The 55341-nt window shown below is 61.2% G+C and carries 57 protein-coding genes (2 of these 57 running past the window's edge); 30 read left to right on the top strand and 27 right to left on the bottom strand.

Annotated features, from left to right (window positions below):
• The 3 genes in view from ABDW49_RS11045 to ABDW49_RS11035 are tightly spaced (each overlapping or abutting the next) and all read left to right on the top strand, a layout consistent with a single transcriptional unit that may run on beyond the window.
• A protein-coding gene (locus ABDW49_RS11045; protein ID WP_343611916.1) for a DUF1295 domain-containing protein crosses the window boundary here: on the top strand, positions 1-760 show its 3' portion. It extends 56 nt beyond the left edge of the window; the window shows 760 of its 816 coding nt (coding positions 57-816); the start codon falls outside the window, past its left edge; its stop codon occupies positions 758-760.
• Positions 757-1782, top strand: a complete 1026-nt coding sequence (locus ABDW49_RS11040) for a cyclopropane-fatty-acyl-phospholipid synthase family protein (RefSeq protein ID WP_343611914.1) — start codon at positions 757-759, stop codon at positions 1780-1782. Before ABDW49_RS11045 ends, ABDW49_RS11040 begins: the two co-directional genes overlap by 4 nt.
• Positions 1779-2315, top strand: a complete 537-nt coding sequence (locus ABDW49_RS11035; RefSeq protein ID WP_343611912.1) for a hypothetical protein — start codon at positions 1779-1781, stop codon at positions 2313-2315. Before ABDW49_RS11040 ends, ABDW49_RS11035 begins: the two co-directional genes overlap by 4 nt.
• Here the strand turns inward: ABDW49_RS11035 and ABDW49_RS11030 are convergent.
• A complete protein-coding gene (locus ABDW49_RS11030; RefSeq protein ID WP_343611910.1) occupies positions 2272-2691 on the bottom strand; it encodes a DUF2177 family protein in 420 nt (139 codons plus the stop codon). The two genes, ABDW49_RS11035 and ABDW49_RS11030, sit on opposite strands and share 44 nt — an antisense overlap.
• A gap of 183 nt (positions 2692-2874) precedes the next feature.
• Here ABDW49_RS11030 and ABDW49_RS11025 point away from each other — a divergent pair, with 183 nt between their 5' ends.
• Together ABDW49_RS11025 and ABDW49_RS11020 are read left to right on the top strand one after the other, a co-directional pair.
• Positions 2875-3447, top strand: coding sequence for a peroxiredoxin (locus ABDW49_RS11025; protein WP_343611909.1), 573 nt, complete (start codon positions 2875-2877; stop codon positions 3445-3447).
• A gap of 44 nt (positions 3448-3491) precedes the next feature.
• Positions 3492-4121, top strand: a complete 630-nt coding sequence (locus tag ABDW49_RS11020) for a glutathione S-transferase (protein WP_343611907.1) — start codon at positions 3492-3494, stop codon at positions 4119-4121.
• A 242-nt stretch (positions 4122-4363) separates the two neighbouring features.
• Here the strand turns inward: ABDW49_RS11020 and ABDW49_RS11015 are convergent, their stop codons facing one another.
• From ABDW49_RS11015 to ABDW49_RS11000, 4 genes are all read right to left on the bottom strand, one after another.
• Complete coding sequence (locus tag ABDW49_RS11015; protein WP_343611905.1) at positions 4364-5284, bottom strand: DUF4435 domain-containing protein; 921 nt, start codon at positions 5282-5284, stop codon at positions 4364-4366.
• A 1-nt stretch (position 5285) separates the two neighbouring features.
• Complete coding sequence (locus ABDW49_RS11010; protein ID WP_343611903.1) at positions 5286-6746, bottom strand: AAA family ATPase; 1461 nt, start codon at positions 6744-6746, stop codon at positions 5286-5288.
• Positions 6747-7304: 558 nt separating this feature from the next.
• Positions 7305-7979, bottom strand: coding sequence for a hypothetical protein (locus ABDW49_RS11005; RefSeq protein WP_343611902.1), 675 nt, complete (start codon positions 7977-7979; stop codon positions 7305-7307).
• Positions 7976-8467: a hypothetical protein gene (locus ABDW49_RS11000; protein WP_343611901.1), complete on the bottom strand. Its 492-nt coding sequence runs from the start codon at positions 8465-8467 to the stop codon at positions 7976-7978. The genes ABDW49_RS11005 and ABDW49_RS11000 overlap by 4 nt, the downstream gene beginning before the upstream one ends.
• A gap of 593 nt (positions 8468-9060) precedes the next feature.
• Here ABDW49_RS11000 and ABDW49_RS10995 point away from each other — a divergent pair.
• Genes ABDW49_RS10995 through ABDW49_RS10985 form a run of 3 tightly spaced genes read left to right on the top strand, consistent with a single transcriptional unit; the run spans position 9061 to position 12373 of the window.
• Positions 9061-10260 carry a CBASS cGAMP synthase gene (locus tag ABDW49_RS10995; protein ID WP_343611900.1) on the top strand — a complete coding sequence of 400 codons (1200 nt, stop codon included), beginning with the start codon at positions 9061-9063 and terminating at the stop codon, positions 10258-10260.
• Positions 10257-11918 carry a ThiF family adenylyltransferase gene (locus ABDW49_RS10990; protein WP_343611899.1) on the top strand — a complete coding sequence of 554 codons (1662 nt, stop codon included), beginning with the start codon at positions 10257-10259 and terminating at the stop codon, positions 11916-11918. The genes ABDW49_RS10995 and ABDW49_RS10990 overlap by 4 nt, the downstream gene beginning before the upstream one ends.
• Positions 11915-12373, top strand: a complete 459-nt coding sequence (locus tag ABDW49_RS10985; protein WP_343611898.1) for a Mov34/MPN/PAD-1 family protein — start codon at positions 11915-11917, stop codon at positions 12371-12373. The genes ABDW49_RS10990 and ABDW49_RS10985 overlap by 4 nt, the downstream gene beginning before the upstream one ends.
• 510 nt (positions 12374-12883) lie before the next feature.
• Here the strand turns inward: ABDW49_RS10985 and ABDW49_RS10980 are convergent.
• Positions 12884-13876, bottom strand: coding sequence for a TIGR01777 family oxidoreductase (locus ABDW49_RS10980; protein ID WP_343611897.1), 993 nt, complete (start codon positions 13874-13876; stop codon positions 12884-12886).
• Positions 13877-14060: 184 nt separating this feature from the next.
• Between ABDW49_RS10980 and ABDW49_RS10975 the strand changes: the two genes are divergently transcribed.
• The 4 genes from ABDW49_RS10975 to ABDW49_RS10960 all read left to right on the top strand — a co-directional run bounded on the left by ABDW49_RS10975 (position 14061) and on the right by ABDW49_RS10960 (position 19210).
• Positions 14061-14927: a Ku protein gene (locus ABDW49_RS10975; RefSeq protein ID WP_343611896.1), complete on the top strand. Its 867-nt coding sequence runs from the start codon at positions 14061-14063 to the stop codon at positions 14925-14927.
• A 3-nt stretch (positions 14928-14930) separates the two neighbouring features.
• Positions 14931-17435: a DNA ligase D gene (ligD, locus tag ABDW49_RS10970; protein ID WP_343611895.1), complete on the top strand. Its 2505-nt coding sequence runs from the start codon at positions 14931-14933 to the stop codon at positions 17433-17435.
• A gap of 89 nt (positions 17436-17524) precedes the next feature.
• Complete coding sequence (locus tag ABDW49_RS10965) at positions 17525-18418, top strand: SDR family oxidoreductase (RefSeq protein WP_343611894.1); 894 nt, start codon at positions 17525-17527, stop codon at positions 18416-18418.
• Positions 18419-18430: 12 nt separating this feature from the next.
• Positions 18431-19210, top strand: a complete 780-nt coding sequence (locus ABDW49_RS10960) for an SDR family NAD(P)-dependent oxidoreductase (protein ID WP_343611893.1) — start codon at positions 18431-18433, stop codon at positions 19208-19210.
• Positions 19211-19217: 7 nt separating this feature from the next.
• On the opposite strand, the gene ABDW49_RS10955 is transcribed toward ABDW49_RS10960, so the two are convergent.
• The 7 genes from ABDW49_RS10955 to ABDW49_RS10925 all read right to left on the bottom strand — a co-directional run bounded on the left by ABDW49_RS10955 (position 19218) and on the right by ABDW49_RS10925 (position 24414).
• Positions 19218-19769, bottom strand: a complete 552-nt coding sequence (locus ABDW49_RS10955) for a hypothetical protein (RefSeq protein WP_343611892.1) — start codon at positions 19767-19769, stop codon at positions 19218-19220.
• A gap of 42 nt (positions 19770-19811) precedes the next feature.
• On the bottom strand, positions 19812-20366 hold the full coding sequence (locus tag ABDW49_RS10950; RefSeq protein ID WP_343611891.1) for a lipocalin family protein: 555 nt from the start codon (positions 20364-20366) through the stop codon (positions 19812-19814).
• Between the two features lie 101 nt (positions 20367-20467).
• On the bottom strand, positions 20468-21052 hold the full coding sequence (locus ABDW49_RS10945; protein ID WP_343611890.1) for an alpha-ketoglutarate-dependent dioxygenase AlkB: 585 nt from the start codon (positions 21050-21052) through the stop codon (positions 20468-20470).
• Positions 21053-21338: 286 nt separating this feature from the next.
• Positions 21339-21779, bottom strand: coding sequence for a hypothetical protein (locus tag ABDW49_RS10940; protein ID WP_343611887.1), 441 nt, complete (start codon positions 21777-21779; stop codon positions 21339-21341).
• A 122-nt stretch (positions 21780-21901) separates the two neighbouring features.
• Positions 21902-23539: an IS66 family transposase gene (locus ABDW49_RS10935; protein ID WP_343611886.1), complete on the bottom strand. Its 1638-nt coding sequence runs from the start codon at positions 23537-23539 to the stop codon at positions 21902-21904.
• A 66-nt stretch (positions 23540-23605) separates the two neighbouring features.
• Positions 23606-23959 (bottom strand): IS66 family insertion sequence element accessory protein TnpB, encoded by a 354-nt coding sequence (tnpB, locus tag ABDW49_RS10930; RefSeq protein ID WP_343611884.1) that lies wholly within the window; start codon positions 23957-23959, stop codon positions 23606-23608.
• Positions 23956-24414: a transposase gene (locus ABDW49_RS10925; RefSeq protein WP_343611882.1), complete on the bottom strand. Its 459-nt coding sequence runs from the start codon at positions 24412-24414 to the stop codon at positions 23956-23958. The genes tnpB and ABDW49_RS10925 overlap by 4 nt, the downstream gene beginning before the upstream one ends.
• Positions 24415-24562: 148 nt before the next feature.
• Between ABDW49_RS10925 and ABDW49_RS10920 the strand changes: the two genes are divergently transcribed.
• The 6 genes from ABDW49_RS10920 (at position 24563) to ABDW49_RS10895 (ending at position 32905) form a co-directional block, all read left to right on the top strand.
• Positions 24563-25222, top strand: a complete 660-nt coding sequence (locus tag ABDW49_RS10920) for an SOS response-associated peptidase family protein (protein ID WP_343611880.1) — start codon at positions 24563-24565, stop codon at positions 25220-25222.
• A 40-nt stretch (positions 25223-25262) separates the two neighbouring features.
• On the top strand, positions 25263-26093 hold the full coding sequence (locus tag ABDW49_RS10915) for an aldo/keto reductase (RefSeq protein WP_343611878.1): 831 nt from the start codon (positions 25263-25265) through the stop codon (positions 26091-26093).
• A gap of 62 nt (positions 26094-26155) precedes the next feature.
• Positions 26156-26626 carry a DUF3429 family protein gene (locus tag ABDW49_RS10910; RefSeq protein ID WP_343611876.1) on the top strand — a complete coding sequence of 157 codons (471 nt, stop codon included), beginning with the start codon at positions 26156-26158 and terminating at the stop codon, positions 26624-26626.
• A 480-nt stretch (positions 26627-27106) separates the two neighbouring features.
• Positions 27107-27877: a protein ImuA gene (locus ABDW49_RS10905; RefSeq protein ID WP_068094781.1), complete on the top strand. Its 771-nt coding sequence runs from the start codon at positions 27107-27109 to the stop codon at positions 27875-27877.
• A complete protein-coding gene (locus ABDW49_RS10900) occupies positions 27795-29645 on the top strand; it encodes a DUF6504 family protein (protein WP_343611872.1) in 1851 nt (616 codons plus the stop codon). Before ABDW49_RS10905 ends, ABDW49_RS10900 begins: the two co-directional genes overlap by 83 nt.
• Positions 29645-32905 (top strand): error-prone DNA polymerase, encoded by a 3261-nt coding sequence (locus tag ABDW49_RS10895; RefSeq protein WP_343611870.1) that lies wholly within the window; start codon positions 29645-29647, stop codon positions 32903-32905. The genes ABDW49_RS10900 and ABDW49_RS10895 overlap by 1 nt, the downstream gene beginning before the upstream one ends.
• Positions 32906-32960: 55 nt before the next feature.
• On the opposite strand, the gene ABDW49_RS10890 is transcribed toward ABDW49_RS10895, so the two are convergent.
• Positions 32961-33515, bottom strand: coding sequence for a glutathione peroxidase (locus ABDW49_RS10890; RefSeq protein ID WP_343611867.1), 555 nt, complete (start codon positions 33513-33515; stop codon positions 32961-32963).
• A 262-nt stretch (positions 33516-33777) separates the two neighbouring features.
• On the opposite strand from ABDW49_RS10890, the gene ABDW49_RS10885 reads away from it, so the two are divergent.
• Complete coding sequence (locus ABDW49_RS10885; RefSeq protein ID WP_343611865.1) at positions 33778-34608, top strand: aldo/keto reductase; 831 nt, start codon at positions 33778-33780, stop codon at positions 34606-34608.
• Between the two features lie 10 nt (positions 34609-34618).
• On the opposite strand, the gene ABDW49_RS10880 is transcribed toward ABDW49_RS10885, so the two are convergent.
• From ABDW49_RS10880 to ABDW49_RS10855, 6 genes are all read right to left on the bottom strand, one after another.
• On the bottom strand, positions 34619-36679 hold the full coding sequence (locus ABDW49_RS10880) for a DUF3363 domain-containing protein (protein WP_343611864.1): 2061 nt from the start codon (positions 36677-36679) through the stop codon (positions 34619-34621).
• A gap of 342 nt (positions 36680-37021) precedes the next feature.
• The gene (locus tag ABDW49_RS10875) at positions 37022-37639 is read right to left on the bottom strand and encodes a lytic transglycosylase domain-containing protein (protein ID WP_343614245.1); all 618 of its coding nucleotides are present in this window, start codon (positions 37637-37639) and stop codon (positions 37022-37024) included.
• 101 nt (positions 37640-37740) lie between these two features.
• Complete coding sequence (locus tag ABDW49_RS10870) at positions 37741-38325, bottom strand: S26 family signal peptidase (RefSeq protein ID WP_343611863.1); 585 nt, start codon at positions 38323-38325, stop codon at positions 37741-37743.
• On the bottom strand, positions 38318-38578 hold the full coding sequence (locus ABDW49_RS10865; protein ID WP_343611861.1) for a helix-turn-helix domain-containing protein: 261 nt from the start codon (positions 38576-38578) through the stop codon (positions 38318-38320). The genes ABDW49_RS10870 and ABDW49_RS10865 overlap by 8 nt, the downstream gene beginning before the upstream one ends.
• A 146-nt stretch (positions 38579-38724) precedes the next feature.
• Positions 38725-38859 (bottom strand): hypothetical protein, encoded by a 135-nt coding sequence (locus ABDW49_RS10860; protein WP_343611859.1) that lies wholly within the window; start codon positions 38857-38859, stop codon positions 38725-38727.
• A 350-nt stretch (positions 38860-39209) separates the two neighbouring features.
• Complete coding sequence (locus tag ABDW49_RS10855; RefSeq protein ID WP_343611857.1) at positions 39210-39551, bottom strand: hypothetical protein; 342 nt, start codon at positions 39549-39551, stop codon at positions 39210-39212.
• A gap of 273 nt (positions 39552-39824) precedes the next feature.
• On the opposite strand from ABDW49_RS10855, the gene ABDW49_RS10850 reads away from it, so the two are divergent.
• Positions 39825-40046 carry a hypothetical protein gene (locus ABDW49_RS10850; protein WP_343611855.1) on the top strand — a complete coding sequence of 74 codons (222 nt, stop codon included), beginning with the start codon at positions 39825-39827 and terminating at the stop codon, positions 40044-40046.
• A 118-nt stretch (positions 40047-40164) separates the two neighbouring features.
• On the opposite strand, the gene ABDW49_RS10845 is transcribed toward ABDW49_RS10850, so the two are convergent.
• Positions 40165-40923 (bottom strand): MucR family transcriptional regulator, encoded by a 759-nt coding sequence (locus ABDW49_RS10845; RefSeq protein WP_343614243.1) that lies wholly within the window; start codon positions 40921-40923, stop codon positions 40165-40167.
• Between ABDW49_RS10845 and ABDW49_RS10840 the strand changes: the two genes are divergently transcribed.
• Both ABDW49_RS10840 and ABDW49_RS10835 read left to right on the top strand, forming a co-directional pair.
• Positions 40876-41178 (top strand): hypothetical protein, encoded by a 303-nt coding sequence (locus tag ABDW49_RS10840; protein WP_343614398.1) that lies wholly within the window; start codon positions 40876-40878, stop codon positions 41176-41178. The two genes, ABDW49_RS10845 and ABDW49_RS10840, sit on opposite strands and share 48 nt — an antisense overlap.
• Positions 41175-41582, top strand: a complete 408-nt coding sequence (locus tag ABDW49_RS10835; RefSeq protein WP_343611853.1) for a hypothetical protein — start codon at positions 41175-41177, stop codon at positions 41580-41582. Before ABDW49_RS10840 ends, ABDW49_RS10835 begins: the two co-directional genes overlap by 4 nt.
• Here the strand turns inward: ABDW49_RS10835 and ABDW49_RS10830 are convergent.
• The 5 genes from ABDW49_RS10830 to ABDW49_RS10810 all read right to left on the bottom strand — a co-directional run bounded on the left by ABDW49_RS10830 (position 41527) and on the right by ABDW49_RS10810 (position 46192).
• Complete coding sequence (locus tag ABDW49_RS10830) at positions 41527-41991, bottom strand: hypothetical protein (protein WP_343611851.1); 465 nt, start codon at positions 41989-41991, stop codon at positions 41527-41529. The two genes, ABDW49_RS10835 and ABDW49_RS10830, sit on opposite strands and share 56 nt — an antisense overlap.
• A 118-nt stretch (positions 41992-42109) precedes the next feature.
• The gene (locus ABDW49_RS10825; RefSeq protein WP_343611847.1) at positions 42110-43987 is read right to left on the bottom strand and encodes a ParB N-terminal domain-containing protein; all 1878 of its coding nucleotides are present in this window, start codon (positions 43985-43987) and stop codon (positions 42110-42112) included.
• A gap of 172 nt (positions 43988-44159) precedes the next feature.
• Entirely contained in the window at positions 44160-44546 is a 387-nt protein-coding gene (locus ABDW49_RS10820) for a DUF2958 domain-containing protein (protein WP_343614241.1), read from the bottom strand.
• Positions 44543-45562 carry a zincin-like metallopeptidase domain-containing protein gene (locus ABDW49_RS10815; protein ID WP_343611845.1) on the bottom strand — a complete coding sequence of 340 codons (1020 nt, stop codon included), beginning with the start codon at positions 45560-45562 and terminating at the stop codon, positions 44543-44545. The genes ABDW49_RS10820 and ABDW49_RS10815 overlap by 4 nt, the downstream gene beginning before the upstream one ends.
• Before the next feature lie 147 nt (positions 45563-45709).
• Positions 45710-46192, bottom strand: coding sequence for a DUF736 family protein (locus ABDW49_RS10810; protein ID WP_343611844.1), 483 nt, complete (start codon positions 46190-46192; stop codon positions 45710-45712).
• 891 nt (positions 46193-47083) lie between these two features.
• Here ABDW49_RS10810 and ABDW49_RS10805 point away from each other — a divergent pair.
• Positions 47084-48940 (top strand): AAA family ATPase, encoded by a 1857-nt coding sequence (locus tag ABDW49_RS10805; protein WP_343611842.1) that lies wholly within the window; start codon positions 47084-47086, stop codon positions 48938-48940.
• Positions 48941-49288: 348 nt separating this feature from the next.
• Here the strand turns inward: ABDW49_RS10805 and ABDW49_RS10800 are convergent, their stop codons facing one another.
• Positions 49289-49846 (bottom strand): DUF2285 domain-containing protein, encoded by a 558-nt coding sequence (locus ABDW49_RS10800; protein ID WP_343611840.1) that lies wholly within the window; start codon positions 49844-49846, stop codon positions 49289-49291.
• Positions 49847-50337: 491 nt separating this feature from the next.
• On the opposite strand from ABDW49_RS10800, the gene ABDW49_RS10795 reads away from it, so the two are divergent.
• The 7 genes from ABDW49_RS10795 to ABDW49_RS10765 all read left to right on the top strand — a co-directional run.
• Positions 50338-51063, top strand: a complete 726-nt coding sequence (locus ABDW49_RS10795; protein ID WP_343611838.1) for an autoinducer binding domain-containing protein — start codon at positions 50338-50340, stop codon at positions 51061-51063.
• Positions 51064-51161: 98 nt separating this feature from the next.
• On the top strand, positions 51162-51776 hold the full coding sequence (locus ABDW49_RS10790) for an acyl-homoserine-lactone synthase (RefSeq protein ID WP_343611836.1): 615 nt from the start codon (positions 51162-51164) through the stop codon (positions 51774-51776).
• A 13-nt stretch (positions 51777-51789) separates the two neighbouring features.
• Positions 51790-52701 (top strand): phytanoyl-CoA dioxygenase family protein, encoded by a 912-nt coding sequence (locus ABDW49_RS10785; RefSeq protein WP_343611834.1) that lies wholly within the window; start codon positions 51790-51792, stop codon positions 52699-52701.
• The gene (locus ABDW49_RS10780; protein ID WP_343611832.1) at positions 52698-53318 is read left to right on the top strand and encodes a GntR family transcriptional regulator; all 621 of its coding nucleotides are present in this window, start codon (positions 52698-52700) and stop codon (positions 53316-53318) included. The genes ABDW49_RS10785 and ABDW49_RS10780 overlap by 4 nt, the downstream gene beginning before the upstream one ends.
• A gap of 127 nt (positions 53319-53445) precedes the next feature.
• Positions 53446-53565, top strand: a complete 120-nt coding sequence (locus ABDW49_RS10775) for a benenodin family lasso peptide (RefSeq protein WP_343611830.1) — start codon at positions 53446-53448, stop codon at positions 53563-53565.
• A gap of 56 nt (positions 53566-53621) precedes the next feature.
• Positions 53622-54290, top strand: a complete 669-nt coding sequence (locus ABDW49_RS10770) for a lasso peptide biosynthesis B2 protein (RefSeq protein WP_343611829.1) — start codon at positions 53622-53624, stop codon at positions 54288-54290.
• Positions 54290-55341, top strand: partial view of an asparagine synthase C-terminal domain-containing protein gene (locus tag ABDW49_RS10765; protein ID WP_343611828.1) — the 5' portion only. Its footprint extends 712 nt past the window's final position; the window shows 1052 of its 1764 coding nt (coding positions 1-1052); its start codon is at positions 54290-54292; its stop codon lies beyond the right edge, outside the window. Before ABDW49_RS10770 ends, ABDW49_RS10765 begins: the two co-directional genes overlap by 1 nt.

Raw genomic sequence — 55341 nt, 5'->3', positions numbered from 1 at the left:
GGGCGGCTGGGCGATTGCGCGGGTTCCGGGGAAGTCCGGCTGGATCGATGCGATCTGGTCGCTGGCGGTGGCGCTGGTGGGCGCGGGCGCGGCGCTGGCCCCGCTGAACGGCGGTGTCACGCCGCGGCAGGGGCTGGTGGCGGGTATGGTCGCGCTGTGGGGGCTGCGACTGGCCGGGCATATCGCGTGGCGCTCGGCGGGGCATGGCGATGATCCGCGCTATGCCGAATTGCGCCGGGAATGGGGCGACCGTTTCAGGCTGCGGCTGTTCCTGTTCCTGCAAATTCAGGCTGTGGCGGGATGGGTGCTGGTGCTCTGCGTGATGCTGGCAGCCCATCGCCCGACGCCCTTTCAGACGTGGAGCGATGGCGCGGGCGCCTTGCTGCTGGTGCTGGCCGTGGCGGGTGAAGGGCTGGCCGATGCGCAATTGCGCGCCTTTCGCAAGGCGCCGGCCAACCGGGGGCGCGTTTGCGACACCGGCCTGTGGGGCCTGTCGCGTCATCCCAACTACTTTTTCGAATGGCTGGGCTGGTGCGCCTATGCGCTGATCGCCATCGGGCCCGATGGTGCATGGTGGCCGGGCTGGCTGGCGCTGGGCGGGCCGGTGTTCATGTATTGGCTGCTCGTCCATGTCTCGGGCATTCCGCCGCTCGAAGCGCATATGCTGCGCTCGCGCGGGGAGGCTTATCGCGCCCTTCAGAAGCGCGTCAGCGCCTTCTGGCCCATCCCTCGCAGACCTTCCTCAGGAGACCGCCGATGAACCTTGTCGCCAGCCTGATCCGCGCCGTGGAGACCACCCCCCTGCCCGATCCCCTGACGCGTTTTGGGGTCGATATGCTGGTCGGCATGCGGCGGCGCAGCCTGATTGATGCGCCCGACACCAATGCCGATTTCGCCCGCATGATGGCTCAGCACCCCATTGCCGAGCATACCGACACCGCCAATGAGCAGCATTACGAACTGCCCTCGCGCTTCTTCGAACTGACCTTGGGCCCCAAGCGCAAATACAGTTGCGGCCTGTTCCCTCAGGGTGACGAAACGCTGGCACAGGCCGAAGAGGCCGCGCTCGATGCCACCATCGACCATGCCGCGCTGGCCGATGGCCAGAGCATTCTGGAACTGGGCTGCGGCTGGGGTTCGCTCAGCCTGACGATGGCGGCGCGTTTCCCGCAATCGCGCATCACCGCCGTCTCCAATTCCATGCCGCAGCGACTGTTTATGGAGGGCAAGGCGCGGGAAGCGGGCCTCACCAATCTGCGCGTCATCACCTGCGACATGAACGATTTTCAGCCCGACACGCGCTTCGACCGCATCGTCTCGGTCGAGATGTTCGAGCATATGGCCAACTGGCAGGATCTGCTGGAGCGTGCGCGCGGCTGGCTGCTGCCCGAGGGCTGCCTGTTCCTGCATGTCTTCAGCCATCGCAGCCAGCCCTATCGCTTCGATACGTCCGACAAGACCGACTGGATCGCCCAGCATTTCTTCACCGGCGGCATCATGCCCAGCCATGGGCTGATCGACCATTTTCCCCAGAGCTTCACCGTCGAGCAAAGCTGGCGCTGGGACGGGCGGCATTACCAACGCACCGCCGATCTGTGGCTGAAGAATTTCGACGCCAACCGGGCACTGATCGATGAGCAATTGCGCGAAGTCTATGGCGACAAGGCTGCCCTGTGGGGGCGCCGCTGGCGGTTGTTTTATCTCGCGACTGCGGGGCTGTTCGGCCATGCGCAGGGCCGCGAATGGGGTGTAAGCCATTACCGGTTGCGCCCCGCCCCATGAGGCTGGCGCGGCGCCTCAAAGCCTATGCCGCCCATCCCGATCCGGCCACTTCTGCCTGCAATCGGATCGCGCTGCTGGTGGCCTCCAGCCAGCCGACCTATCCGCTCTATATCGCCTGGCTGGCGGGCGGGACATGGTGGGTGGCCTGCGTCACCTTTCTGTTCACGCCCTTTTTCCTTGCCGTGCCAGCGCTGGCCCGGCGCGATGCCTTGGCTGGACGGGCCCTGTTGGTGATGGCCGGTCTGGGCAATGCCATGCTGGCGACCAAGGCTTTGGGAACGGCCTCGGGCGTGGAGGCATTTCTGATCCCGACCGCCATCATCGCGCTCATCGCTTTCTGGGGCCGCGTCCGGTTCTGGCTTATCGCTGCCAATATGGGCGTCGCGCTGTTGCACAGCATGTATGGCAGGCCCTGGGGCACCTTTTCCCCACAAGCCTACGGCGCCCTGCTGCGCCTCAATGGCTGGAGCGCCGGTCTGCTCTCGCTCATTATCCTATGGATGCTGGTCCCCCGGCCCAGCGCGCAACAATAAAGCCGATTGTGGCCGCCAATGCCGTCAGCGCCGTGCCCCAGCACAGATCAGCCAGTGTGATCGCCAGCGGCCAGTCGCGCAGCGTCGCCTGATTGGTAAGATCATAGGTGGCATAGGCCATCAGCCCGAGCAGCGCGCCGCGCCATGTCGCGCCATACCAGTCCCCCGCAGCGCGGGCCGGGGCGACGGCAAAGATCAGAATGCCAGCGATATAGATCACATAGAAGGCAATCGCCGGAGCAGGCGCGAAAGGCTCACGCAGCAGGCCGCCCAAAGCCGGGCGATAGAGCCTGCTCGCCATCAGGCTGAGCCACACGGCGTCACAGCCCAGAAAACCCAGAGCCGTGGCAAGATAGGTGACGATCCAGAGCCGCATGATCTCTCCTAGGACAATCCGCTCGTACAAAGAGTACAATATGGAATAGCACGCCCAGGCTCTGACAGATGGCCATAAGGACATGGAGGGCGATCAGGCCTTTTCCGCTAAACCATAAAGCTCCATGCGTGCCTGCATCCAAGCCGTCCCTGTCAACGTAATGGGAGCAACAGGAGAACGTCCATGCCTTTCCACACCAAACGCCTGACAATCGGTGCATTGGCCGCTTTGGCGCTGGCCGGATTGCTGCCCATCGTTCCGGGCGCCACCGCTCTGGCTGCTTTGCCGCAAGGCGCCGCCGCGCCCGATTTCACCACGCAGGCGGTGCTGGCGGGCAAGCCTTTCTCGTTCCATCTTGGCGATGCGCTGAAAAAGGGCCCGGTCGTCCTCTATTTCTTCCCCGCCGCCTTCACCAGCGGCTGCACCATCGAGGCGCATGAGTTTTCCGACGCCACCGATGCTTTCCACGCCGCCGGAGCGACCGTCATCGGCCTGTCGCATGATCCGCTGGGCAAACTCAGCCGCTTTTCCGTCACCGAATGCCGCAACAAATTCGCGGTCGGCGTGGGCGGCAGCGATGTCATCAAGGCCTATAAGGTCAAGCTGCCGGTGCTCTCCATGTCGGACCGCACCAGCTATGTTATCGCGCCCGACGGCACCATTCTGATGTCCTATTCCGCCTTCAGCCCGCAAGGCCATGTCGCCCGGTCGCTGGCCGCTGTGAAGGCATGGCGGGCTGCGCATCCCGCAAGCTGAACATTGGCCGCCCCGAACCGTTGTGAGAGGAACGGAGCAGGTCTGTGATTACGGTTCATCATCTCGAAAACTCGCGCTCGCAGCGCATCCTCTGGCTTTTGGAGGAGCTGGGCCTGCCCTATGAGATCAGGCGCTACGCCCGGAACCCCAAAACGATGCTGGCGCCCCCCGAATTGCGCACCGTCCATCCCCTGGGCAAATCGCCGGTCATCGTCGATGATGAGGGGAACTGCACCGTCGCGGAGACCGGAGCGATCATCGCCTATCTGGTCGACAAGGCCGGTGGGCGTCTGGGGCCGCCAGCGGATGAAACATCGATGCTGCGCTATCGTTTCTACCTCCATTACGCTGAAGGGTCGCTGATGCCGCCGCTGCTGGTCAAGCTGGTGCTGGGCAAGGTGCCGCTTCTGGGCGGAATGGCGCAAAAGCGCATCCAGCCGATGATCGACGTTCATCTCGATTTCGTGGAAAGCGAACTGACCTCTCGCCCCTGGTTTGCTGGCGATAAGTTGACCGCTGCGGACATCATCATGAGCTTTCCGCTTGAAGCCGCGCGGGATCGGGCCAGGCTCGATGCCAGTCGGCCGGCGACCTCGGCATGGCTGGACACGATTCACAGCCGCCCCGCCTATAAGGCCGCCTTATCCAGAGGTGGTCCATATCGGCTGGCGTGACCGCTTCGTCGACCACTCACTGCAGGCCGAATGGAGGCCCCGGTCGCTGACAGAGCTGTCATTCACGCTGCCAGATCAGGGCCTAGAAACCGGTCGTTGGTTCACCTCAGTGGCTACGCGTCAGAGTGACGGGACTTGGGACAAAGCCACCGGTTGAGTGCATCTTGGCGAACGGCAGGTGTTCTCCGTATCGGACGTTCTGCGCAGAACCATCTCGGCAACCTGACGAGCGGGACCGTCACCTAGTTCAGCCGGTTTTTATAAAAATCCTGTAAAGTTAGTGGTACAGGAGAGCGGCCACCTAGCAGTTCGAAAATTCGTCCATCCCTGAGCGAGCCGGGGATCCGTAATGCACGGCCACCTGCCTGCTTCCTTCTGGCGTTTGCCTCGTCAAGCACTGCAAGTAGAATCTTCTGAAAGAACCATATATCGTACTTGCCACGCACCCATAGCTTGGGAATGTCGAGGTCAAGCGCGCGTGTCCATCTCACAACTGATGCCACCAGTGGCAGCCGGCCATTAACGACAACCCGGCGCTTAAACTGCGCAAATCCGGCCCTATTCAAGCTCGGAACCGCATTAGACACTCTAACGATGCCCTTTAGCCCTGTGGTGTTTTGTAAATTTGGGGCCAATCCGGCATGCTTAGACGCCAAAATCCACCCTGTAAGCGGCCAAATCGCACGATAAAAAGCAGCGAACCCACCCTTGAATGCGGCTTCTATTCTAGCAAGCTCCGGATCTGCGGCAGAAATTCCGACAATATCGGTAAGAAGAATCCGTGCAGATTCCCACGTTGAGATGTCGTTTTCAATTGAGTAACCGTCTGTCATGTAAGTAAGATCGTCAACGACGACTTGGGTACCCAGAAGGTCATCATAATCACGGTCAACGAAAAAGAGGCATTCAGTAGGATCGTATCCATCAGCAATGATCGTATTGCGAACCTCAATTACGTTTCTTTTGCCGCCACAATCATAGATATGAACGGCTTTCGTGCCGGTGTAGCGGCGGGCTTCAGGCATGTAGAAGAGGCAATCCTCCTCTCCTTCAAAGAAAAAATGATATGAACCACTAGTGGGTTCATAAAGGAGCCGAAACTGGTGCAGAGCAACAATATCAGACTTCGCCTCTTCAGCAAGATATACCGCGTAATCGTCCATATTAATCGACCTGATTCGAATTCACCGTACGACGACGCAGATCGACAGCAGACTTATTAAGGCGGTTTTGATAAATAAATGGACTGTGAGTTACTGACAATATGAAGCTACAATGAGCGGAATCTAGGATATCAGTGAGAAAACGCTTTTGCCAAGGAACTGACAGTGATAGCTCAGGTTCGTCAATTATGACGATCTGATCTTCCGCATCGTCCAGGTACAGGTGAGAAAATAGCGAGACCACCTGCTTTTCACCCGATGAAAGCATGCTTAGATCGATCGGGTGACCCCTATCATCTATAATTGAAACAGTAAATTTTGTGTCGTCGTAGACCATTGTTTTGCCTGGCTTAAGATATGCATTACACACATCGACAAAGGCCGAAATCTCCGCCTCTTGGGAAGAGATATCAGCACTAGCACTCATCAACCTAGTGAAATAGTGGGCCAGATAACGATCATTCACCTCCATCTCAGCGCGTTTCTTGCCCTTCATACCAGTAATCTTGGCGCGCAGGAGGTCCTTCTCTTCAGATGACAAAACCTGCTCGCTCACCCGCCCCAATATGACTGCAAGCCCGTTTTCGTCGAGACTCGCAATCTGAGAAGGAGAATACTGATCTGCAGTACCCTTGATTACATCTCGTAGGTATAGTCCTGACAAATCGTTAAATTGAGCAAGAGAGTAGTCTCTGAGAAAGCGGCTCTTTAGATCTATGTTGCGCCGAACGTCTTCCATCCCAAAGCTAACTAAGTCGACGTAATGCTTATCAGATCTAGTAAAGCTAAAGGGCCTGCCAGCGGATTGCAGCCTATCTTCTAAATCTGGCAAAATCTCCTTTAGATCTTTCTCAATCCTCCGGTAAGTCGGAAGATACAGGGTTCTTCCGGGAAGCTTAGCAGTGATTTCCCGGTCGAGGTTAACGCGAGGGGCCGAAAAAATATCCTCATCTTCGTAAGTTGAGAAGCGACGAGCTATCGACATTTGCAAATGACGGACCTCATCCATCGATATTGACAGTGAATCCGCGATCTTTTCGCGAACGCGCGGATTCATCTTTCTTGACGCAACGAACTCCTCCAGGAGGCCTGCAGCGCGAAGCTTTTCAACGTGCATCGTCACACGCGACGACGGGGCAAAATTTCGCAGCACTCGGTCGAGTTGATACAAACCTGCTATCTCTGCTCGTGCCGCCCGGATCTCCTCGTCGCCAAACCAGAGTGCTACCTCGGAAAAATCAAACTCGGCAAGCCGAGACCACTGTCGGGTCACGAAGAAATAGAAGATATTGGTAACGCTGCTTTTGCCGATGCCGTTCGGACCAACTAGGATCAGCGCATTGCTGTCGATCGGGAGCGAAACATCGCGATTCCCAAACAACCCTTTTATTTCGAATCTTGTAGGCTTTTGCATTCTTATCCTCGGGTTGGAAGCAGCTGCTGCCGCGATGGGACCACCCATCCAAGAAGAATCCTTTGATCCTATCCCTGCTAGGCTGGATCTACGTTGCCGTGCAAGGATATTCAAAGCGAGGCTCTCGTGAGCCTCGCAAGGTTGCTCGTCTCCGGTCACCGCTTTTCTCGATCGGCGGAAGCCCACCAGTCTGTAACTGACCCAGCTTGAGTGGCCGTGCAATGCCACTCAGGCAAACGCTAAAAGTCCGCTCTGAAAATGAGCAGACGTTCCGCCCGTCGCTACTGAGCGACCGGCTTTGGTCGGGATCCCCCGTTCCGATGCTGCGGGGAAGCCGCTGACAAACGCGACATTTAAGGCGCCCTTCTTAGTCGTACAAAGCTTCCGCTTGTTCATCCCATGAGCAAGGGTAATGCCCTCAGGCAAACCCGGTGCGGTTCATTCAGCTTTCGCTTGACCGTCATGTTGGGATAACACAGATGCGCATCTCACAGAATGCCCGCACTTGTACTTACGACCCAAGGCGGATTTCAAGACAAATGCCGGTAATTGGGTAGGTACTGTTTGTTGCGTGACGGCGAGCTACGTCATTCATGCCACTGGCGTCTAATTTCTGCGAATGATAATCGTGCCAGAAGTATTAAGGCCATTCTCGCCCTTGCGGTTGGTCCAATATTCGCCACTCAGTTCACCATTCCTCATGAATTCCACGATGCCCGCTCCTGAATGCATTCGCGTGTCAGTCGGCGCCACCGGTAGCGGGTCTACTTGGGTATACACGTAACTGAGCTTCGGCTTTCCAGGCTTCATCCAGCTTGGCCGAACGTAGTCCGTCGTGCTACACCTCTGCGTCCCATCAGGTATAATCTCGATTTCTAATTCAAAAAGCCCAACCTTAATGGTAACATCAGCACCGGTGACCTTTTCGTCCGCCTCGGTGACCGGGTCGGTTAGTGCATCGAATTGCGGCGCGTTGCCCTTGGCAGCCTCGTAGAGCCGTTCGACCTGCGGCCAGTTGGACCGGATTTCGGCACGCCATGTTCCTTCAAGCCAAGGAAACCACCAGAGGCGTCCCAATGTCACCAAATGAACGAAGCGTAAGGCCGGAGTCCAATTTAGGAGCAAGCAAACGCAGGTCAGAAAAGTGACTATTCGACTTGACCACTTCAAAAGATCGGCTGGAGTTTTGACTATATCAAAACCAAAGAGGACCGCTACCGGCCCGAGAACCAATGCAACCAAAATGGTTATCATGATAGAGCGGTTGAGTGCGAGAATCATTTGAGGAGCTTCTTTTCGACCTTGGGTTGGGCAGACCGTCCGGGCCGATACGCTATTTCTTGACCTTCACGAAATAGTGCGATGCCAAAATTGCAGCTTACGATGCCAGTAGCAATGACACCCGGAAGCATCGATCCAAACAAAGCAGCTAGATAGCGCCCACCGAAACGTTTCGTGCGATCAATATTGGCACTGAGTGCGATTGGCGGCGAAAAATACTGCCCTAGGCGAAGTATCCGTAGGTTTGGGTCCAGCACATGAAAACCGTCATGATGCTCGTTCGCCGGGTTCGAAATGGTGGCTAGTAGATGTGCAACGTCCGTAACCTCGCCGGGGTCACTGACGGGCCGCATGCCCAAAATAGGTAGATCGTCAATCCGCGAGCTAACAATGACGCCAGTGCCCGAGAAGTCGGCGCCGGCACGCTCATCGACGCTTGAAAGGAGTTCAAGCAGCGTATCGGTTAATTCAAAGTCACTTTGGCCCATGAAGAGTGAAATGACTCGCCTTTCTGCAAAGCGCAACCCCTCAGCAGCACAGCGAACCTTTTGCGGGGGATGATCGTAAGCGTCCGGCGACGACCCTCGGCCCAACGTTGCTTCCAGCAGTGATCGGCTATGGCCATAGTTCGCCTGTCTCGCTGAGACCTTGCGCAGTTAGTCTGGCATACGCATGATCGTTCCACCTTCTGCTGTGGGGCACAGATGGACGGAACGCGTTTCTGATGCCCAGTCTCGTTCGCGACGGCCATTCAGATCGAGCGCAGCCCTCAACGCGCGAAATTCCTTAAGCCGATGCTCCGATGCCAAACGGGCAGACCTAAGGCCACATTACCCGCCTCAAGCTCATCAAGCATCAGATGTATGGGCGTGCAAAGCTCGATTCGCTCGAAGCCCGGATAGTCGGGGCAGCCTGAGGCCCGCCTTCAGCAAAAAGTCAGGTCCAATTCTCAATGGAAACCCCGGGGCACATCTCAGTGGCTATCAACATCCTGACAGAAAAAATTTTTACGCGTTGTTAACCACCTCTTGAACAGATGCGGAACGCGCCCATATCGAAGGAGAACTTTCGGGGACCAGTCATGACGCTAGCAAACGCACATGCCCTTTTTTGCGGGCTCAAATCCGAGCCCAGCTATCTGGCAAACTTGGCCATTGATGAGCTGGAACGCAAGGGGCTCATGGACGCACGGCGGCAAATCCGGTCTGCGCTCAAAGATGCTGCAAAAGCCATGACGTTCAGCGATGACTATTGGCAAGATTCGCATACCCGGCAGATCATGGCGCGCAACCACGCCACGATCCAGATCAAGTTCATGACGCAGGGCAGTTTTGCATACAAGACGCTCAACGCTCCTGCCCAAAAGCCGAATCAAGAAATCGACCTCGATGATGGCATGTATGTGCCGGTGCACTTCCTCTCCAATGGCGAGCCCGCCCTCGCCGCGAAAGGTTTGTTCCGTTTCGTGGAGCAAACGCTTCTCCCGCTTTGCCGTGACAATGGATGGACCCTCGACATCAGCAAGGAAAATTGCGTCAGAGTGAAGCTCTGGCCTGGTGCTCATGTGGACATCCCGATTTATTCCGTTCCGCAGGATCAGTTCGAAGAAATCGTGGAAGCCATCGCGTTGGAAAGCGTTAATTTCGCTGACAGCATGCGGGGAATGGCAAGGGATGCAAAACCCAAACTAAAGAGGTTGCCAACGGACAAGATCATGTTGGCACAGCGCGACGGCACGTGGATCCAGTCTGATCCCAAGCAATTGCACGACTGGGTGATGGCTCGCGTCGAAAGGTATGGGCCCGTGTATCAGCGCCTCTGCCGCTTCTTCAAGGGATGGCGAGATTTTGAATGGGCCAAACCGCGGCTGTCGTCGATCTGCATCATGTGCGCTGTTGATGAAGCGCTGCGCCGCATGAATGGCTACCCCACCGATCAACGCGATGACGAACTCATCATGAACGTGGCCAAGCTCCTCCCCGAGATTTTCGACGGCACGATTCCCAATCCCGTCATCAAGGATCTGTGCCTCAATTCATGGGATGACGATGTGAAAGCCGAAATTCTCGCGAAAGTGAGAGCTTTTAGGGACGAGGTGGTCACTGCACTCGAGCATACCGGTGATGCCCGCATCGTCGTTGAAACGTTTCGCAGGAAGTTTGGAGATCGTATCCGCTATCGCCCGGATGCAGTGAAGATCAATTCCAAGATCGAGGCAATCCGAAAGGCCCCGGCGGCAACTGTCGCCGCCCCCGTGATCATTCCCTCAACATCCGGATGACACGGCATGAAGCTCTCTGGCGTATCCACGAGACACTCAAGGGGCTGAGCTTTCGCGAGGTTGGTCCAGGCGCCGCCGATTATGAGGGAACGATCAAGGTTCACGGTAAACCCGTGGATATCAGGCTGTCGATCCCAGATGTGCGTTTCGGGACGAAGCCACAGATCACGCTGCTGAATAGGTTGCAAGTTCCCCTTGAGCTTTTAGCCCACATCGAAACCGACAGCGGAATCTGCTATGCATCGGGCGCAGGCCTTCCGCTCGACCTCTACCGGCCCGGCGAAGCAATTTTGAGAGTGCTCGATGAAGCGAAGCGAACCCTCGAATTATCGTTCAAGGATGGTGCGCGGCGCGAAATTATCGATGAATATCAAAGCTATTGGTATCCCCAGCGCTATATCAATTGCTTCCTGCCTCGCAAGGCTACTGCCCAGATCGTCAAGGCCAAGATGTTTCGAGCAACGAATGGGAAGGGTAGCACCGTCCGGTGCCTCGCCGAGGAGCCGATGCTGACCGGATATCACCCCACAATCCTGAATTCAGCAGAGGTCTGGTATACGGATAAGCCGATCAGACCTGCTGGGAAACTCAATGCACCTTCGACGCTGGAAGAACTGAAAGTATGGCTCAATGCGCAGCTTGGGCTATCGGTGGATCGCTCGGCACGAGGCTTTGAGGTTCTAGCCAGATGCGAAGCCTTGTTCATAGCCGCTCCAAATGCCTTTGTAGGTGTGAAAATCATTCTTCCTTCGGACCTGCAGGCAGGCGTCGAAAGAGGTTCTATTCGAGTAAAAGCTTTACCAGGTTTGTTGCGCACTCGGGCGGCGGCCATCCAGCTTGAGCGACTATCGGCAGTTTGGTGTAGCATCGAGGACGTCGTGGATCGGAATAACAATGCTGTGCGGAACCTGCGAGATCTCTCAATCGCCTTGGTGGGGTGTGGCACCATCGGCAGTCACCTGGCTCGCATGCTGGTTCAAAGCGGGGCGGGGATTGCTGGCCGTTTTAGCCTCTATGACAACCAGAGGCTGAGTGAAGGCAACATCGGGCGTCATCTTCTCGGGTTTGCAGATATTGGTAAACCCAAAGCAAGCGCCCTCAAAGCAGAACTTCAACGATTCCACCCTCAGGTGAAGGTGGCGGCATATCACGAGGATGCCCTTAATGCGTGGCCTCACATTGCCGACCATGACCTGGTGATCGACGCCACCGGGGAATGGAATATTCAGTCCGCCCTCAACGAGCAATTTCTCGAAGATGATAACCCCAGGATCAAAGCTCTCCTCCACACCTGGGTTTTTATGAACGGCGCAGGCGCACAGAGTTTTCTTAATTTGCGCGACGAACATGCTTGTTTTCGATGCCTCAAGCCGGAATTTGATGGTCCGTGGCGGTTTCCTGCGGGCAATGAGAAAGACGAATTGAACCTTCAGCCCGCGAGTTGCGGTGATGGCGCATTCGTACCCTTTGGCGTGGATGCCTCTATGATGGCCGCTAGCCTCGCACTACGCGCAGCCATGGATTGGGCTAACGGCCATACCGGCGCAAGGCTACGTACTGTTCCAGTGGACTACGAACGGGGGCGCTACCACCGCCCCATCACCCCAGATCCCTCTCCCCGCTGCCCGGCTTGCGCGCCCAGACGAGTGCGCAAATGACTTGCGTTCTGCTGCCTCACAAACTTGTCGAGCGCATCCGTGCCCATGTTCGAACCACATCATCTGTAAACGAGCAAGGTGGTTTGCTGCTCGGATACCGCAAGCCAGGCGCAATCGAGCTTAGTGACGTTACTTTCCCCAACCGCTGGGACCATGGTTCAGCAACCCGTTTCCACCGCTCACAACGCGGGCATCGCATGAAAGCGTTAAGGGAATGGCTCAAGTCTGGGCGGACGGCGGGTTGGATTGGTGAATGGCATACTCATCCCGGCGGCCGCGCCATTCCGTCGTCCGTCGACCTCCAGAGTTGGCGTGAAGTGACCCGACACCAAGGGCAACCCATGGTCTTTATGATTTTCAGCGATCGTGAAACGTATGTTGGGCTCCATGACGGGAAGCAAATCCGCCTGTTAAGCGCTGTCGAGCGCGATAAAGATGGCACACTTTTCGTTTAGTATCAGTTGCCTTTCAACCTCGCAGCAAACCAAACACCCGCGCCGCTGCATTGCTACCGACCGCCAGTTCCTGCGCGTAGCGCAGCTCAGGGCTAAAGTGGTGCCAGCACCATCGTCACCTGCCGCGAACAGGTCCTGCGTTAGCCCCAGTCCCACGTTTGGCGGGAAGATCCCGGCATGCCGATCGATCCGCGCATCCCCCGGCTAACCGGCCTCTGCGCGCAGGACCCTGCCGATCAGTCGATCGATGTCGCCTCGGCCATGGTCGCAAAATCAGGAAGGTGTAGCGTGACATCGGCCACGGCTTTCGGTGCGACACCTTCCGCTTGAAAGGCAAGGACCTGCGAAACAATTCAGTGGCGGTCATTTAGACCCAGATATCTGCGATGAACGAAAGGCAATTCAGCCCCTTCCTCAATCCGAAGCTGCCATTCCGGTTCGTCCAACTCCACAGCCATTCGAGATCGCGGTTTAGATCGTTGATTGAACGGGAAGGCATGCGGAAATGGGTCAGAGGCTTCGCTGTAAGGCTTCGCCGATGTCGCTGTACCTGAAATGGAAATTACTGGTCAGCGCAGCTTGGGGTAGAACCCGCTGCCCTGTCAGCAGCAGCTCTTGCGCCATGTCTCCCATCAGTACCCGAAGAAGCCCGGCGGGAGCGCGAAACCATAACGGGTGGTGCACCGCCTTCGCCAATGCTTTAGAAAACTGACGATTGGTTGCGGGGTTAGGCGCCGTAGCATTGAGCGGTCCCACTAAAGCCGGGTCGGCAATGGCATGAGCAATCAGCCGGACCAAATCGTCGCGGTGAATCCAGCTCATAAATTGGCGCCCGTTACCCAGACTTGCCCCTAGTCCGAGCCGAAATGCCGGCACCATCCGGGCCAACATCCCACCACCCCGGTCCAACACCAGACCCGTTCGAAGCAAAACCGTGCGTATCCCGAAGCCTTCTGCCTTGCGGGCCTCCCTTTCCCATGCCTCGCACAGCGTGTGCGAGAAGCCGTCATGCGCCGGGCTGCTTTCCGTCAAGGCTGTCTCATCCCATGCGCCATACCAGCCCACGGCCGAGCCACTGATCAGCACGTCGGGCCGGTGATCCAGGCGGGCTATCAGGCCGATAAGCCGACGGGTGGTCCGCAACCGGGAGAGGAGTAGCCGCAACCGCCGCCGCCTCGTCCACGGCCTATCACCTATCGGCTCGCCCGCCAGATTGATGATGGCATCGATGGGTTCGTCTCCAGCGATCTCGTCCAGCGATGCTATGACGCGTACGCGCTGATCGGGAAACACCTGCCTGGCTCTTGCGCGGTTGCGCGACAGCACGATCACACCATGGCCTTGCGCCGTGAGCGCCGCCACGAGATGCCGTCCGACAAAGCCGGTGCCACCAGTAACCAGCATCCAGCGCTGCCCCTTCACCACCCCAGCCAACCCATCTGCGGTTGCTGGGATGGAGGAAATTGGTGGTGCCGACGAAGGCAGCGTGTTCAGATTGACCATGTTTTTTCGCCGCTCGCCTTCGTGTTCTTGCTATCAACCCGAACAGCTGGCCCGCTGTCCTGTTCCTTCCCCGCCGCAGCCATGCCAACGTCCCTGATCTGATCCCCGCTGACGGTCGCGATCGCGGTTGAGCCTGACGGAACCTCCCAACACATCAGCCCTTCCCTGTTGCGAGGAGTTCAGCATGCCCACACGCGCTTATTGGCAAGGTCAGATCCGGCTCGCCCTGGTGTCCATCCCGGTGGAGGTCTACCCGGCCACACGCTCGGGTGCCGCGATCAGCTTTCACCAGATCCACGAGCCCACCGGCAAGCGCATCCGCTATGAGAAGGTGGCGCCAGGCGTTGGCCCCGTCGATCGCGACGAGATCATTCGCGGCTACGAGGTGAGCAAGGACGAGTATATCCTGCTCGACGACGAGGAGATTGAGGCGGCTCAGGTCGAAAGCCGCAAGACGCTCGATCTGGTGCAGTTCGTCGAGCCTTCGGATATCGATGTGCTCTATTTCGAAAAGCCCTATTTTGTGGTGCCCGCTGATGATCTGGCAGAGGAAGCCTATGGCGTGCTGCGCGACGCCCTGCGCCAGACCAAGCGGGTCGGCCTTGGGCAATTGTCGGTGCGCGGGCGCGAGCAACTGGTGTCGCTCAAGCCCTGCGGGCGCGGCCTGATCCTTGAAGTACTGCGCTATGCCGATGAGGTCCACAAGGCGCAGAGCTATTTCAAGGATATCTCGGCCAAGGCAGGCCAAGAGGATCTGATCGAGCTGGCCACTACGTTGATCGAAAAGAAGACCGCGCCTTTCAAGCCCGAGGAATTCCATGACCGCTACGTCGATGCGCTGCACCGCCTGATCGAGAAGAAGCGCAAGGCGGGCGATGGCAAGCGCATTCTCGAGGATGTCGAGGGCGAGACCGACGCCAAGGGCAGCAATGTCATCGATCTGATGGCGGCTTTGAAAAAGTCGGTGGGCGGGGATCACAAACCAGCGCGTAAAGCCACCAAACCAAAGCCTGCCGCTCGCAAACCCGCCCCGCGCCGCAAGAAAGCGTGAGCCATGGCTCGCGCCGATCCCCTTGCCTCCTACAATGCCAAGCGCAATTTCACGCGGACCGCCGAACCCAAGGGTGGTCATGCGCCGAGCGAGACGGGCCATCTTTTCGTCGTCCAGAAGCATGATGCCACCCGCCTGCACTGGGATTTCCGGCTGGAGGCCGATGGCGTGCTCAAAAGCTGGGCGGTGACGCGCGGGCCCAGCCTCAACCCCGATGACAAGCGCCTTGCGGTGCGCACCGAGGACCACCCGATGTCCTATGCCCGTTTCGAGGGCACGATCCCCAAGGGTGAATATGGCGGCGGTACGGTGATGCTGTGGGATCAGGGCAGCTGGGAGCCTGTCGCGGGCAAGAGCGCCAAGGATATAGAAAAAGGCCACCTTCATTTTCGCCTGTTTGGCGAGCGGATGAAGGGTGAATGGCTGCTGGTGCGCATGAAGCCGCGCGGCAAAGAAAAGCGCGAGAACTGGCTTCTGCGCAAGGTTGAGGATGTCCATGCCGGGGCCTCGGAACAGCTGGTAGAGCGCGAGCTGACCAGCGTACTGACCGGACGGTCGATGGCGGAGATCGAAGGCGACAGGCAGGGTAGCCAGTCGCTGGCAGGCAAGAAGGGCAAAGCCTTCAACGCTGCCATGGAGCAGGCTGCCAAGCACAATGCCAAAGCGGTCAAGAAACCTGCCCGCCGCGCCACCCGATCCGCTCCCCAACCTGCGTTTGAAACCGTTCAGCTCGCCACGCTGGTCGATGCCGTACCCACCGGCAACGACTGGATGCATGAAATCAAATTCGACGGCTATCGCCTGCTGGCCTCGGTCAAGGGCGACGCGGTGAGGCTGCTGACCCGCACCGGGCTGGACTGGACCGAGCGTTTCCAGCCCGTCGCCAATGCGCTGGCCGCCTTGGACCTGCCTCCCGCGCTGATCGATGGCGAGGTGGTGGCGTTGGATGCGCAGGGCAACCCGAGTTTTTCGGCGCTGCAGGCTGCCCTGAAGGCCGGCGACACGCCGCGACTTGCCTATTTCGCCTTCGATCTGCTCAATCTCTCGGGCGAGGATCTCAAGCCGCTCCCGAACATCGAGCGCAAGGAACGGCTCGAAGCCTTTCTCGCCGAAGCGACCTCACCGATCCATGTGGCGGAGCATATCATCGGCGCCGGCGAAAAGCTGCTGACCGCCATGTGCCGCTCCGGGCAGGAGGGCATCATCGCCAAGCGCGCCGATGCCCCCTATCGGGGTGATCGGACCCGCAATTGGGTCAAGGTCAAATGCACCCTGCGGCAGGAGTTCGTCGTGATGGGCTGGACCAAAAGTCCGGCCCGCGCCCGTGCCTTCGGCGCCCTGCTGCTCGGCCAAATGGAAAAAGGCAAACTGGTCTACAAGGGCAAGGTCGGCACCGGCTTCGACACGCGGATGCTCATGGAGCTCGCCGAGACCATGGCTCCGCTAGCACAGAGCAAGCCCCCCGCCGAGGTGCCCAGGGCAGAGGCGCGCGGCGCCCAGTGGATCAAACCGAAGCTGGTGGCCGAAATCGCCTTTGCCCAGTTCACCAGCGATGGCCGCGTGCGGCATGCCAGTTTCCTGGGCCTGCGTCAGGACAAGAAGGCGAAGGATGTGAAGCCGGAACGGACAGCCCCCTCACCTGAAACCCCTGCGATCAACATCACCCATGCCAGCCGCGTTCTCTTCCCCGAGAGCGGTCAGACCAAGGGCGATCTGGCCGATTACTATACAGCGATGGCCCCCTTGATGCTGCCCTTTGCCGCCAACCGTCCGATGAGCTTGGTCCGCTGCCCCCAGGGCCGCGCCAAGGCCTGCTTTTTCCAGAAGCACGACAGCGGCTCCTTCGGCCCGGAGATCAGCCATGTGCCCATCACCGAAAAGGACGGGGGCACCGAGGATTATCTCTATCTGACAGATGCCGCCGGTATCCTTGCCTGCGTCCAGATGGGCACCATCGAATTCCATGGCTGGGGCAGCCGCGCGCAAGAAGTCGAACGCCCCGACCGCATGATCTTCGATCTCGATCCCGATGAAGGGCTTGACTTTGCCCATGTCCGCCGCGCCGCGCAGGACATCGCTCACCATCTCTCCGACATCGGCCTTGTCAGCTTTGCCATGCTTTCGGGGGGCAAAGGCGTGCATGTGGTTGTGCCGCTTACGCCGGGCCACGACTGGGACATCCACAAGGATTTTGCCAGACGCTTTGCCGAGGCCATGGCGCTGGCAGAGCCTGACCGTTTCACCGCCACCATGAGCAAGGCAAAGCGCAAGGGGCGCATCTTCATCGACTGGCTGCGCAACCAGCGCGGCAGTACCGCGGTGCTGCCCTATTCCGCCCGCGCGCGGCAGGGCGCTCCCGTCGCCCTGCCAATCACATGGGATGAACTGGAAGGCATGGACAATGCCCATCCCTTTTCGATCGCCGATCCCGGCTGCCTGATCGAACGCGCCTCCTACCCTTCTTTGCGCGGTTGGGGCTTTGCCGAGCAGGTGCTTCCAGCGCTTTGATCTCCGGCACGGGTCTGCTTGTCCCAGCTTCATTGGGAGCGTGGAACCCCGCCATCGTCCATCCCTTACCCGAGGCGAAGGAGATCATCATGACTGACCGGTTGACCATGCAGGACCCGCGCGTTCAATACCCCCGCCCTCCCTTCCCCCGCCAGCCCCAGCCCGTCCCCGGCCTTGCCGTCGAGATGGATCCGAAACCCGATCATGGCGAGGAGAGCTATCAGGGTTCTGGCAAATTGCTCGGCCGCAAAGCGCTGATCACGGGCGGCGACTCCGGCATCGGACGGGCAGCGGCGATTGCCTTTGCCCGTGAGGGTGCGGACGTCACCATTGTCTATCTCGCCAGCGAGGAGCCTGACGCGCGTGAGGTCATTGCCCTGATCGAAGCCGAGGGTCGCAAGGCAGTCCCCATTCCGGGCGATGTGACCGATGAGACCTTCTGCCAGTCGCTGGTGGAGCAGGCCGTGGCCGAGCTTGGCGGGCTCGACATTCTGGTTATCAATGCGGGCCACCAGCAGAGCCGCGAGGACATCTCCAGGGTCAGCTCGCAGGATTTCGATCAGACGCTCAAGACCAATCTCTACGCCCTGCACTGGATTACCCAGGCCGCCGTGCCGCATCTTCAGGCTGGCGCCTCGATCATCACCACCGCCTCGGTTCAGGCCTATCATCCATCGGCAACCCTGCTCGACTATGCGACCACCAAAGCGGGCATTGTCGCCTACACCAAGGCGCTGGCCAAGCAGATGATCGAAAAGGGCATCCGCGCCAATGTTGTGGCACCCGGCCCCTTCTGGACAGCGCTGCAGTCGAGCGGAGGCCAGCCGCCGGAGGCTGTCATGCAGTTCGGTGAAAAGAGCGCCTATGGTCGCCCCGGACAGCCGGTAGAGATCGCCCCGGTCTATGTTCTGCTCGCATCGCAAGAGGCGAGCTTCATCAGCGGCGAAGTCTATGGCGTGACCGGCGGCGCGGGCATCGCCTGAGGAGACCTGTCCATGAAGATAGATCTTTCGGGCAAGACTGCCCTCGTTACCGGCTCCAGCGAAGGCATTGGCCTGGCATCCGCCAAAGCGCTAGCCGAAGCCGGCGCAACGGTGTTCATCAATGGGCGCAACCGTGAGAAGCTGGAAGCGGCAGTGGCCCAGATCGGCGGGCAAGCGCGCGCCATTCTCGCTGATCTCGCCGACAGTGCGGGCCATGATGCGCTGGTTGGCCAGCTACCGCAGGCCGATATCGTCGTCAGCAATGCGGGCATCTTCCAGCCCTCGGATTTCTTCGAGACCTCGGATGATGTCTGGGAGCGCCACTGGCAGCTCAATGTGATGGCGGGTGTGAGGCTGGCGCGATATTACCTCCCCGGCATGGAGAACAAGGGCTGGGGCCGCTTCATCTTTCTGGGATCGGAATCGGCCTTCAACATCCCTGTCGAGATGATCCATTACGGCGTCACCAAGACCGCCGATGTCGCGCTGGCCCGCGGCCTTGCCAAGCGGATGGCTGGAACAGGCGTCACGGTCAATTCGGTGCTGCCGGGGCCGACGATGTCGGAAGGCGTCACCGCCATGCTTCAGAAGCAGCGGGACAAGACCGGCCAGTCGCTGGAGGAAGCCGGTGCGGATTTCGTGAAACAGAACCGCCCGACCTCGATCCTGCGGCGCGCCGCCACCGTCGATGAGGTTGCCAATATGATCGTCTATGCTGCCTCGCCGCTGGCCTCGGCCACCACAGGCGCGGCACTGCGCGTCGATGGCGGTGTGATCGACACGCTGATGTGAATGCGGCTCAATCTGGAAGTGCCTCCCGCCAGCTGGCAAGTGCCTGGCGGTAGTGCCTTTCCTCTTTCTCGACATCGCGCTGGAGCTTTGCAAGCTCGCCTGCGTTGTGCTTTTTCAGTGCGGCGAGCTCCTCCTTCAAACCGTCGATCTGGTCCGCCAGCTCTTTTTCGATCGCGCCGAGATCGCTCTGCATTGTGCTCAGTTGGTCTTGAGCGCGGTCCAGCCTGGCACGGCTGGGCCGGGGCGCGGGTTTCGTGGGAGGATCATCATGACCCGCCTTGCGTGGCTTGGGTCCACACGCGCTTGGGCTTTTACCGCCCCCGGCAGCGGCCAAATGCTCGGCCGTCGTGCCTCGCGGGACGCGGATGACCTCGCCTGGCCGCTCCAACGCGGCTTTCGCCAAGGCAGGATCAGTCACCACCTCGGCTGCCCCCCGAGCGAACAGATTGCCTTTGGCGCCCCAGGCAGCGAGCGCGGCCTTCTGGCTCGGCGCCGCGATATAGGCGTCCTCGAAACCGACCGAGGTGCGGAAGACTTTCAAGGGCCGCTTGTTCGCCATCCCACTGCTGCCCAGCCTGCTATGGTCTCAAGGATCGGCGCATCACTGCTGCGTCTTTCTGACAAGGCTCCAGTCGTAGCCCAGTGCCTTCACGCGTCCCTCCAGATCCTGAAGCGTCTCGCTCGACGGCGTCGCCACGCGCGTGAGCACCCAGAGGTAGCGGCCGGATGGCTCGCTGACGATTGACCATTCATAGCCGTCGCCGTGATCCAGAACCCAGTAATCCCCATAAAATGGGCCGAAGAACGAGACTTTCAGTTTGGCGTGGGTGGCGGCATCGACGACCTTTGCGGTCCCGACGCTTTCCTTCCAGCGCCCGGCCTCACCGCCCCTGCGCCCGCGGTTGACGACCTTGACCCTGCCATCCTCCTCAAGGGAATAGTCGGCCGTCACCTCGTCCATATCCCGTTCGAAAGAGGCTTCGTAGCGAAATTGCTCATACCAGCGGCCCATATAGCGGTAGAGTTCGACCGCATTTGCCGGCTCGGGAACGGCCTTGTTGCCGACCGGACCATGCCGGGAAAGAACGGCCCATGCTCCAAGCACTGCCGAGGCACCCAACACTCCAGCGGCCAGCGTCTTCTTGCCCATCATCATCTCCTCGGCCTATGCCATGGAAGATACCGTCAGGAGAGCCGAGAGTTTCGCCAGGCGATTTGATGCGGGCAAATCATGCCCATCCCATGCCCGTCACCCGGTCATCCTGGCACGCCGAGTTCCCGCTTTCCTCTTTGTGAAAGACTGCGGAAGGTGATGGACCAGCGCGTCTGCGCCATCTCGGCAATGCCGTGCTCCCACAGATGCCTGGCCTCGCCCTCCAGATGATAGATCGATCGCGGCGGCAGCGGCATCGATACGCGCTGGAAGCCTGTTTCAAGCCGTTTGCGAAAGCGCATCTCTGCAGGGACACCCAGCGAAATGCCGATGACATGCTCGAAGATGGGCCGATCGCGATGCCAGCCGATACCGGCACCTGGATCGTAGCGGATCAGCAGTGCCTGCACGAGGTCCAGTTCGGCCAGCCCGGCAAAAGCGGCTGCCCTCCCCCGAAGCGGCAGTAACCACTCCGGTATCGGAGGGGCCCGGCCCGCCTCGCCCTTATCGAAGTCATAGCTCCAGCCAAAGGATGTGGTCAGGCGCTTGCCTTCCCATCCCTGAAAGCGAAAGGGCGAGAGGTGCTGCTCATGGATACGGGTGATCAGACTGTTCTCTTCCGGAGCCGAGATGATCCCTTCCTCGGAAGAGAAACCGGGCAGGACCGATGTGCCGAACAGATCCGTCATTGCTGGCGCCATAATGTGTCTGGTCCTCGGAAGATGCAGCCATGACAACTGCTTGGTCAGTCCGCCCCAGACTATTTCCTGAGGCTCCGCTCATATAGGGTTGGAACATATTTAGAACAATGGCTGAGCCGATCCGTCAGCTACACTCGCCGCGTCCGGGCCACACTTCGTGCGCTCGTAAGCGTCCGCCCGGGGCCGTTGGTGGCAGAAAACGCCCCTAATTCGCCGCTTTGGTCCGATTTCAGGAACGCCGAGACCAGACATACCATCGTCCGGTCAGAAGCGCTTACGAGCATGGCTTTGGCGGGAATACTGGAGTCACACCTGCATTTGACCGGGCGAAGATCACCTTATCCGCTTTCGGCAATTGCTCCAAAATAGCGATGCTATTGTCTGGGTAATGCGCCTCTGAATCGGCTTGAGCCTGAGCGCGGGCACGCATCGCCACCACCATCCTCTTCTCGTCAAACGGTTCCGCATAAGCGGCGTCGGCGAGTTCTTTGTTCGTAGCTCGGATAGCGGCGAGGTCAGGTCGCGCGATCGTTCTTGCGCGGCGGGTGCTGTCGACGATTATCTTGATCGCCTTCTCAGAATAGCATTGCGAGCGGTAGCGCTCCGCCATTCGACTCAGTTCGCTCTCTAATGCCGCGCCGCCCGCAGGCGGTGCCGGGGGCGCTGGCGGCACCTGATATTGAGCAACCATGGAGAGCAGCAAAAGAGACTTCATGACTATTCTTCCCAAGTCCAAGCGATTGCAACTGGGCTACGGTGGCGGAAAAACGTGAATGGCTGCTTACGCGGGCTGTCTCGCTAACAGCGGTCCGATCACTATCCACCCAAAATGCGCGTTCACGCCTGCGGGGTGGCCCAGTTCCAAGGCAACAGCTCGTCGATCCGGCTGATCGGATGCCCCTTGCCGATGCGGTCGAGTACATCGGCTAGCCATTCCTGCGGATTGACGCCGTTAAGCTTGGCGGTCTCGAGCAGAGAATACATGGCTGCGGCACGTTCACCACCACAATCGGCACCTGCAAAGAGCCAATTTTTGCGGCCGAGGCAGATGCCACGGAGGGCATTCTCTGCCGGATTGTTGTCTATCTCTAACCTGCCGTCGTCGGTGTAAGCGAGCAATTGAGGCTTCAGCTTCACCGCATAGCGCAGCGCCTCCGCCAGTGGTGAGCGGGCCGATGCCTTGAACAACACCTCTTCCGCCCAGGCGAAGAAATTCAAGGCCTTGAGCTTCGAGAGCTTGCGAGCCTTGCGGCGGAAATCCGCCGGCTCACGCACGATCTGTCTCTCGACGTCGTAAAGCTCGCCGATCCGCTGCAAGCCCTCCAGCGCGGCTGAGTTCGGGTCCGCCTTGTAGACATCGTTAAGCTTGCGCCGGGCATGCGCCCAGCAGGCCACCGGCATTATCGGCGCTGGCGTGCGGTCACTTGCGTACAGGCGCTCGAAACCTGCATAGGCATCGGCCTGCAGGAAGCCCGCAAAGGTTTTGAGGTGTTCGCGCGGGCGCTCACCCTTGCGATCGGGGCTATAGCGGAATAGTGCAGCCGGCTTGTCCAAGTGGCTCCATCGTCGGTTGTCGCGAAGGTAGACCCATAGTCTGCCGGTCGCCGTCTTGCCGGTCCCCGGCGCCAGCACCGGGACGGGGGTGTCATCGGCATGGAGCTTCACGCTGGCCATGACGTGATCGGCGATCCGATCGACCAGCGGCTGCAGCAACCAGCTTGCTTGGCCGAGCCAGTCCGCCATCGTCGAGCGACTGATCTCCAAACCTTCGCGGGCGTAGATCTGCGACTGACGGTATAACGGCAGGTGATCGGCGAACTTGGAGACGATGACGTGGGCAAGCAGGCCGGGACCAGCACGGCCGCGCGGCACGGGAAGCGCCGGGGCCGGGGCCTGACTGATCGCATCGCAGCGGTTGCAGGAAAGCTTGGGTCGGACGTGACGGACGACGCGGAAGCGGCCGGGGACATATTCCAGCACTTCGGTCACGTCCTCGCCGAGCTTGCCCATTAAGCCCCCACAGGCGGAACAGCCGTCGGCATCCGGCGCTGCCTGCATAACCTCATCGCGAGGAAGGTGGTCGGGCAGTGGTGCACGGCGAGGCTTGCGAGGGGCAGTCTTGGCCGGGGCATCTTCAGACACATGGCCCTCGATCACACACTCGGCATGGGCATGCTCAGCCTCGAGATCCTCCAGCGTCAGTTCGAGCTGATCGGCCTGAAGAGCAAGGCGCTCCGACGACTGACCGAACTTCATGCGCCGGAGGCGGGCCAGTTGGACTTTGAACTTCTCGATCTGCAGCGCGGTCAGCTTGATCGAATGCTGGGCCGTCTCAAGCTTCTCGCGGGTCTCGACATGGGCCGCCCGTTCGGCATCCAGCGCCTGCTCCGAAGCAGCCAGACGTGCGCGCATCGTCTCGGCAAAAGCGCGCAGTTCTGCGGGATCGGTAGGGAGTTCGAGATCGTCGGGAGACACGCTTCCCGGTAGCAGAATCCGGCCTTCTACCCAAGCAGGAAGCCTGGAAATGCGGCGATTATTGCGTCAAATCTGTACCGGCAGGCGGGGCGGCTCGGGGGCCACTGTGCGCCGCCAATCCATCGCTTCGATCAGCAGCGCAAACTGCGCTGGGGTCAGTACGACACCGCCCTCGATGAGTGGCGGCCAGATGAAACGGCTGCGTTCCAAACGCTTGGCAAACAGGCAAAGCCCGGTCCCATCCCAATGTAGCGCCTTCAAGTAGTTGCCGCTCTTGCTGCGAAACAGGAAGACATGCCCGCCGTAAGGCTCGACCGCGAACAGCGGGCGGACCAGCGCCGCCAGCCCATCGAAGCCAAGCCGCATGCTGACCGGCTTGCTTGCCAAGTAGACCTTCGTTCCAGGCGCCAGCGAGATCACGAGACGTCCCGAAATGCACGCAGAACGCGGGCCAGCGCCCTCTCGTTGACATAGCTGTCTACTGACAGGCGAACGCCGCTCGGTAGGTCTATGTCTATGGCGCCGGGGCGGGCACCGGGATGTGGGCGGATCAGATCCTCTGACGCTGACGGCATCGGTGACGAAACGGGTCGCTGCGTCTTCTTGGGGCCCGCCACCGCTGGCGCAACTGCAGGCTCCGTCGTAATGATCGCGCCGTAAGGAATGAACTCCAGCGCTTCACTGGCGATGGCCGCTGCCTGGCGCCGCGCCGACCGCCAGTTATAGATCAAGCTCTCGGCAATCTCGTGGCGCTCAGCGACCTGACGGACCGATACGCCGTCTGTATCCGCCTCGTTGAGGATTGCCGTCTTCTCGGCATCCGAAAACTTCCTGCGCCGTTCGGTGCGCGCGATGATCTCCAAGCGGTCCTTCACTTAGCCTCCTTCTGGAGTCCAGAAAGAGACTCCTTACCGGAGGTCCATCAGCGCCGAGCCTGAATGCCGCAACACGCGGGAGACCGTACGCTTACGTGCGCTCAGGGGTTGGCTTGACTTCAGATCCTGCCCTGCCCATTTTTTGTGCATGTGTAATCTCTACCGCCTGCGCACCGCCAAAGCGGAGATTTCCCAGATTTTCAGGGTAGAGGTGCCTGCGGGCGCGAATTTCGGCGAAGAGGTGGTCAAGGGCTACCCCGGTGTTATGATCACAGGCGGTCGTGCCCAGTCGATGAATTGGGGCTTCCCTCGCGTACTTCGCGGCAAGCAAGGACAAAAGCTGGCTCCCACGGCAGTCAACAACGCTCGCAGCGACAATCTTGCTTCCCCCTTCTGGCAGAGCAGTTTCGAAACGCGGCGTTGCCTGATCCCGGTGAGCCAATGGGCCGAACCACAGGGCGAGGATAGGCGCATGACCCGCACCTGGTATGCTCTGCCAGGCGACATGCCTTTCGCGGTGGGCGGCATCTGGCGACCGACCGACATGTGGGGCAATTGCTACTCGATGGTCATGGTGCCGGCATCGCCCCAAATGCAGGAAGTTCACGACCGTATGCCGGTGATCCTGCGGCGTGAGGATTGGGATCGCTGGCTTGGAGGCTCTGCTACGCAGGCGTTCGATCTATGCCGGACCTGGGAAGGCAGGCTGGAGGTCGAGCGGAGGCAGGATCGCTGGGTTGATGGGCAACCTCTGCTGGAGGACGAGCCGCCCAAATTGCAAGACCTGCCGCTTTTCAAAGACCTGTAGATCCGGCGAACCAATGCCCGGATAAGGTGTTGCACCACCTATGAAGACGATCACGCTCCCCGATGGAACCGCCGTCCCCGCCCTGGGCCAAGGCACCTGGATGCTCGCAGAGGATCACGCCCGCCGGGCTGAGGAGATCGCGGCCCTGCGCGAAGGCATCGCGCGCGGCATGACGCTGATCGACACCGCCGAGATGTACGGCGAAGGCGCAGCCGAAACGCTGGTTGGTGAAGCCATCGCCGGTCAGCGCGACGAGGTCTTCCTGGTCAGCAAGGCCTATCCCCAGAATGCTTCGGCCCGGCGCTTGCGTACCACCTGCGAAGCCAGCCTCAAGCGCCTGGGAACCGATCGCCTCGATCTCTATCTGCTCCACTGGCGCGGCAATGTGTCGCTGGGCGAAACCGTCGAGGCGATGGAAAGACTGGTCGAGGCCGGTCTGATCCTGCGCTGGGGCGTCAGCAATCTTGATATCGGCGATATGGAGGAACTGATCGCTCAGGGTGGCCAGCACTGCGCCACCGATCAGATCCTCTACAACCTCACGCGCCGGGCCCCCGAACTCGATCTGCTGCCGTGGCTTGCCGACCATGCCATGCCGGTGATGGCCTATAGCCCGATCGAGCAGGGCCGCCTGCTCTCGCACCGGATGCTCAAGGAAATTGCCCGCCGCCATGATGCCAGCCCGGCCCAGATCGCTCTGGCATGGCTGCTGCGCCAGCCGGGCATCCTGCCTATCCCCAAGGCAGGATCGATCGACCATGTGCGGGACAATCGCGCGGCGGCGGCTCTGGAGTTGACTGACGGTGACATGGCGGCGCTCGAAAGCAGCTTTCCCAGCCCCATCAAGCGTAGCCCCCTCGAGATGCTGTAAGGCACCTGCGGCATGGGCGGCGCCCAAGCGAACTTGCCGCCCGATGACGCGTTGGAAGGCAGATGAGCAAATCCATCTCGAAACCCACCGCCATTCCGACGGACAGCCTGATCTTCGGCTATCTTCCGATGTTGCCTTTCGTGCTGGGCGCTGCGGGAAGCTGGTTCGCGCCCGCGCTGCGAGGAGTGGCGGTCAATCTCACGGTGATCTGGGGCTGCCTAATCCTTGCCTTTGTCGGCGGCGTCAGGCGGGGTTTCGGATTTGGCCGGAGCGAGGCGTCGCTGGCCAGTGAGCTATGGACGATGGCGCTTTACGTCTCGATAGCCGGGCTGGCTCTCATCCTGGGTTGGATAGGCCTGCTGCCCCAGTCGCTGGCTTTGCTGGCGATCGGCTTCGCGCTGGTTTCCGTGCTGGATCATCGTGCGGCCAAGGCGGGCAATGCGCCTGCCCATTTCGCCAGCCTGAGGCCCATTCAGATGCCGATCGCATCCCTGGCACTGCTTCTCGTTATGACCCGGATTCTGATGGACTGAAGCCATGGGCTTAACTGGAAAAGCCATGATCTACGCGGCTTTTCCAAGGTAGACGTAGCGCTCGGCATATCCGTAGCGGTGATCCATTCGGAACAGCCGAAACGCTATCGAGTGCCTCTTCGCATGTGCGAGATGAAAGAAGGGTGAATGCCATCAGGCGACACGCGAACTTGCTGTGAATAGCCCGTAACTCCGCAGCTCTATCGCTTTTTACGCACGTGCTGATCGATTTTTTGCGTTTGCAGCAAAATGCGATTGCTGGCATTTGAAAATCGCCTTTCAGGCATCCTCTCCCAAACTTTCAAAGGGCTGGTCTTTGGACCGGCCTTTTTTTTGGGCGCGCAAAATTCACGCACCGACAGCGCCCAAAGGTGGCGGAGGCAAAAATCATAAGCCTCTGTGGATGGCCGATTCATCCAGCTTGACGCGGCACCCTTCCTTTTGAGAACATAAAGGGAACGATAGAGTCGATTTGCCATCATGTCCACCCAGCCTGCCCTCCCCTCCCCAAGCCAGGAACAGCTCGACGCCCTGCGCGCGAAGCTGACCTCGGCGCGTGCGAGCCGGGGGCCGGTCCTGCCCTTTGGTGTGCCGATGCTCGACGAGCGGCTCGCCTTCGGCGGGCTTGATGGCGCGGGCCTTCATGAGGTTGCGGCGGCATCCTCAAAGCTGAGCGATGATGCTGCAGCCACGCTCTTTGCCGCTGGCATCGCAGCGCGCTTTGCCAGCTCGGGGTTTACCGTGCTCTGGGCGGTTTCGCGCTTCGACCTTTATGCCCCCGGTCTCGAACAGGTTGGCCTGGGCCCTTCCCGGCTGCTCTATGCGGAGGGGAAGAAAGATCAGGAGGTGCTGGCAATCGCCGAGGACGGCTTGCGCGATGGTTCGCTGGCCTGCGTCATCGCTGAAGTGCGCTCAGCCGATATGACTGCCACAAGACGGCTTCAACTGGCGGCCAGCGACGGGCAGACGCCGATGCTGCTCTACCGGCGACATCGCGCGCGTGATCAGTGCCCGCTCACCCAGAACTCTTCCGCCATGACCCGCTGGCGCATTGGCTGCCTGCCTTCGGCGCCCCTGCCGCACCCCGGCGTCGGCCGGGCACGCTGGTCAGTCGAACTTGCCCGCCAGCGTGGCGGCAATCCCTTTTCTCTCGATCTGGACGCCTGTGATGACAAGGGTTGCCTCGCTCGCCCTGCCCTTTCTATCGATCGAGCGATTGCGCCGGCTGGATCGGCCAACCGCGCGGCCTGATCGCGTCGCACCCACCCGCTCTTCATCGCTCCCGCCCCCGGCCATCGACGACGACCCCGGCGCCTGCTCGGTGCCGCGCGGCGGCGGCTGGCGCCCTGGCGCCCGCTGGGCGCGTAATGATACCCAGAACGGCGTGGGGCAGGCAGCGGCCATCGATGCCCTGCCGGCTCATCAGCGCCCCACCATGCGCGAGATGGGACGGCGCAGCGAACATGCCGATCATCCCTTCAAGGCCATGCCTTCCGATGAAGGCGCGCGTGGCGGTGGTGGCACGGCGATGCCCTCGGCCAGCTCCCCCATGGCCGTGCTGCAGGGCGGGCGCCTGACCTGGGCTCGCCCCATGGTGCTGATCACCCGCAGCGGCCAGCGCGAGATCATCACCTCGGCCTGCCCGCTGGCGCTGGATCTGGGCCTCCACCCCGGCATGGCTGCTGCCCATGCCCGCGCGCTGGTGAGCGATCTCGATGTCCGCGATGCCGAGCCCGAGGAAGATGCTGCATGGCTTGAACGCCTCGCCCTCCATGCCCTTGGTCACTGGACGCCCACGGTAGCTGTCTCCGGGCATGATGGCTTGTGGTTCGATCTTACCGGGACCACCCATCTCTTTGGAGGCGAGGCCCGCTTTTGCCACCGCCTGCTGCGCTTTCTCTCCCGCCTCGGCTTTACCGCCAGCGTGGCGGTAGCGGGGACACCGGGCGCGGCCCATGCCCTGGCCCGCTATGGCGGTGAGTCCATGATCCTGCTGCCACCAAAGGAGGAAGCCCACGCGCTGGCCGATCTGCCGCTGGCCGCCCTGCGCCTCGAAACCGGCGCCCTCAATGCCGCAGCCCGCTTTGGCCTGGAACGCATCGGCGATCTCTATCCCATGCCGCGTGGGCCACTGGGCAAACGTCTGGGCCTCTCGACCGTTATGCGGCTCGATCAGGCTCGCGGCATGGTGGCCGAGCCGATTGTGCCGGTCACCGCTTTCGAAACGCCCAGCGCAAAGCGGCAGCTCCTCGAACCCATCGGCACCGCCGATGCGATCGCTCAGGTCATCGGCGATCTGGTCGATGATCTGGTGATCCAACTCCAGCAGCGGCGCCTTGGGCTGCGCGCTGCCCATCTCACCTGCCAGCTGGTCGATGGCAGCGAGCAGAAGGTGGGTATCGGCACCGCGCGGGCGAGCCGAGACGCCAGGCACCTTACCCGCATGCTGGTCGCGCGGATCGAGCGCATCGATCCTGGTCTCGGCATCGAGACGATGGTGCTGATCGCACCGCATGTTGAGGATCTGCAGGCCAGCATGGTGGCAGCCAAGCTGGGGCGTGACGATCATGCGCCAGATCTGGCTCTGTTGGTCGATCAGCTAAGCGGGCGCGTGCCCCCTGAAGCCGTCTTCCGCCTCTCCTCTCATGAGAGCGATGTGCCTGAGCGGGCGATCCGCCGAATGATGCCCCTGGGTGAGCCCAAGGGCTGGCCAGCATGGGCGCGCCCGTCCCGGTTGCTCGCCCGGCCCGAACCCCTGAGCAGCGTGATCGCGCTGTTGCCCGATCACCCGCCCCGCCGCTTTTCCTGGCGCGGCGGGACCTATCGGGTCGTGGCCGGTGACGGCCCCGAACGCGTGCATGGAGAATGGTGGCGGCGGCCTGGCGAGATGTGGGCGGTCAGGGACTATTACCGGGTGGAGGTGGAGGGCGGCGCGCGCTACTGGATCTTCCGGCGCGGGGATGGTGTCGAGGAAGGCACCGGCGATCTCTCCTGGCATCTGCATGGCGTGTTCGGCTGATGGCCCGTTACGTCGAGCTTCAGGTGACCAGCCATTTCTCCTTCCTGCGCGGTGCCTCCTCGCCGGAAGAACTGTTCTCGGCAGCTGCCCTGCTGGGCCATTCGGAGCTCGGCCTTGCCGATTGGGGCAGCGTCGCCGGCGTGGTGCGAGGATGGGCCGCACAGAAGGAAACCGGTGTGCGGATGATCCCGGGCGCACGGGTGGATCTCACCGATGGCAAAGCGCTTTTGCTTTATCCGACCGATAGGCAGGCCTGGTCGCGCCTCACCCGGCTGCTCTCGCTTGGCAAGACGCGCGGCGGCAAGGGAGCCTGTGTTCTCGATTGGGAGAATGTCACCGCCCATACCGAGGGTCTGGTCGCCATCCTGCTTCCCGATCAACCGGACGACGCTTGCAGCGCCCATCTCGCCCAGGTGAAGGAGACGTTCGGCGAGCGCGCTTATCTGGCGCTTGCGTTGCGGCGGCGCCCCGGCGACGCCGGACGTCTGCATTGCCTTGATACGCTGGCGCGTGCCGCCGGGGTAAGATCCGTCGCCACCGGGGATGTGCTCTATCATTCCGGCCAGATGCGCCCGCTGCAGGATGTGCTGGCCGCCATTCGGGAGCACACCACCGTCGATGCGCTGGGCTTCAAGCGCGAACGCTTTATGGATCGCCATCTCAAATCGCCCGAAGAGATGGAGAGGCGCTTCAAGGCTTTCCCCGATGCAATCGAAGCGACCGCCGAGATCGCCGCGCGCTGCACATTCGATTTGGGCGAGATCCAGTACCAATATCCCTATGAGCAGGTGGTCGAGGGCAGGAGTGCGCAGGAAGCGTTGGCCGACCTGACCGAGGCGGCTGCTACGCGCATGTTCCCGCGCGGCCTGCCCGTCCCCTATCGCAACCAGATCGACCATGAGCTGCGGCTGATCGGGCAGCTTGGCTACGCACCCTATTTCCTTACGGTCAATTCCATCGTCACAGAAGCCCGGCGGCGCGGCATCCTGTGCCAGGGGCGCGGCTCGGCGGCCAACAGCTGCGTCTGCTACATGTTGGGGATCACCTCGATCGACCCCATCCAGCATGAGCTGCTCTTCGAGCGCTTTGTCTCGGGCGAACGCAAGGAGCCGCCCGACATCGATGTGGACTTCGAGCATGAGCGGCGCGAGGAGATCATCCAATGGATCTATGAGACCTATGGGCGCCACCGCTCGGCGCTGACCGCTGTGGTCACCCGTTACCGCACGCGCGGCGCGGTGGCCGAAGTCGGCAAGGCGCTCGGCCTGCCGCGCGATCTTACCAAGATGCTCACCGGCCTGGTCTGGGGGTGGTCGGTCGACGGGATCAGCACCGAACAGATCGAGAGCCTCAACCTCAACGCCAATGACTATCGCCTGCGGCTCTGCCTCGATCTTTCGCGCCAGCTGATCGGCACGCCGCGCCATCTCTCGCAGCATCCGGGCGGCTTTGTGCTGACGCAGGACCGGCTCGACGATCTTGTGCCGATTGAACCCGCGCGGATGGAAGACCGGCAGATCATCGAATGGGATAAGGATGATATCGATGCTCTGAAATTCATGAAGGTCGATGTGCTGGGTCTGGGCATGCTGGGTTGCATGAACCGGGCCTTCAACATGCTGGCTGACATGAAGGGGATCGCTATCGGCATGGCCGATCTGCAGAAGGATGACCCCGCCGTCTACGCGATGATCCAGAAGGCCGATACGCTCGGGACCTTCCAGATCGAGAGCCGGGCCCAGATGTCGATGCTGCCGCGCATCAAGCCCGCCAAGTTCTACGACCTCGTTATAGAGGTGGCGATCGTGCGTCCCGGTCCGATCCAGGGTGACATGGTTCACCCCTATCTGCGTCGCCGCGAGGGCAAGGAAAAGGCGGAATATCCCAAGCCCGAGCTGCGCGCCGTGCTGGAAAAAACGCTGGGCGTGCCCCTCTTCCAGGAGCAGGCGATGAAGGTTGCCATCGTCGGCGCGGGCTTCACCCCTGCCGAGGCCGATCAGCTGCGCCGCGCCATGGCCACCTTTAAGATGACCGGCGGGGTCAGCCATTTCTACGACAAGCTGGTGGGCGGCATGGTGGCGCGCGGCTACAGTCTGGATTTCGCCGAGCGCACCTTCAAGCAGATCGAGGGCTTCGGTTCCTATGGTTTCCCCGAAAGCCATGCCGCCAGCTTCGCCAAGATCGCCTACGCAAGTTGCTGGATGAAGCACCATCATCCCGATGTCTTCTGCGCCTCGCTGCTCAATGCCCAGCCGATGGGCTTCTACGCGCCGGCCCAGATCGTGGCGGATGCCCGCAAACATGGGGTCGAGGTCCGGCCCGTCTCGATCAATCACAGCCACTGGGATTGCACGCTCGAATACACCAACCGCCGGCATCTGGCTGTGCGTCTTGGCTTCCGTCAGATACGAGGCATGGCAAACCTCCATGGTGCCCGGATCGTCGCTGCACGGGGTGACCAGCCCTATGGTAGCGTGGAAGAGGTCTGGCGGCGGGCGGGCGTGCCGCGCGCGGCGATCGAGCGACTGGCCGAAGCCGATGCCTTTTCAGCGATAGCACAGGACCGACGGCAGGGCCTCTGGAAGGTCAAGGGGCTGGGCGAAGCTCCGCTGCCACTCTTCGCTGCCGCCGATGCCAAAGAAGAGCAGTTCTCGCCCGAAGGCATCGAGCCGACCGTGACGCTCGGGCCGCTGACCGAGGGCCGCGAGGTGGTCGAGGACTATCGCTCGATCCAGCTTTCCCTGCGCGCCCATCCGGTGAGCTTCCTGCGGGAGGAGCTGTCGGGCATGAAGATCGTGTCCTGCGGCGACCTACCCAACCAGCGCGATGGGCGCAATCTGGAGGTGGCCGGCATCGTGCTGGTCCGCCAGCGGCCCGGCAGCGCCAAGGGCGTGCTCTTCGTCACCATTGAGGACGAGACCGGTGTCGCCAATGCCATCCTCTGGCCCGACAAGTTCGACACCTTTCGGCGACAGATCATGTCGGCCTCGATGATCGCGGTGCGGGGGCGTCTGCAGAAGGAGGGCGAGATCATCCATGTCATCGCCGACCGGATCACCAATCTCGATCCCATGCTTCGCTCGATCGGGCGGCAGGATTTGAACCTGCCACACGGGCGCGGCGATGGCGCTGCCCATGGCGGCGGCCCCGATCCCCGTGACCCCGGATTTCCCAAGGATCGCGTGCTGGCTGCGCCTGCCTTCGGAACTGATGGAAAGCAGGACGATATTCTGCCGGTTCGCAGCCATGATTTCCACTGACGTGCTTTCGCTCTTCTGGCATTCGGCCATCGCTGCCCTGCGCTGACAGGGTCTCTCAGTTTGCTTTGGCGAGCTCTTCCTGAATGGCGCTGACCAGCAGCGCATCATCGGGAGCCACAACCGGAGCAAAGCGTCCCACCACCTGACCATCCCGGCCGATCAGGAATTTCTCGAAATTCCATAGAACTTCGGGATCCTCATTGGCCGCAATGCCATAGCCCTTCAGCTTCTCGCGAAACTCCTCCACCGGCCCCTGCTTGACCGGCTCCGCCGCCGTCAGTGCAGCGTAGAGCGGCTGCTTGTCCTCTCCCGACACTGGCGCCTTGGTAAACAGCGGGAAGCTGACGCCGTAATTCACCTTGCAGAACTGGTCGATATCTTCAGCCGAACCAGGTTCCTGATTGCCGAAATCATTGGCCGGAAAGCCAAGCACCTCGAAGCCCTGCTCGCGGTAGCTCGTGTAGAGCTTTTCCAGCCCCTCATACTGAGGCGTCAGGCCGCATTGCGAGGCCACGTTGACAACCAACAGCACCTTGCCCGCATGCTGGGCCAGACTGTCGCTGGAACCATCCAGGCGGGTGAGCGCGAGCGCGGAAAGTTCATTGGCCATGCAGCAAGCCTTTCTTCAGGGAGGGGATGGCTGAGATAACCTCCATCCATTTCAGGATAAAGGAAATAAGGCGATGGCTCCTTCCGGCGCCCGGGCCACCATCGCATTTCATGCACAACCCGCACCCGAGGCAGCATGCCCGGCAACCGCCCAGAGCTGCACCTCTTGCCGATCCTTCCGAGGGCGATCCGGCTTCATCTCTGCGGCCAACCGGCGTAAACTGGGCCGAGAACGATTATGCTGATCGGGCGTTGGAGGCACGATGAAGACAATTTCCTTTCCCGACGGCACCATCGTGCCGGCCCTTGGCCTTGGCACCTGGATGATGGCTGAAAAGCCCGATTTGCGCGCCCAGGAAATCGCGGCTCTGCGCGAAGGCATGGACCTTGGCATGACGCTGATCGACACTGCCGAGATGTATGGCGAAGGGGAAGCCGAGAGACTGGTCGGCGAAGCGATCGCCGGCCGCCGCCATAAAGTCTTCCTGGTGAGCAAGGTCTATCCGCACAATGCCTCCGCCCACCGGCTTCGCCGTTCCTGCGAAGCGAGCCTGCGCCGCCTCGGCACTGATCACCTCGACCTCTACCTGCTGCATTGGCGAGGGACTGTCCCACTTGCCGAGACGGTCGAAGCCATGGAGCAATTGGTCGAGGCAGGGCTGATTGCCCGCTGGGGCGTGAGCAACCTCGATACAGACGATATGGGCGAACTCTTCGATGCAGGCGGCGAGGCCTGCGCAACCAATCAGATTCTCTACAATCTGACCCGTCGCGGCCCGGAATTCGATCTCCTTCCCTGGCTGAAGCGATGCTCCATTCCCGTGATGGCCTATAGCCCGGTCGAACAGGGCCGCCTGCTCGATCGCCGGGCGCTTCTCGAAATTGCGGAGCGTCACACCGCCAGCCCCGCCCAGGTCGCGCTGGCCTGGCTCCTCCACCGGGACGGCATCCTGCCGATCCCCAAGGCTGGAACCGTGGAGCATGTGAGGGAAAATCGCGCTGCTGCCGATCTTGTCCTGACGCCCGACGATCTCAATGACCTTGATCGCCGCTTTCTCAAACCGACAAGACGGCGCCCGCTGGAAATGCTCTAAAGTCAGACACTCAGGAAATGCTTGGTCCGCCACGCCCGCGACCAACAGTCCAGTTGACCTCATCGCCGCGCATCAGGCCCGACACATTCTGCCCGGCCTTGCGCTCCAGCATCGGCTTCCACGGCACCAGCGTGAAATCATGGGCGCGCTCGATCAGTGCAAAGCGACCGCTCACCAGATCAACCGGCCGGCGATAGGTCCCCTCGATGCGGCCACCCTGCCGCGCCTCCTCGAAAGGGAGGTCCAGTTCCGCCGAAAGCTGCCGTGCCGCGTTCGCCAAATCCTTGCGCTCCAACGCCTGGATCATGCCTCGGGGAAAGAGCCCGGTTTGCTCGTCCTGCGCGAAGCCCTGCGCCAACAACCATTGCCGCCTGCGCTCCATGACATCACGCAGGTCTCGACCGAAGCCGGCATCTCGCAAGGCTCTAGCGCTCACATCGGCCCCATCGCCAGGGGCTGCCCCCAGCGCTCCGCCTCCCGCCTGCCTCGACCCGGTCGGCACCTGCCCCGCCAGACTGCGATCAATCCAGCTTGCCGCCTCGACATCGACCAGCTCCTCCAGCGGCATGATCGAGAGGCTGGTGATGGCGACGGGATGCTCACGCAACTGCTTCTCTTCCCAGGCCGTCACCCGGTCGAGGTGGTCGGGCGCAATCACCCACTGGCCCGAGGGTTCGCGTGTCACCCCGCCACCGCCGCGCCGCATCGCTTCGAGACGCCGCACATGGGTCTGGGCAAAGGCCTCGCTGGCTGCTGGATCATGGCGGAGATGCAGATCCACATCATACCGGCCGTCATTGGCTGCCGCGACCTCGGCAATCACCCTGTCCGATGGCCGCAGCGCCGCTTTGAGCGGATCGATGCGGACCACCGATCCGGGTGAAAGCTGATGCTGGTCGAGCGGCAAATCCCGCCCGCCTCCAACATCAAGATAGTGGCTTCGCCCATCGATGCCATCGACAATCAGATAATGGCGATCTGCATGTTCGTCAGAGAGGCCATGGGCCAGCACCCGCCCAATGATAGGCCTCGCCACCGGTGCGCCGGCCTCATGGATCACCTGATCACCCGCGGCCCGCTCGATGCCAGCGCGTGTCATCTCGCGCTGCATCGTCCGGATGATATCGCCACGCTCTCCCATGCGCCGCAGCGTATCCTCCAGATTGTCTGCCAGCCGGTAGCGGGTGCCGTCCACCGGCTCGGCCAGACCTAATCGCGCCAGCTTGGCCAGACGCCCTGCCCGCAGCGTCTGATCGAAGGCATCACGCCCTGCAGAGTCGACCTCACGCTCGGCATTGGCGGTCTTAAGCAGCGAGCGGTCGATCGAGGTCAGCCGCTCCGCCTCCACCTCTGCCCGCAAAATGGTTTCGACCTCACGCTCAGTGCGCGGCCCCAGATCGAGATCGACCAGCTCGATGGCGCGCTCGCGCAGCCCCCTGGTCATATAGTCCTTGGCAATCACCAGATCCTTGCCGCCATCGTCCTTCCCTCGCACCAGAATATGGGTGTGAGGATGGCCCGTGTCGAAGTGATCGACGGCTACCCAATCGAGCTTCGTGCCCAGATCCTGCTCCATGCGCTCCATCAGGCGCCGGGTCAGCGGTTTTAGATCCTCATACTGATCGCCATCCTCCGGCGAGACAATGAAGCGGAACTGATGGCGATCGCCCGCACCGCGCCCCTGAAAAGCCTTGGCATCGACAGCGTCTTCATCGCGACCATAAAGCGTCCCGCGCTCGCCATCTCGGGTGGTGCCATCTCGTTGAAGATAACGCAGATGCGCAGCGGCCGCCGCGGCACCCTTGCCGGACAGGCGCATGATGCTCGCTTTGACGATAACACGGCGGCTGTGACCGGCACCATATTTCCCCCGGCTGCCGAGCACCCGGCCAACCCCGCTGCCGCGCCCGATCCGGCTCCCGAAAAAGCTGCCTCTGCCAGCCTTTCCGCCAGCGCCGCCTCGGGCCAGATTGGCGGCGGCCAGCACGCGCCCGAGGAAACGCTTCCCCGCGCCCTTGCCCTTGTTGCCGATCCGCCCCAGGCGCGGATGGAAATCGTCATCCTGCGCCATGTCCGACTGCCCTGGTTCTGTTGGTGTGGATAGCAACGCAATCCGGCTCAAAGCACCCAATGGTGCCGGCCAAACCCGCAGAATTCCGCCATTCTGCACGCCAATGGCACCGCCAGCGAGGGCACGGTGCCGTAAAAGATCCCCAAAAACGATGTGCAGACAATAGGTTATGGCGACGCAGTGCCATAGCTTTATCTTGCCTTACGCGCCCTCCCCCTCTCCCGGCCTCATCCTTGTCCTCCCTCCCTCCACCTCCCTGCCGATGGCCAAGCGGATCAGCAGCAGCCCGAAGCCGCCCGCCTGGCACAGCTGCAAGCCAGAAAAATGCTCGATTTTCGTGCATTATCGCCCCGTTCGCAGCACAAACATGGGATCGTGCTGAGGCGTTGCCGAGATGGATGAGCCGGGATTTGCGCCCTGATCGGCGTGGTCGCTCAGTTCCACAAACATGCCGGTTTCACGCGGCAATTCACGCGAAATTTCGGGAGAATTTGTGGCAACTTTTGCCGTGCCTTCCGTTGCCCGCGTGATCTTGTCGAGATAGTCCCGTGTCTCGACCGGCAAGGATCGGCCGGCATTGACGCTGGCCCCATATCGTCCCGGTCCGGCATTGTAGGCCCCGAAAAGGCCGGGGTAGCCGAAGCGATCATACATCGCGCGCAAATAGGCGGTCCCGGCAAGGATGTTATCGCGGGGCTGATAGGGATCAGCGCCGAGACCCAGAGCCGAGCGCATCGACGCCCATGTCGCGGGCATCAACTGCATCAACCCCATCGCGCCTGCCCGGCTGGTGATGGGCCTGCCCTGCCAGATGGTCAGCCCGCGACTTTCGGCGCGCATCACCTGCTCGATCCATGCCGATGGTACACCGAAGCGTGCAGACGCTTCAGCAATGATGTCGCGCCATTGCCCAACCGCATCCCCGCCATGTCCTGCACTGACAGCAGCGCCACCACCCATCGCCGGGACATGGGCAATCGACGGCTGCCCATAGGCGGAGGGGTTCATCAAGGCCGAGACAAAAGCCACAATCGCCCCTGCCCCGACGCGGCACCGGAACCTCAGCGCGCCCATAGCAATGTCGCCTTGCCGATGATGTCGGACTGCTTGCTGACCCCAAAATAGCGCCCGTCGAAGGAGTCCGAGCTCTCACCCGTGAGCAGGAAAAGCTCTCCCTCCCCAAGATCGACACAGCCCTGCCAGAAGGGAAGTTGCCGTCCGTGACCATCGACATTTCGGCGCAACGCCGCCTTGACGCCGTTCACTGTAACCACCGGGCCAACGGCACAGACGGTATCATAAGAGTGCGCCGCCACCCGCTTCACCAGCGGCACACCCGTCGGCAAATAATGACGGCTGGCCGCCAGCGAACGGACGTCGCTCGGAGGCCACGCGATAGCCCAATCGCCGCGATCCGGCACCTTGTCGGGCTCGACGCGGTAGAGGCCGATGGGCGCGCTGGCGCTGGCGTTCCAGAGTAGTCGCGGGGCTGGCGGCACAAGTATCGTCCACGACAGAGCGGCGACGGCCAGGCCCATAATGGCGGTGCGGCGGCGCATGGCGCGGAGCTGCTTGCCGCGATGTCGGCTTGCTTCCATCCAAAGGGTCAGAGGTTGGGGGCGCCCGCTGCGGTTGGGGTCAATCATGGCCACCTCCGCGTGTCTGGGCAAGCGACCACGCGTGCAAATCATCGATATGATAGACCCATGTGGCGCCATGCAGTCGGCACCGGGGCCCGGTGTTGCTGTTCCTCATCCGCCTGAGCGTGGTGAGGCTGACACCGATATGGAAAGCGACCTGTTTGGCGGTGAGAAAGGGCCGGGTTTCGCGCGCAAACTCGGCACGGGCTGCTGCATTTCGGCTGTTCGCCGGCGCAAGCTTTTTCGGAGTTTTCATCATGTGTTTCCCGTTCGACCCGGCGGGATTGCCCACGGTCGCGGGAGGCCAAATGAAGCAGAAAAACACCCTCTGGCAGGGTCGAAAACAGGGGGTGCTGTTTTCGACCCCCGTAGAAATGCCTGCCCGGCAGCATGGGTCAAGCGATCTCAATCCGGCTTCAACCGGGCTTCGAGCTGGGCCTTGGCATCGCGCATCTCACGTTCGATCTGGCGGCGTTCACGGCGCGCGGTGCAGGCAAACAGTTCCGTGCGCAGTTCTTCGATGTGCTGTTCGATGCTCATGGCCTTCGCTCCTGACGGGGTGCAAGATGAAGGCTCTGCCCGGCGCTCTGCGGTTCGGGTCAAGGACCGCGCAGCGGCCGCTTTAGCGGCGATGGGGGCAACGATTTTTCGGGGGTACGCCTATACTGCCCGACCCGGAAACAACGCCCGACCGCCCCCGAAAAATGGTGGGGGCCCGCCGTCGCCGTCCTCGAGGCGGGCCGCAGGGCGCCGGATACTAGGCCCATCGTTGGCAGACATGCTTCTCCCGACCTGTCGGATCGGGGGAAGAAGCACGGTGCCCGCCTTCCACCAGCGGTCGATAAACCGGTGCAAAGTCGGTTGGGAAATGGTGGATCGCCTGTGGATACTCAGTGGATATCTGTTCCGGCGATCAGGCGCAGCGGCTGTAATTCGCGGCAAAGATCGTCGAATTTCTCGAAGAAATGGGCTTCGATCCATCCGGCACTCGACGCAAAAACCTCAACTATACCGGGTAAATCGAGCGCGCGCGCCGCAGCCAGACCGTCACGGAAAAGGGTGGGATCACGCTGCCGCGCTGCCACCAGATCCCCGGTTGCGCGCATACTTTGCGAGATGAGCCACAGAATATGGATCAGCCGCTCCAGAGAGGTCAGGCCTTGCGTCCCGACCTGCTGCTCACGCTGATCGATGGTCACGCCCCATCGGTTCAACCAGATCTCGTGAGCCATCCCCTGCATGCGTTCTGACTAGCGAGCGCGGCACGCCGGGATCAAGCCCGCGACCACCGGAAACCCACAGGTAGCGCTCGACGCGCACGCCACCCCGCAGAAATATCGAACGCCACCATCGACCTTCGGACCCTACTCTTGCCCTGTCTCCCGCATGAAAAACAGTGGAAATCCCTTCCTTTCCGGCTTGGCCGAATCGCGGTTTCGACCAATCCTCACAGACTCATGGACTGCCCGGTTTTCAATCGAGACAAGGGATAGTAGATAACGGCGATGTTAGAGACCAGTCGGCGACTGGTGGAGCGATTGTCACCCTCACCAGTCTGCGCCGCCTGTGTAGGGCGACACCTCAATCTGCCCATCGATGATGCGCTTCACGCCGATCTGGGCGAACTGACGGTCGAGCGGGATTTCGCCAGCCAGCGGGACGCCTGCGGCCTGTGCGGCGGGCATGGTCCGGTGATCCTCAAGCAGCGGCGCCAGAGCGCCGCATAAGACGACTTTCGTTTCGGGTGCAGGCACACGCCAGCCATGCATATGCACGACATGGCGACGCCGCCCGTTCCCGAAGGATCGAGCGGCGTCCCTGTATGCTAGCGCCAAACCGCCCGGCTCAGACCTTGGCCGGGGCCTCGCTCACGGCTTCGGCAGAGGGCGTTTTCGCGGTGGTGGTCTTCGGTTCAGCCTTGGGCTTCGCCTCGGCTTTCGGCGTCAATTTGGCTTTCGGCTTTGCCGGGGCCTTCGCTTTGGCCGCCGATGTCGGTTCAGCCGAAGCCTTCACCTTTGGAGCGACCTTGGCAGCAGACTTCGGCTTGGGCGCTGTCTTGGGTGCTGACTTGACCGCAGGTTCGACTGTAGCTTTGGCGTCCACAGCAGCAGCAACCGGTGCGGCACCCGCCGTTACAGCCTTTGCCGTCTTGGCCGAAACCTTCTTCGCCGCAACTGCGGGCTTGGCCGCTGCGGCTTTCGCCTTGGCCGGAGCCTTTGTGGGGGCGGACACCGCTTCGCCCGGTGCAGAAGCGGCAGCAGCGGCAGGCACCGTGCGCTTACGGCCAAGTCCCAGCTTCTGGGCGATCTCGCGGCGCTGCGCAGCGTAATCGGGCGCAACCATCGGATAATCAGCCCTCAAGCCGTAGCGCTCGCGATATTGCGCAGGCGTGAGGTCATGGAGCGCGAGATGACGCTTGAGCGTCTTATACTTCTTGCCATCGATGAGACTGACAAGGTGATCCGATTTCACCGAACCACGCGGAGAAACCGCCGGTTCATACGTCACCATTTCGGGCTGCGACGACTTGTCGCTGCTCAATTCGGTGACCGCCGCATGCATATCCTTGAGGAAAGCAGGCACATCCTGCGCTCCGGGATTCACATTGGGGTTCTGAAGCCAGGCAATGGTGATTTCACCCGCCAGTTCGATCAGGCTTGCGGCGATCTCGGTATCATTCTCGGACATATTATTTCCTCATCTTGCGACGGCACCAAGGCCTACGCCTCTCCCCGCACTCAGTCAAATATTGACCAAGAAGAGGCGCCGCCAGTTCCGCGCCGGGACTGGCGGCGTCGTGATTTTCACCTTGCGCAACAATATGTGAAAATTCCGTCTATTGATGCCATCCGGAGATGATGCAAACTATCCTGAAGCCAGAAGCGATGATGATCGTTCGATCTCAAAATAGGACGAAACCGGTGCCAAAAGGCAGTGGTGACTGCCTGTCGCACGAGAGTTTGCGGCTCGGCATTCTCAACGGCAATCGCTCCGAACTGCGCGCCCCCAAGACTGGCATGAGCAGAAACTGCAAGGACGCATCCATGTCGATTGGAATCAGCCAATCGACATGGATGCGTCCTTATTTGAACCTTCGTGGCGAGCAGCAGAGCGCTATTCGCTGCGCCGAAGACAGCGTGAATTCTTCAAACAAGGCGCCGCCAATTCCGGAACGGGACTGGCGGCGCTCGGTATTACTGAGAGGTGTCAGGAATGGCCGTTCCTCTCCGGCTGAGGGACGATTTCAAGCGATGGCACGGTGAAATCGGCAGCATCAAACCATGCGACGATGCTCTCGAACGTTTCGAGTTCGGTGACGGTGTTGCGGCCCAACAAGGCGCGATCACCGCCATCGGTGTCGATGTAGACGACATCGCCACTGCCATCGAAAACTGCGCGTTGGGGCATCCAACTGCTGCAACCGTCGCACCAGCGACGAAAAGGCAGGCTGCGCGCGAAGCAGAAATCCTCAAGCTGGGTGAATTGCCCCAGCGCCACCTCGTGAGACATGAGGCAGAGCGGGTGCCCTGGAACGAACTGCGAGACTTCAAAGGGCTCGCCGTCCCATTCGAGCGATAGATCTTCCTGCGCGATAAGGTCGAGGAATTCGGGAAGGTGCTGCGACGACAGCTTGCCGCCGATGGTGATGAAAGCTGAAACACGGTCAACCATGATCGTTCTCCTTGAGATGGGGAAAGGTGCCGCGCGGGACAGAAGGGATCGCGCGGCAAGTCTATTTCGAAGGGTGAGGAATGGGGGAATGGCACCGGGCACCACCACCCCGCGCTCGTCAGGCAGCCAGAGCGGCGGCCTCGGCCTCGACCTCGACCTCATCCTCATCATGGCCCTCGGAGTGAGACGGATCACCGGAAAGCCGGTCGAGATCGTCTCCGTCTTCGTCCTTGGCGTCGGCGTCGGGTCCGTCGCCGCCAGCCAGCGCCTTGGCCACCGCTTCGGCCTTATCGACGGTGCCCACACCGCCGCGCGTGGTGTAGGCGGCAGGCGGGAACGTCATCCAGCGCGGCACCCAGCCCTCACGCCATTCGCGACCATCGGCACCCTCACGATGACCCCGGATGATGGACTTGAGCACCTTGGTCTTTTCGCCCGCGTTGGCGCTGGCAACAGTTGCCCCCGCCACCTCGGCCAAGATGGCGAGCAGTACCTCGCGGTCGCGCAAGCCCTCGAAAAAGGCATCATCGGCCTGCCAGTTCTCGGCCATGTTCAGGCCGATATGCTGCCCGAGCAGTTCGACGATGGCGCTCCCCGAGGCCAGCGTTTCGCCCATCACCACGGCAAGGACGGTCATCACCTGCGGATCGTCGAGCGCGAGCATCCGGGAGAAGGTGACGACGAGGCGGCTCCCCGATCCGTTGCCGACCTCGGCCACGGTCGGGTCATCGGCATCCATCCCGAGCATGGCGAGGACGTCGCGCCGCACCATGTCGAAACAGGTTTCACCGTTGCTGCATTCGACGCTTTCCCGAATGGCATCGTTGCGGGTGGCCTGTGTTTCAAGCCGCACCGACCAGAGCGAGGAACCCGCGATGGCATGGGCGACCATCAACCGCATAGCGACGGCGGGGTAACCGGTGAGGGCGGCGCGCAGTGCGGCATGACGATGCAGGTCGATATAGGTCTGCGTCGTCCCGGTGATCTCGGACCGGGGTGCCTTGATGCCATGACCGACAGCCTCGCCCTTTTCCAGACGGCGGGCCTCCTTGGCGGTGATGTAGCCTTCATGGAAGGTCGCCTCGCCGCTGTCGCGCACCTCGATATAGACGCGCCCGCCCCTGCGCTTGGGAGCCTTCACATGCTCCCAATTGCGAAAATGCTCGCCGACCGGCAGGGTGACGACATCGGACCACCCCTCTTCGAGATAGGCGTCGCGCCGCGCTGCAATCGCTTCATTCTGGCCCTTCCAGAATGCATCGCTGTCGGCGAAATAGCGGTCCTCACCGAAGAGGTCAGCGACAATGGCGGTCACGCCTTCGGGATCGAAAAGGGCATGTTTGACGGCTATGGACTTGCCGCCAAACAGCCATGCCTTGAGCTGATGCCCGGTCGGGCAATAGGCTTCCGGATCGTCGAGCAGCGCCAGCCATGCGCGCTGCTGGCTCTTGCTGGCCATCGTGAGGTGACGCACCGTTGCGGGGTCGATCTTCTCCTGCCGGTAGAGGTCACGGATGCGCGGCATGAGATTGCCCAGCGCAAGAATGCGCTTCACCGCCAGATCGGGCAGGCCGAAGGTCTGGGCGATGTCGGCGGGGTCGCGCCCTTCCTTCACCAGCCGGGTGAAACTCTCCCAGCACGTCACCTCATCGGGGTCGAGCCGCGCGCGGTTCTCGATCAGCGAGGCCTCGACGGCATCCGCATCGTCGCCCGATTCCAGAATGGCGCAGGGCATGGGCTCCACCTCCTGCCCGGCTTCCTGCCGCTCTGCGGCGACAAGGCTGGCCGCGTGGAAACGCCGCGCGCCTGCCACGATTTCAAAGGTGTCCGGGCTCCCATGTGCAGCAGCGACGGACGGACGCACCAGCACCGGCACGACAATACCCCGTGCGCGGATGGTTGGCAGAATGTCAGACACATCGGGCGCTTTCTTCGAATAGCGCATATTGGCTCTGCTCACGCTGAGCTTGCCAAGTTCGATAAAGTCGAGTTTCATGGCATTACCTTTCATAAGGTGCCGGTCCGCCCTGACCCTCCAGGAATGGCGGACCGGCTTAGGATTGAGCGGAAAACGCCGCCCGCGTCAGGCCGCGCGCCTGCTTCCAATCAGGCAAGCGGCAAGGGAATGGCCGTCACAAAAGGCCGTGAGGCTGGGCGGCAAAATCCGATCAGAAACCGGTCAGGCGCAGGGCGATTTCAGCCTGCGAGATGGAGCCGAGATTGCGCGCTGTCTGCGCCCAGCGCGACATCGGGGCGCGGGTCACGAAATACAGGTCGCGTTCGATAGTCAGTTCAAAAGGCAACGGAATTTCAGCGATTTCGGACAGGCTGAACGAACCGAGTTCGGGGCAACCAAAGCCCATATCGGACAGCCCGAAAAGCGTGTCGCCGTCCTCGTCCAGCTCGGTGGCCAACCATGTCGCGCTGCCACAGGGATTGAAGAGTTTGAGCAGCGGCACCGGATCGGGATCGGGCAGGCCGTCGCGCTGTGCCGCAATGTGCCGCGCCCCATTGACCAGCAAGGCCACGCGCATGGTGTCAGGAAGGAGGATCATGCTGCGGCCCTCCATTCCTCTTGCGCCAGATGCGCGCCTGCCCCCGTTCCTGCCCCCTCCAGCCTGGAAGCCTTGGCTTCCTCATGGCGGGTCAGCAGCCAATCGGCAGCTTTGCTGGCCTGACTGGCGGCGCGGAAGATGGCGCGGTTATCCTCGCGCAGCACCTCCAGCCATGAACCGAGGTAATCGGCATGGCGAACGCTCGGCACGATGCCCAGCGCCGCGCACAGGAAGGCAGAGCCCATTTCCGCGACGAGTTCCTCCCGGGCGTAATCCTTACTGCCAAAGGCGTTCCTGATCTGACGCCCCAAGCGGCTGGGATGACCCGTCGCATGGGTGAGTTCGTGCAGCGCCGTGCGATACCAGTTGATGCTGTCGAAAAAGGCCAGCGGCGGGGGCACCTGCACGTAATCGGCGGAAGGCACATAGTAGGCGCGGTTGCCGCCGATGTGGAATTCGACGCCGGATGCCGCGATCACCTCGTCGCCCACCGGGGCAATCCGCCCCATGGGCAGGGGTTCGGGATCGGTTGCAAGGCCTTCGCGAAGCCCTTCGCATTGGGCAACGTTGAACACGGTGAAACGCTTGAGGAAAGCGATGCTGCGCGCCTCGCCGCCACTCTGCTCGGCCCGCTGCTTTTCCGTTTCCGGGGTGAAGCGGTCGGCATAGACCACGGTCACGCCTTTCTCGCCTTTCTTCACATTGCCCCCAGCTTCGAGCGCCTGTTTGAAGGTGAGCCAGCCTTGGGAGGGGTAACGATGCTCGATGACAGCACCCCAGAGCAACAGCACATTGACCCCGGAATAGGCCCGGCGGGTCAAGGCATTGCGGGGCATGCCTGGTGCCAGTCCGCCCGACGATGCATCCGGGGCCGCCCATGGCTGAACCCATGGGAAGCGCCCTGCTTCAAGCTGGGCGATGATCTTTGCGGTGACCTCATCATAGAGGGCGGTGCGCGATTCCTGCGGACGCGACGATGCGTCCCCACGCCGATGGCGTGCAGCTTCCTTCACCATGGCGAAGGCTCCTTTTCGGTTGTGAGGGGAAGGGGTACTTCGGGAAAGGCGGGGGAACCGCGTGGCTCCCCGCCAGTGACATCAGATTACCGGATCAGATTATGCGATCGGGGTATGGGATCAGATTGCGGGCTCAGGCCAAAGCCATCAGGCCAGCTCGGGCGCTTCGGCCTTCGACTTTGCCGACCGGGAGGCCCTGCGCGGGCCGAAGTCGTCACGATCATGGTCGGGCTCGATGGCATCCCGCTCGACTGCATCCCGGCGAAAGTCTTCCGCAGGAAGGTCTGCCGCCTCCCCTTCCCGCCGACGCTGGGCCGTGGGCCGCACGATGTTCCAGACGTTATCCTGCTGGCGCGAACGAAACATGCGAATGGGAACGAAACCCGACTGCGCGGTGTCGATGTAGCCGCCGAAGTAGGTTTCTCCCGTTTCCTTGGCTGCGCGCTCCCAGATCGATCCCAGGCGGACATCACGGCCACGCGGGCTCTTGGTCATGAGGTTGAAGAGAGGGGCACGCGGATTGTCCGAAGCAACCTTTTCAAGAAAGATGCCGTCGAAATCGAAACCGGCCTCGGCAATATAGCCGTTGACGCCACCATTTTCACTGCGGATCATTTCACCGATATTCATGATCTTTACTCCATCCTGTGGTTCATCCTTGCTGCCAGAGGCTTTTCACTCCGCCTCTGACAAGAACACTTATACAGGACTTCGAGATTTAAGAGTATTTCATTGTTTTCTTGACAGAAAACCCATCGGACCTGGTGAGTCCGAGCATCTTTCCGGGGCCGCGACCAGCGGCCCGGCAAACTCATAACGCATGGGCCGCGCCCCGCGCGGCCCATTCCCTTGCTGCCAGGGATCGAACGCAGGCCGAGCCTTCCGATCCATCGTTCCCGGAGCCGTCCTCGCAGGATCCCCAGGGCCGTGCGGACTGTCTTGGTGGCAACAGGCACGGGAGGGGGGATGTTAGCTCTGCTTGGTGAAAGGGGGCCGGCGCTGCTCTTTGGAGCAGACAACGCCGCCGGCCCTCTTTCGCCTAGCTGAGCTTCCCCCCGACGCAACTCGTTGCCACCGAACATCCGTATGGCACGCCAGGGATGCTGGGAGACGGCGCAGGGGCCGCATGGGTCGGCTGGCGGGCGATCCCCATCGCGCGGCTCATCCGCGCGATTCCATCAGCGAAGCGGCTGCAACATCTCGGCCCGCACCACCCTCTACGCCCCGCGACGACGCCAGCAGCCCAACCCGGCCCAGCGATCGTCACCCGGAGGGCCGGGACGCCCCGGCGGCCAGGTGCCCCTGCCACCGCATGTGGTGGCAGGGGCATAGAGCGCGATCGCGCCCAAATGGGCGCGAGGGCTCCTGGATGTGCTTTGGCCGATCCTGCCACGCGCGACATAAGTGCCTGCTATTGTAGCATTCCGGGTAAAAAGCGCTGGGCCGTGATGACAGGCAATCCCGCAGCCTATTAGAGATGGACCAGCCTGCTCCGGCAGAGCAAGATCACAGGGGAATAACGTGTCCGTCTATTTGCATGGCCTGGCCGTAAAAAACTTTCGCGGCATCGATGATGAGTGGCAGGAGGTTCTGGGGCTCACGCAGTTCAACTTCTTCATCGGCCCCAACAATGCCGGCAAATCGACCATCCTCGATCTGGTCGATCGTTATTTCCCACTGCCGCATAAGGACGTGCGCAAGCGCAAGGAGACTGCCCTCGATCGACATCGGGGCCCCAATTCCGGACAGTTCGCCATTCGGGTTGCCCTCCCGGTCGAACCGGTAAAAATGGACATCGAGCAGCAATTGCCGAAGGATCCATCTTCCTATGGGATATTGGCCGAAGCCATCGACCGTATGGCGACAGAGGGCAACTTCCTTATGGAAGGAAGGGCACCATTTCGCGACAATCTCGAATGGTGCGGCCCGGTCGACCTAGTGAAAGCTTTCGGGAACATCACCGATCAGGAATTGGAAAGGGCCTGGACGGCGTTGACCGGCACTTGGGGTGGCAGCAGGCAAACCTGGCTCCAGGAGATTGCCGGCAAAATCATGCGTGCGATCGACTTTTCCCTGCCCCCAATCCATCTCATTCCTGCCTTTCGGCGCATCCTGCTCGAGAGCAAGCCCGGTGAAATCTCAGGATCCGGTCTGATCGAGGATCTCGCCAAGCTACAGGCTCCGGCATTGGACAGCTACGAGAAGGACAGAGCCAACTTCGACAAGATCAACGCCTTCGTGCGCGAGGTCACTCATCGACCCGACGCACGGATCGAGGTGCCCCATGAACGCAATCACATTCTGGTCCATATGGACGGGCGCATCCTGCCCCTCGAGAGTCTCGGCACCGGCATCCAGCAGGTGATCATGCTGGCAGCCTATTGCACGATCCATGACGAGAGCATCATCTGCCTCGAGGAACCCGAACTCCACCTCCATCCGCTGCTCCAGCGCCGCCTGATGGACTATCTCGCCTGCAACACCAAAAATCAGTATCTGATCGCCACCCATTCCGCCGCCTTCATAGACCAGAAGGACGCCACGATCTTCAGGGTCTGGCAACAGGACAATGTCACCCGGATCCGGCGCGCAGCCTCACGTCAGCAGCGCCACGAAATCTGCGGCGACCTGGGCTATCGTGCGTCCGACATTCTCCAGTCCAATGCGGTGATCTGGGTCGAGGGCCCCTCCGATCGTATCTATATCAATCACTGGCTGGCGCAGGTCGCGCTTGAGCTCGAAGAATCGCTGCACTATTCGATCATGTTCTATGGCGGCCGCCTGCTCAGCCATCTCACAGCGAACGACGAAATCACTGAGTTCATCAAGCTTCGCGACCTCAACCGGAACCTTGCGATCGTCATCGACAGCGACCGCAAAGCAGCCGGGAACGATATCAATGCGACCAAGCAAAGGGTAATCAAGGAGATCGGCTCGACCGGATTTGCCTGGCTCACGGGCGGGCGCGAGATTGAAAACTATATCCCCCATGACAAGCTTCAGGAGGCGGTCAGCCAGACGGTCGGACAATACGACCGCCCAGCCGCCGGCGGGATCTATGACCATGCACTTTATTATTACAGCACGCCTGCCGGAGCAGATGACGCCCAGAATGAGGACGCGGCAAGCAGCGAGCCCGAAGCAGCGCCAGGCGAGGAGGCCCAGACCGCCGAGACCAATACCGAAGCTTCGGGGGCCAAGAAAAAGAAGAAGAAACCGAACGAACCACGAACCGACGTCGACAAGGTCAGGGTCGCCCGTCTGGTCTGCAAAAATGCTGCCGATCTTTCGGTCCTCGACCTCGAGGCCAGGGTGAAAGAGCTGGCTGCTTTTATCAAAGCCGCGAACGGTCTGGGTGTTGAGGAGAACCCTGCCTGACCCTTTGCGCCAGGTGCCCGCCTCCATCGTCGTCAAACAGATAAACGGCGGAGATCTTATCGAGGCCTGCAAGTGAGGGTCGCGACCATTGCGGGGCTCACAAGGCGAGGACGCAAATGACAAAGCCGGGCAAACTTCAGCTCGTCCTCGGCCGGGCCCATCAATCTGCACGCCCGCACGAGCCATTGCGGTAAATGCACTTGTGGCGACCATGCCTCGGTGCGAAAGGGGCTGCGCCTTACAGGCATCCTCTCCCAAACTTCTGAATGGGCCGGTCTCAGGACCGGCCTTTTTTTGTTTCCTGCAACATGTTTACCGCGGCTGGCAGCACCGGACGGGCGCCAAGGTCTATTGCTCGGCCTTGCGCAGCAACTCCCGATACCCTCCTCCCGCCATGTCCCTGGCATGCCGGATCAGCCGCTTAACCCGCGAGCGGAGCGAATCCGAAGCCCCTGCCCAATCGCGCTCGAGCCGCTCCTCGCCCACGAGCGCCATGGCGATGTCGCGCTGGCTTGCTCCGTGCTCGAGCGCATCGCTGATCCGCAGCACCTCGAGTCCTCGCGCGATCCTGGGGTCGCGGGGGAACAGCGCAGGTACAAAGCGGCGCTGCCGACAAAGCCCAAGAAACCGCTGGAGCGTGGAAACCATGCTATCGGCCGAAGCCAGCCCCGCCAGGCGATATTCCAGATGCACGGCTTCATGCCCCGAGATCCGCCCCTCCTCGACATCGAGCCTGATATGCTGCCAGCCGTCCGACAGCAGCACATGCTCACGGCCGTGGCCATCGGTGGCGATGGTGAGCCATGGCTCGATATCCCTGAGCAGCAGCGTGTCAGGGTCCGGCTTGCAGGCCGGGACCGCCGTGACGGACAGCGTGTGCGGATCGAAGGCAGCACTCCAGACCACCCTCGCCAGAGGGGCGGGGAGGCATGGGTCTTCGGCGAAAGTGCAGCCCCCACCAGGCCGGCGTGCCCGTTTCGCGGGTTGCGGTGCTCGCCTGGGCGTACCAGTCGATATAGTCGGCATCGCGCCGCAGCCATTCCCACATCAGGCCGGCCCGATCGATGCCACGCAGCTTTTCGTAGGCATGGGGATCACGCCAGTCGTCCACGCGACGCCGGTTCCCACGCAGGCTCACGCCATCATGGTCCGGTTAGGCGGCTTGCGCACAGCTATTGTGTATTACACTTGGAAACAATGGATTGCACACCGCAATTTTCGCGGCGAACCACCGGAGTCTCCTTATTTTGCACCGCCTTGGTTAATGTTATGTCGCTTTTATGACATCGATGTCTATTCGGTGGAGTGAGATCCCATCGGGTGACCCCAGAGAGAGGAAAGGCCGACCGCGGGAGAACGGTTATTGGAGGCACCGCTCGCGGCCGGGAAGATGTGCCATGCGCATCGATAACCTTGCGATCCCATTCAAGCGGATCGCGGAGATGACGACGACTGTTCAGGAACTGCTCGAGGCCATGGCCGCGATAACCATGCGCCTTGGGTTTCAACACTTCGCCATTGCCAATCACCTCGACATAACGCTGACCAAAAGCGCCATCCGGCTGCACAATTACCCGTCGCGCTGGGCCGAGCACTACGACAGGAAGAGCCTGGTCTATATCGATCCGGTGCTGCGACGCAGCCATTTGACGGATGACGGCTTTGCCTGGTCCGAGATGGGACGCCTTGCTCCCCTGACCCAACTCGAACGGGAGGTCATCACAGCGGGCCGTGAGCATGGCATCGCGGAGGGCTTTACCGTCCCTGCCCATCTCCCCGGTGAACCGGGCACATGCACCTTCGTCAACATCACAGGCGAACCCGTCCTCCCGGCTATTCAGGCTCTGGCGCAACTCGCCGGCATTGCGGGCTTCACAGCGGCACGCCGCCTCTGGCCGGGTCGGAAGCAAAGGGATTTGCGGATGCGACCTGTCCTGACGCGCCAACAAATCATCATCACGCAGCTGATCGCACAAGGCTTGAGCGACAAGAAGATCGCCGAGACGCTGAAGATCACGGAGGAAACCGCCGCCAGCCATGTCAGGGATATCTACTTTCGATATGGTGTGAACAAGAGGTCATTGCTGGTCTACCTTGCTGGAAGGGACGGCTACCTCATTTAGGCAGGAAATATTTCTTCGCGCTACCCCACTTTCCCGGGGTAGTATGATCCCGCATCGTGCATATTGTTCGGCTCCCTCACACCAAGGGAGCCTGAACCATGCTGCTCGATGAAAAGCCAAAGGAACATTCGGTCTCGGACGAGGCCATGCGCACGATGTTCGCCGCGCGCAAAGCGGTCTTTGTCGATCTTCTCAAATGGGATGTTCCGGTGCTGGCCGGACAGTATGAGGTCGATCAATTCGACAATTCGCACGCCAATTACATCATCCTGGCCGAACCCGATGGCAACCATCTGGGCTCCGCCCGGCTGCTGCCGACGACACGCCCCCATATCCTCGACAGCTTCTATGCCGATCTGTGCGACGAGGCCCCGCCGCGCGACCCCGACATCGTCGAGATCACCCGCTTCTGCCTCGACCGCCGTCTGTGCGCCGCGCAGCGCCGCCAGGTGCGTGACGCGCTGGTGACCGCGCTGGTCACCTACGCGCTGCAAAACGGCATCAGTGCCTACACCGCAATCGCCAGCCTGCCATGGTTCAGCCAGATCATGACCTTTGGCTGGGATTGTCGGGCTCTGGGCATGCCGCGCGGTGTCGATGGCAAGCCGACGGTGGCACTGCGCATCGAGATCACGCTCGAAACCCCTGAATTGCTCAAGGATGCCGGGATCTTCGCGGTGTCCTTGCCCAACAACGGTTTCATCATGGCCTGAAGGAGCGCGAAGCATGGATACGATCAACATTCCCTATGCGATCATCGCCGGCCATATCGAGGATCTGCGACGCAACGGCTACTGCGTCATCAAGGATGCCCTGCCATCGTCGCTGATCGCCGCGCTGGAGGATGATCTCGAACCCACATTCGCCGTGACGCCCTTTGGCACGGGCGGCTTTTATGGCGAGACCACAAAGCGCTTCGGAAGGCTGCTGATCCGCTCGCAGCACGCGCAGGCGCTGGTACAACATCAGCTTATCCTCGCCATCGTGGAAGCCATTCTGTCGCCATGGTGCGAGCGCATCCAGCTCAACACCACCCAGGCCATCGAGGTCCACCCGCAAGCCCCCGCTCAGGTTCCGCACCGCGATCAGGATATGTGGCGGGGACCGATCGGCGAGGTCGAATATCTGGTCAATGTCATGTGGCCTCTCACCCGATTTACGCGCGACAATGGCGCGACACGGATCTGGCCGGACACCCATGGAGGAAAGGCCCTGGCCCCTCAGCCCGACACATCGCCCATCGCCATCGAGATGGAACCAGGCTCGGCCCTGCTCTTCCTGGGATCGGCGCTGCACGGCGCTGGCGCAAACACCACGCTTCTGGTCCGACGGGGCCTGGTGATCGGCTATTCGCTCGGTTGGCTCAAACCCTACGAAAACCAGTGGCTCGCCTATCCGCCCGAGGTGGCGAAAACCTTCCCGCCGGACTTGGCCGCGCTGGTGGGCTATCGCCAGCATCGTCCCAATCTGGGAAATTTTGAGGGGCAGTGCCCGTCCGTACTCCTCACCAACACCGACACCAGCGCGCTTGGCGCGCAGGATACCCTGCGCCCCGATCAGCAGGCGATGGTCGAGGCTTATGTGCAGAGCCAGGCCTGCACACATCCAGGACGATTGGTCCGGGAGGATCGGCCATGAGCGCGGGCTCCACCACCGAGCGGGTGCTTATCGCCTTGCGCCACCTGCTTGCCAGCCGAGAGTTCGAGCCTGGCACACGCCTCGACCCCGCCATGCTCTCCCAACGCCTTGGCGCCAGTGCCACGCCGCTGCGCGAAGCGCTTCATCTCCTGACAGGCGAGGGGCTGGTCGAAAGCCGGGCTGGCGGCGGCTTCAATCTACCATATCTCGATGCTGCGGGACTGCGAAGCAGCTATGAATGGTCCGAGCAGGTGCTTTGTCTGGCGATCCGCCATTGGCCCCGCCGCCGCCGGGACAGGCCGGCACCTGCGCCAACCGATGGCATCGATGGCATCGGAGACATCGCAGATCGCTGTGCGGCGCTGTTCCTTCATATCGGACGCCAGTCGAGCAACCGGGAGCATGCCCGCGCCATCGGCCGGCTCAACGCACAACTTCGTCATGTGCGGCTTACCGAGGAAAGGGTCATCGAGCGACTCGATGAGGAATTGCAGACTTTGACCGACGCAATACTGACAGGGGATCGATCGATGGTCGTTCGGCTCATATCGAATTACCACAGGATTCGACAAAGACTTTGCACAAATATCGTCAATGCATCCTACAATGCATCATGAAAACATTAAAGAAACATCTCATAATTTATAATTTAACTATATTTTCCGTATAAATTTCAAATTCCTTCAACATCAACGTACATTTCTTGGGCTGCACTTCCGCAGCACTTTCAGAAAGGAATGTATCATGGAAAAGCATGACGATCTGATCGACCTGGGCACCGCCAGCGTCGAGACCCTGGGGCCCCTCGGCGTCATCAGCGATGAAAATGGCAAGTCGCCCACCGCCGGCCTTTCCGACGACTGATCAAGTGGCGCGCAGATCGCACGACCTGCGCGCCATTTTTTGGAGGAGAGAGCGTCATGGGGTTCGAATTGCGCAAGGGAATCTCCTTCTGCGAGGTCAGCGATCGCCTGCTGTTTCTCGATGTCATGGCGGATCGCTATTTTTGCCTGCAGCCGGCAGCGGAGCATAGCTTTCGCGGCATGTTGTACGGCGGGGTCATCGATGACATGCAGCGCGGCGGTCTCATCGGCATGCTGCGGTCTGGCACGCTGATCGAAACACACGGCCATGGTGTACCCCATGCCTTCCGCATCCATCACCATGCCTCGCTCAGCCTGCTTGATGCGCAGAACGCACAAACGTCGGCTTCGCGCATCACGGGCGCGCTTTCGGCCATCATGGGCGCGCGCCTCAGCCTGCGTTGGCGCGGCCTCCATGCGATCCTCAAATCGATTGACCTGGGCCGGATACCCTGGCCACGATCGGGCGCGGTGGACCTCGATGCGATCCAGGAGACCGCCATGGCGTTCGAGAAAACATCGCGCGTCCTGCGCTCGCACGACAAATGCCTGTCGCGCTCGATTGCCCTGGCGCGCTATCTTGCGGCCCGCGGCCTTCCCGGTGACCTGGTCATCGGGGTCCGGCTGCGACCCTTTGGCGCCCACGCCTGGGTGCAATCGGGAAAATGGCTCGTCAATGACCGCATCGACACGGTGCGCTGCTACACCCCGATCATGGCCGTCTGATGGGCAGGCGCTTTATCATCCGCATCGTGCCGAAGGGAAGTGATGACGCCGCCCGCCTGGCCATCTTCAAAGGACAGGTTTCCATCAGCTCTGGACCAACGCTTGTCAGCGAAAGCGAGGGTCTGGCCATTGCCGCGCAGGACGTTCAGGGCCTTCACTGCGGCGACCATGGCATCATCCTGGGCACTCTTTTTCGGCGCGGCGAGCAGAATGCGGTCAAGGCGCTGAACCATGAAGAGCAGATGGCGATCATTGCCAGCCGTGGAAGGCACCTGGTCGAAGCCTATTGGGGCCCCTATGTCGCATGCCTCCCATCTCCCGATGGCAGCGTCATCGTCATGCGAGCGCCCTGGGGCGAGCTGCCTTGCTATCGCTTCGCATCCGAGGGCGCACAGTTCTTTGCCTCCGATATCGATCTGCTGGTGCGCTTTGCCGGCTACAGGCCATCGATTGCCTGGAATGCAGTCATCGACCACCTGATCCATGGCACCTTCTACCATAAGGCTACGTGCCTCGAAGGGGTCCAGCAATGTCCGGGCGGGGAGCGGTTGACCCTGGCTGGGGAGCGGGAGCAACGAGAAGACCTCTGGTCACCGTGGCACTTCACGACCCGGGACCGTCAGGTCAGGTGCCCGAGGGAAGCGTCAGATCTGGTAAGACAGACCGCTCTCGGCTGCATCGGGGCCCGGGCGTCCCAGTTCGAGCATGTTATGGTGACGCTGTCGGGTGGGCTCGACTCCTCGATCGTTGCCGCAAGCCTCGCAGCGGGCGAGGCAAGCTTTTCCGCGATGACGCTGGTGACCGGCGATGTGTCAGGCGATGAACGCCGCTATGCCGACCAGGTCAGCACGGCACTTGATTTCCCGCTCACCACACAATTTCGCGATGTCACGCAGGTCGATGTGCGGCGCTCGGGCGCGCGAGGGCGGCCCTTTCCCTGCGTCCAGGCCTTCTTCACGGAATCGATGCGTCTGGCCGAAAAGACCGCCGCGCAGCAAGGCGCTCAAGCTCTCTTCAATGGCGGCGGCGGCGACACGCTGTTCTGCACCAT

The organism is Novosphingobium sp. (assembly GCF_039595395.1).
In the GTDB taxonomy this organism is placed as follows: domain Bacteria; phylum Pseudomonadota; class Alphaproteobacteria; order Sphingomonadales; family Sphingomonadaceae; genus Novosphingobium.
Note: the sequence above shows the minus strand (reverse complement) of the source record. Positions and strands in the feature narration are given on the sequence as shown.

Bases quoted from the DNA above. Each gene is read 5' to 3' on its own strand.
- ABDW49_RS11040 (WP_343611914.1), top strand. From the start codon at position 757: ATGAACCTTGTCGCCAGCCTGATCCGCGCCGTGGAGACCACCCCCCTG.
- ABDW49_RS11035 (WP_343611912.1), top strand. From the start codon at position 1,779: ATGAGGCTGGCGCGGCGCCTCAAAGCCTATGCCGCCCATCCCGATCCG.
- ABDW49_RS11030 (WP_343611910.1), bottom strand. From the start codon at position 2,691: ATGCGGCTCTGGATCGTCACCTATCTTGCCACGGCTCTGGGTTTTCTG.
- ABDW49_RS11025 (WP_343611909.1), top strand. From the start codon at position 2,875: ATGCCTTTCCACACCAAACGCCTGACAATCGGTGCATTGGCCGCTTTG.
- ABDW49_RS11015 (WP_343611905.1), bottom strand. From the start codon at position 5,284: ATGGACGATTACGCGGTATATCTTGCTGAAGAGGCGAAGTCTGATATT.
- ABDW49_RS11010 (WP_343611903.1), bottom strand. From the start codon at position 6,746: ATGGGTGGTCCCATCGCGGCAGCAGCTGCTTCCAACCCGAGGATAAGA.
- ABDW49_RS11005 (WP_343611902.1), bottom strand. From the start codon at position 7,979: ATGATTCTCGCACTCAACCGCTCTATCATGATAACCATTTTGGTTGCA.
- ABDW49_RS11000 (WP_343611901.1), bottom strand. From the start codon at position 8,467: ATGGGCCAAAGTGACTTTGAATTAACCGATACGCTGCTTGAACTCCTT.
- ABDW49_RS10995 (WP_343611900.1), top strand. From the start codon at position 9,061: ATGACGCTAGCAAACGCACATGCCCTTTTTTGCGGGCTCAAATCCGAG.
- ABDW49_RS10990 (WP_343611899.1), top strand. From the start codon at position 10,257: ATGACACGGCATGAAGCTCTCTGGCGTATCCACGAGACACTCAAGGGG.
- ABDW49_RS10985 (WP_343611898.1), top strand. From the start codon at position 11,915: ATGACTTGCGTTCTGCTGCCTCACAAACTTGTCGAGCGCATCCGTGCC.
- ABDW49_RS10980 (WP_343611897.1), bottom strand. From the start codon at position 13,876: ATGGTCAATCTGAACACGCTGCCTTCGTCGGCACCACCAATTTCCTCC.
- ABDW49_RS10975 (WP_343611896.1), top strand. From the start codon at position 14,061: ATGCCCACACGCGCTTATTGGCAAGGTCAGATCCGGCTCGCCCTGGTG.
- ligD (WP_343611895.1), top strand. From the start codon at position 14,931: ATGGCTCGCGCCGATCCCCTTGCCTCCTACAATGCCAAGCGCAATTTC.
- ABDW49_RS10965 (WP_343611894.1), top strand. From the start codon at position 17,525: ATGACTGACCGGTTGACCATGCAGGACCCGCGCGTTCAATACCCCCGC.
- ABDW49_RS10960 (WP_343611893.1), top strand. From the start codon at position 18,431: ATGAAGATAGATCTTTCGGGCAAGACTGCCCTCGTTACCGGCTCCAGC.
- ABDW49_RS10955 (WP_343611892.1), bottom strand. From the start codon at position 19,769: ATGGCGAACAAGCGGCCCTTGAAAGTCTTCCGCACCTCGGTCGGTTTC.
- ABDW49_RS10950 (WP_343611891.1), bottom strand. From the start codon at position 20,366: ATGATGATGGGCAAGAAGACGCTGGCCGCTGGAGTGTTGGGTGCCTCG.
- ABDW49_RS10945 (WP_343611890.1), bottom strand. From the start codon at position 21,052: ATGACGGATCTGTTCGGCACATCGGTCCTGCCCGGTTTCTCTTCCGAG.
- ABDW49_RS10940 (WP_343611887.1), bottom strand. From the start codon at position 21,779: ATGAAGTCTCTTTTGCTGCTCTCCATGGTTGCTCAATATCAGGTGCCG.
- ABDW49_RS10920 (WP_343611880.1), top strand. From the start codon at position 24,563: ATGTGTAATCTCTACCGCCTGCGCACCGCCAAAGCGGAGATTTCCCAG.
- ABDW49_RS10915 (WP_343611878.1), top strand. From the start codon at position 25,263: ATGAAGACGATCACGCTCCCCGATGGAACCGCCGTCCCCGCCCTGGGC.
- ABDW49_RS10910 (WP_343611876.1), top strand. From the start codon at position 26,156: ATGAGCAAATCCATCTCGAAACCCACCGCCATTCCGACGGACAGCCTG.
- ABDW49_RS10905 (WP_068094781.1), top strand. From the start codon at position 27,107: ATGTCCACCCAGCCTGCCCTCCCCTCCCCAAGCCAGGAACAGCTCGAC.
- ABDW49_RS10900 (WP_343611872.1), top strand. From the start codon at position 27,795: ATGACAAGGGTTGCCTCGCTCGCCCTGCCCTTTCTATCGATCGAGCGA.
- ABDW49_RS10895 (WP_343611870.1), top strand. From the start codon at position 29,645: ATGGCCCGTTACGTCGAGCTTCAGGTGACCAGCCATTTCTCCTTCCTG.
- ABDW49_RS10890 (WP_343611867.1), bottom strand. From the start codon at position 33,515: ATGGCCAATGAACTTTCCGCGCTCGCGCTCACCCGCCTGGATGGTTCC.
- ABDW49_RS10885 (WP_343611865.1), top strand. From the start codon at position 33,778: ATGAAGACAATTTCCTTTCCCGACGGCACCATCGTGCCGGCCCTTGGC.
- ABDW49_RS10880 (WP_343611864.1), bottom strand. From the start codon at position 36,679: ATGGCGCAGGATGACGATTTCCATCCGCGCCTGGGGCGGATCGGCAAC.
- ABDW49_RS10875 (WP_343614245.1), bottom strand. From the start codon at position 37,639: ATGGGTGGTGGCGCTGCTGTCAGTGCAGGACATGGCGGGGATGCGGTT.
- ABDW49_RS10870 (WP_343611863.1), bottom strand. From the start codon at position 38,325: ATGATTGACCCCAACCGCAGCGGGCGCCCCCAACCTCTGACCCTTTGG.
- ABDW49_RS10865 (WP_343611861.1), bottom strand. From the start codon at position 38,578: ATGATGAAAACTCCGAAAAAGCTTGCGCCGGCGAACAGCCGAAATGCA.
- ABDW49_RS10860 (WP_343611859.1), bottom strand. From the start codon at position 38,859: ATGAGCATCGAACAGCACATCGAAGAACTGCGCACGGAACTGTTTGCC.
- ABDW49_RS10855 (WP_343611857.1), bottom strand. From the start codon at position 39,551: ATGGCTCACGAGATCTGGTTGAACCGATGGGGCGTGACCATCGATCAG.
- ABDW49_RS10850 (WP_343611855.1), top strand. From the start codon at position 39,825: ATGTTAGAGACCAGTCGGCGACTGGTGGAGCGATTGTCACCCTCACCA.
- ABDW49_RS10840 (WP_343614398.1), top strand. From the start codon at position 40,876: ATGCATATCCTTGAGGAAAGCAGGCACATCCTGCGCTCCGGGATTCAC.
- ABDW49_RS10835 (WP_343611853.1), top strand. From the start codon at position 41,175: ATGATGCAAACTATCCTGAAGCCAGAAGCGATGATGATCGTTCGATCT.
- ABDW49_RS10830 (WP_343611851.1), bottom strand. From the start codon at position 41,991: ATGGTTGACCGTGTTTCAGCTTTCATCACCATCGGCGGCAAGCTGTCG.
- ABDW49_RS10825 (WP_343611847.1), bottom strand. From the start codon at position 43,987: ATGAAACTCGACTTTATCGAACTTGGCAAGCTCAGCGTGAGCAGAGCC.
- ABDW49_RS10820 (WP_343614241.1), bottom strand. From the start codon at position 44,546: ATGATCCTCCTTCCTGACACCATGCGCGTGGCCTTGCTGGTCAATGGG.
- ABDW49_RS10815 (WP_343611845.1), bottom strand. From the start codon at position 45,562: ATGGTGAAGGAAGCTGCACGCCATCGGCGTGGGGACGCATCGTCGCGT.
- ABDW49_RS10810 (WP_343611844.1), bottom strand. From the start codon at position 46,192: ATGAATATCGGTGAAATGATCCGCAGTGAAAATGGTGGCGTCAACGGC.
- ABDW49_RS10795 (WP_343611838.1), top strand. From the start codon at position 50,338: ATGCGCATCGATAACCTTGCGATCCCATTCAAGCGGATCGCGGAGATG.
- ABDW49_RS10790 (WP_343611836.1), top strand. From the start codon at position 51,162: ATGCTGCTCGATGAAAAGCCAAAGGAACATTCGGTCTCGGACGAGGCC.
- ABDW49_RS10785 (WP_343611834.1), top strand. From the start codon at position 51,790: ATGGATACGATCAACATTCCCTATGCGATCATCGCCGGCCATATCGAG.
- ABDW49_RS10780 (WP_343611832.1), top strand. From the start codon at position 52,698: ATGAGCGCGGGCTCCACCACCGAGCGGGTGCTTATCGCCTTGCGCCAC.
- ABDW49_RS10775 (WP_343611830.1), top strand. From the start codon at position 53,446: ATGGAAAAGCATGACGATCTGATCGACCTGGGCACCGCCAGCGTCGAG.
- ABDW49_RS10770 (WP_343611829.1), top strand. From the start codon at position 53,622: ATGGGGTTCGAATTGCGCAAGGGAATCTCCTTCTGCGAGGTCAGCGAT.